The organism is Niallia oryzisoli (assembly GCF_043641075.1).
GTDB classification, from domain to species: domain Bacteria; phylum Bacillota; class Bacilli; order Bacillales; family Cytobacillaceae; genus Bacillus_BD; species Bacillus_BD oryzisoli_A.
In genome coordinates, this window is the sequence record NZ_JBHZRC010000001.1 from 1,353,095 (window position 1) to 1,410,765 (window position 57,671).

Sequence of the window (57,671 nt, forward strand, 5' to 3'; positions counted from 1 at the left end):
CTCTTTTGCTATTGCAAAAGCACCAAATAAGCGCAGTCTGCCGTGGCTCGCTGGCTAAGGGACTGTTGAGCGATAAAATGCTGGCAAAAGCATCTCTGTCCGTAAAGAAAAATGGCTATTTAGATTACTCCTTTTCTGAACTTACAGAGCTGCTCCCAGCATTACAAGCGCAATTTGGCCGTCCGTTTAATGAAATTGCTCTTCAATACGACCTCGCCCATCCTGCTGTTGCTGCTGTTATTGTCGGTGCCAGTTCGACCCAGCAGTTAAAAGAAAATATTAGTGCCGTCAGCAGCAAAGCTTTAACAGCTGATGAAATAGATTACATCAAACAGCATACAAAGGAAAATAAATACACTGCGCATCGATAACAGATAGTAGCAAAGGAAAAGCTCGAACTTTAAATAAAGTTCGAGCTTTTCCTTTGCATTCTTTTATTTAAAATCCTTCCAGTTAACAGTACTTTCATTCAGCAATTCTTCAAATGATTTATTTTTTTCCTTCAATTTTCGTTCTTCCCGTTTTTGTTCCTCCAGCGCTAACCGCTTTTGCTCCTCTTGATTCTGCAGCTCTTTTTTCCTGTCTTTTAGTTCATTAACCAGGTCAGCGTTCAGGAGATCACCAAGGGTAACCGGTTTTTCTTGTGCTTGTATTTTTTTCTCTTGTCTTTTCTTCATGGCAAATTCCCCTTTTTATGATGATATCCATATTATAACATGACTGTACAGGGAAGAAACGACAAATTGAGTGTAGCTTTCTAGTAAGCGCCGATGACCACAGTATCATCAATCAATAACCTTGGCTCAGTTGACTGAATAATATCTTCAATCGTATAACCCTTCGCCACTTCTACCAGCTTTAAACCGAGTGGAGTAACGTCTAGAACAGCACGGTCCGTAATAATTCGATTGACTACTTTTTGTCCTGTTAATGGCAGGCTGCATTTTTTTAATATCTTGGCTTCACCCTTTTTGTTTGTATGCTCCATAATCACAATTACCTTTTTCGCGCCATGAACCAGATCCATAGCGCCTCCCATTCCTTTTATCATTTTTCCCGGAATCATCCAGTTTGCCAAATCTCCTGTTTCCGAGACTTCCATCCCGCCGAGAATCGCGATATCGATATGTCCACCCCGAATCATTGCAAAGGATTCCGCACTATCAAAATAAGCGGCACCTTTGATGGCTGTCACCGTTTCCTTGCCGGCATTAATTAAATCTGCATCGACTTCCTGCTCATCTGGATATGGCCCGATGCCTAAGAGACCGTTTTCAGATTGCAGAACCACTTGTTTATCCTCACTAATAAAGTTAGCCACTAACGTTGGCATTCCAATCCCCAGGTTTACATAGAAACCGGTTTCAATTTCTTTCTCAGCTCTTCTTGCAATCCTTTCCCGTACACTTTCTTTCCCATTTGTCATGTTCTGCTCCTCTCCTTCATTATGCTAAGTCTCACATAGCTGCATCCTATCACTCCTTGTGCTGCTAATCTTAAGATTTCATCTCTTATTTTATCCGTAATCGCTCAATTCGCTTTTGCTGTTTGCCTTCTACGATGGTTTGTACATAGATTCCGGGTGTATGAATTTGGTCCGCCTCAAGCTCACCCGCTTCGACAAGTGTTTCCACTTCGGCAATTGTCACCCGGCCAGCTGCAGCCATCATAGGATTAAAATTCCGAGCTGTTTTATGATAGACAAGGTTTCCAAGCTTATCACCTTTCCACGCCCGTACAATACTAAAATCTGCCATTAATGCCTCTTCAAGCAAATATTCCTTACCATAATACGTCCGAATTTCCTTTCCTTCTGCAATTTGGGTTCCGACACCAGCCGGTGTATAGAAAGCCGGAATTCCCGCTCCGCCTGCCCTGATTTTTTCAGCCAATGTACCCTGTGGCAGCAGCTCTACATCCAGTTCTCCTGAAAGCACTTGTCTTTCAAACTCTTTATTTTCACCAACATAGGATCCAATCATCTTTTTTATTTGGTGATTTTTAAGAAGCAGACCTAAACCCCAGTCATCGATTCCACAATTATTGGAGATGATTGTTAAATTCCGTACGTTTTTTTCAACTAATGCCAAAATTAGATTTTCTGGAATTCCGCATAAACCAAACCCGCCTACCATCAATGTTGCTCCATCGCTAATCTCCGCTATTGCTTCCTTAAATGACGAATAAATTCTCTTCATTCCTCAACCTCCACACTCCTTCGTATTACTAGCAGCCTGCCTTATGCATCAGGTGATTCTTTCTTTCATAGAGTGGTAGTAAAAATAGTTTAGTTAAAAATTTGCCTTCTAACTTGAGATTATGATGTGGGGGAAAAAAAATGACACTTCATTTACCAAAAAAAGTTACGATTATTGAAGTTGGTCCACGTGATGGTCTGCAAAATGAGAAAAACTTTATTCCAACTGCCATTAAAATAGATTTTATTAAGAGGTTGCAGGAAACAGGCCTGCAAGAAATGGAACTAACTTCCTTTGTTTCACCCAAGTGGGTTCCGCAAATGAGGGATGCATCCGACATCCTTGCTTCATGTCTCAATCCGAAAATGAAACATATTGTTCTTGTTCCGAATCGTAAAGGTATTGAACTAGTACTGAAGACGCCTTGCCGTGCTGTAGCGGTATTTGTTGGGGTAAGCGATGAATTTAACAAACGGAACAGTAACAAAACGACAGCTGAGAGTATGAAGGAGCTAGTACCCGCTGTGACGGAGTTAAAAGGGAAAGGCTATTTTGTTCGAGCTTGTATTTCAACCGCTTTTTACTGCCCCTACAAGGGAAAAATAGTAGAAGCTGATACAATCAAGCTTTGCCAGCAATTTATCGATGCCGGCGTAGACGAACTTAGTGTCGCTGATACAATCGGAATGGCTGCTCCACATGAAAGCTACTCCCTATTTTCTAAAATAACAGAGTATTTTCCAAATCATTTAATTACAGCTCATTTTCACGACACCCGAAAAATGGGGCTGGCAAATATCTATTCAGCCCTCGAGGCAGGTATTGTTCGGTTTGATACATCTGCCGGCGGTCTGGGCGGCTGTCCATTTGCAAAAGGAGCTACCGGAAATGTGGCAACTGAAGATGTCGTATACATGCTTTCGCGGATGGGAATTGAAACAGGAGTAGATGGAACGAAGTTAGTCAGTGCTATTGACCTCGTTCGCCCTTATCTTTCAAGCCCGATCGAGAGCGCGTTTTATCGGCTTCATTCCACCGCTGAATAATTTCCTTCTTTCTAATCCATGTTATAGATGTATTCTATTTGTAAGGAGATGGATTAATTGAGTCAAAAACGTGAAAAGGGCTACAGCCAAAAAGGGAAGCCAACTGCGGATACAGTGAAACAGACAATTGCTGCTGAAGATTTGGAAACTGCTATACATCCAACTAAAAGGCAAAATTCAGAGCAATAAGCCGCTTCTTGTAAGCGGTTTTTTTGTTTTACTTAATTTCTGATGATAAAATAAATGTGCATCCAGTTTTTCCTCATCATGAAAATAAAGCTCGGAGGCATACAAATGAAAAAGATGAGAAGACTGTTTCGAATTCTTTTTTCGTTCATTTTCTTTCTTACATCTTTTGGTGTGTATTTTACGAACCGAATTATGTATATAAAGAAAAAAGACGACCATTCCATTCTTACCCGCGAAAAAGATGCCGGACGTTTCAATCCTGATGAGTTTCAATATTTACCTAAAAGAGAAGTGACTATCCCTTCCCCTTTCGGATATGAATTAAAAATGATCCTAGTCGAACCGCATTCATCTAACCACTATATTATTATTTCCCATGGTGTCACAGAGAATAAAATCAACTCCGTTAAGTATATGAATCTTTTCCTTGAAAGAGGCTTTAATGCTGTTATCTATGATCACCGCCGCCATGGTGAATCAGGCGGCAAGACCACCAGCTACGGCTATTATGAAAAGTTTGACTTAAAGGCGGTTGTAAATTGGCTGAAACAAGAGAAGGGTCCTGATTTACTGCTGGGGATTCACGGAGAGTCCATGGGTGCGGCAACGATGCTCTTATATGCCGGAATGGTTGAAGACGGTGCTGATTTTTACATTTCTGACTGTTCCTTTTCCGATTTTAAAGAGCAGCTCTCTCATTTACTGAAAACCGAAATGAAGCTAACACCGAAGCCGCTGCTTCCAATTGCAGACGTCTTCCTTCGGATGAGGGAGAGGTACTCACTACGTGATATTTCCCCTATTTCTGTTATCCACCAGATTAAGAAACCAATCTTGTTTATTCACAGCAAACAAGATACCTATATTCTTCCGTCTATGTCAGAGGCGCTATTTGAGAGAAAAATTGGCCCCAAAATGCTGTTTCTCGCTGAAAATGGCGCACATGCCCAATCCTTAAACGAGAATAAAGAGGCCTACCATGCCGCTATCGATGAATTTTTACTAGAGTTTGTTTATTCCAAAAAAGAATAAAGTAAGAGGGTGGCTATCTGCACACCCTCTTACTTGTTATTTGGTTTTGTCGAAGATACTCATTCTTGGATTCAGATATTGATTCGGACTTTTCAATTGGAAGCAACACGCTGCTTCATGAAAATCAATTGTCAGGTTATCTTCAAGAAATACTTCCTTTGATTTCTCCACATAGATACTGCCATTTTGGGTTTCAATGGCATAGTCGTCGTCTTCCAATTTGCTTACGAGCCATAAATTGGTTACGCCGCACATAACACAGCCGCATTCCTCAGCATCATATTTCAGCTTCAACAAACCTTGCTTCCCTTTTCGGAACTCTGAAATTTTCTCTGCTGCCTTCTCTGTTATTGTTATTTCCATTTCTTTCACGGCTCCCTTTCTACGATGTAGCATATTGACGATTGTAGCACACTTTTGAAAGAGACCGTAGTAATACACATTCTAATCTAAAAAAACCAGGCTGTTATTACACCTGGTCTTCTTCTGCTTCCTTTCCCACCATACTTGGAGACGGTCTTTCCTCTTTCATCATTCCACTTAGGTTGGTCCGGTTGTATTTACTCTTGTCATCACCGATTGATGGAGCACTCGTGTTGGCCATTGGAAGCTGTTCCAGTTCTTTTCCTCTTGGCATGCTAAAAACACCTCCTTACTTTTAAAGTGCTCCTCTTTACCGGCTCAACTCATTACAGTTATTTCCATATTTCTCAACCTGTCTGCTGTACATCCATGATATTTTGCAGTTCAATTCGGTGCTCCTCTCCAAAACGATCTACGACATGAAGACGACCGTTCAGACCATCCCAGTTATTGATCTGACCAACCAGCAGTTCATATTTCCTGTCCCGAAAGTGAATAATCGTAACGGGCTGGTTATATTCCATTGCCTCAGCAATGATTTCATTCATTATTTCTAGTTGCTGCTCATCTAATTCTTTTTTCGTTTCAAAGGTATCTTCTTCTGCCCATTCCCTTAAAACTTTGACATGCTCGGGCAGCATCATCGAAACCCACTTAATACGACCGCGATCACGTATCATACTTATCCACCTTTCTTACTTTTACCCAGGTTTACTGTTTATGCCCTCCAACAAGCCTTGCCCGCTGTCTGGCTGTACCGGCAGCTGTATAAGACACAGCACGTAAAAGAGCATCAGAACCGAAACGATTACGAATTTTATCAACTGTGTAGCCAAGCTTATGCTTTTTCCAGCCATCCAAATCAAACAAATTTAACTGAAAGTCAACATCGTCAACGATATTACTGAGAGCCATCGTAATTTTCCTTACCGTTTTCCCTTGATAATGCTCATGAAAAAGCTCAAGGCAGACACGGTATATCTCCATTGTCACATTTGTCGGATGTTCAATTGTCCTTGAACGATAAAAGCCGCCTCCAAATTCATCCTGGCTGTAGCTGACACCAAAGCTGATCGTTCTTCCTGCTTTCCGATGAGTCCTTGCTCTTTTTGCCACTTCTTCACACATTTCCAATATGACATACTTGATTTCTTCCACTTCTTTATAATCACGCATTAACACTTGGCCTTTCCCAAAGCTAACCTGCCCCTCCATAATCGGAGCACCTATTTCCGACAAGTCAATTCCCCATGCATGATGGTAAAGCTGGTTTCCCATAATACCAAACTTCTTCTCAAGTTTGTCTAAATCATAATGGGCTAGCTGGCCAACTGTAAAAATCCCCATTCCATTCAAAGTTTTTTCCAGCCTGCGCCCAATCCCCCACATATCGCGAAGTGGAGAAAGCGGCCATAGCTTCTCCGGAATATCCTCATACGTCCACTGTGCTACTCCTTGTTTTTTCGCCTCTAAATCAAGGCAAAGCTTTGCCATTAGCATATTGGGCCCGATGCCGACTGCACAGGGAAGCTGAAATTCCCGTTTAATATCCTCCCGGACTTTTTCTGCAATTGTTACCGCGTTTCCCCATAGATTAGCAGCTCCGTCCACCTTTAAAAAGCTTTCATCGACACTGTAAGCATGAATGGCTTCTTTGGGCACATAGCGGTTGAAAACACGGATAATCTCCATCGAAATTCTAACATAGGTAGCCATCCTCGGCTCTACCACCTTAATCCGCGGGTCATCCGGAATATCAAACTTTCGTGCCCCCGTTTTGATGCCAAACTCCTTTTTCATTCGCGGTGAGGCAGCGAGAACAATACTGCCTTCCCTTTCTTTATCACCCACAACTGCTAAATAGCATTCAAGCGGATCAAGACCCTCCATAACAGCAGAACAGCTGGCATAAAAGCTTTTCATATCAACGCATAAAATTTGCTGCTGCGGCATTTTACTATAATCCATCATAACCGCATCCTCCGTGAACTATTGTTTAGAACATTTGTTCTGTATTATTCTATTCATTATTGTAAGCGAATATGCGTTCTTATTCAATGGGAATTTTTAGAATCCATTATGAGAATAGCAAAAGAACCATTAAGCAAACAGCTTAATGGTTCTTCTATGTTTTACACTCCTTCAAGTTATAAGCTATAAAAGGAATTATTTAGTACCCAAAATCGACTTTTGATTGAAGGAACGCTTCTGCCAAACAAAAGTTGTTATTAATGTCAGAACTAATAAAATAAGCCCAAGAATGAATGGATAGCTGATTTCAACATCATAAAGGATTCCCGCAAGCATTGGTCCTAATACATTTCCAATACTCATATAGGCATTATTCATCCCCATCGCAAAGCCTTGCTCATTGCCAGCAAGCTTGGAAATAAGCGTATTTAAAACAGGACGCAGAATGGAAGTCGCCAGGAAGATTAACAGAGTAATCCCAAAGAACAACCAATAGCTTGAAGCGAGCAAGGAAAGAAGGAATCCCAACGTTGCTACTCCAAGGAAAATATTCAGTACAGTTGCTTCACCGTAGCGGCTGACAATCCGGTCAACAACAAAGAGCTGAACAATCACACTAACAATTCCCGTTGATGTAACCATAATAGCAATATCCTGTGGTGATGCACCGTACTGATTGTCAACAAAAAGGCCAAGCACTGATTCATAGGACATTAACCCAAAACTCATGGAAAGAGTAATGATGAGCGGGATAAAGTAAGGCATTTTAACAGACCGTACTATTTTTTTAGCCATTGATTCTTCTTTTGGTAGATCTAAAGCGCCCTCCTGAGCGATTTGACTTTCTTTCAGGACAATAACTGAAAAGATCACTGCTGCAAGTGAGACAAGTGCCGAAATTAAAAGAGGCGCTTTTAAACCAAAATCAGCTAAGAAGCCCCCGATTCCCGGGCCAATAACAATCCCCAGTGACATAGCGGCAGATACTAGACTGTTCCCTTTAGCACGTTGATCCATCGTAGTAATATCTGCTACATAGGCAAAAATGGCAGGTACGAGGAAGGCACAGCCAATTCCACCAATTACGCGAGAAGCGTACAGCCACCAGATCGAATCAAAACCATAAAAAATAAAGCTTGAAAGGGTTAGACCGATAAGCCCGAATATAATCATTTTTCTTCGTCCATATTGATCCGTCCATTTTCCAGAAATTGGCGAGCAAACAAGCTGGGCGCCGGCAAAGATGGCAATCATTAAACCCGCAGCTGTTCCTCCCTGGTTAATAGACTCTAGATAAGCAGGCAAAATGGGAATAACAATACCAAAGCTTCCTATCGCAATAAACATATTAATCATTAAAACAATCAGCTTTTTCCGTTGATCGGCCGACATAAGAACACCTCTTTTATAAGTTTTTCATAATATAAAAGTTGCTAACGTACAAAAATGAAATTTTACAAGTTCAAAAGAATTTTATCATACCTGACAATCAAGCAGTCGTCAATAAAAAAGCTCCCAAATCCTATTTGGGAACCTAAACTGCTGCAGGTACAAAATTATCCGTTCTACTAAAGCGGGTGTGTAAGCATTCTAAGCTTTTTTCTGACTAACCTAACTAAATCGGAACGGTTGAAATGGCTGTCTTTATTTTCTTCTACTTCAGAAGCGTGTTTATAATCTTCAAAATCACCTTGATAGACTAATTGAAAAAGCGGTATTTGCTTTAAATCATCTGGTGTAACATGTGAAGGATGCTTCGATAACTCAATCACATGTGCCTCCTTTAATACGGTAAAAACAAATTGTGAGCAAAAAAACCTATACTCACGATTAATTTCTTTATTAAAAGGAATGGCAAATACGCCCAATAAATTATAACGATAAAGCTCCTTCTGTGACTCTATCTGCTGGATAAATTGGTTCATTTTCAAAAACTGATCCTCTGTAATCGTACAGCAATAAATAGCACATTTCGCTTGCTTTAACAAACCGGTGTGAATACTTTCCTTAACAAATCCTCCCGTAAATGGGTTTCGCGGCCTCTTTCTTCCAAAACTGTACAGCTCTAAAAAGTGAGGATCAAAAGAAAGAGAAGCATGATTGTAGGGCTTTTTTGTATAAAACTTTATCACTCTAGTAAAAAGCGTGCCGGTATCAGTAAGAACTAAATAGACTTTTCTTTCCATGGTCCGTACTCACCTCGGTTCATAAATGTAAGCAGAGGGAATGACTTATTCTACGATTACATTCAAGCCTCATTACTGCTTTCAATTTTATTTTAACAGGGATTTCTAATATAGAAAGGTACCCTGAGCTTTAATTTACTATAAGACTTAAGCCTTATTTATTCAACGTAACATTGTTACCAAATTAATCGTTAGCTGACAAAATCATCATAACTTATATTGATTAAGCTAATAAATAACCCACATCAATATGATACAATAAAACGAGAAATGACAATCTATTTTTCAGCATTCAATATTGATGCACATAGACCTACTAAATTGGGGTTGGTAACATTTGATACGATTCAAACGGCATGAAGGATTTCGTTTTACATTTAACACTCCTATACCTGCTATCTTTACAATTGAAGAAGTAAATGGAAACGTTGTTGAGACTTCAGAAGGCATGGCCACGATGATGGATATAAGTCCTAACGGATTAAAATTAAATACACCCTTGAACATCCCGATTTCCAAACTGGGTCAAGTCAAGATATCTGTTCGATTTCAATTAAATGAGACAATGTTTCAAGTACATGGAATGATTATCTGGCGAGAAGACAAATATAATCATTTTCTATATGGAGTCCATTTCTCCATTGATGAGAGGGTACAAGAAGATTTAATTAGAAATATAAAATCCTATGTCAAGTCTGCTACTGATTAGCTTTAAAGAAAAATAAAGCCAAAAGAAAACCGCCTTAACGCAGATAAGCGTCAAGGCGGTTTTTATTGTAATTAATAAGCTAAACTGAAAAGACCTTTTATGTGTGACAAATAACGAACATTACTTGCTTCTTTCATTAAAGATGCAGGCAGACCTTTAAGCGGAGTAGAATTTCCTCCAATTTCTGCAACTGCGTCTTTACGTCCAAGGCTGGCAAGTGTACCAGAGTTAATTGGCGCAAATTCTTCGAATGATTTATCCATTAAGTATGCGTATAGATTGTATCCAACAAGCTCACCCATCTGCCATGCATTCTGAGCAGTTGGTGCGTATGGGCGTCCGCCTTCTTTAGGGAATGCCACTGCTGAGTCTCCTACCACAAATACATCTTTATGTGATTTTGACTGAAGGTATTCATTAACAGTCGCTTTACCGCGGTCTACTTCAAGGCCTGATTCCGCTACAATTGGAAGAGCCTGCACACCGCCGGTCCATACGAAAGTATTTGCTGTAATTTTGCTTCCATCCTTAAGGTCAATAACATTTCCTTGAACATTTGTAACAGGAAGCCCTGTTAAAAATTCAACGCCGCGTGATTCTAAACTAGCAACAGCACGCTCTATTAAATGATCCGGCAATACAGGAAGAACCTTAGGACCTGCTTCAACTAGTTTCAATTTGATATCCTTTGGATTTACACCATAGCCTTTAGCAATCTTTGGAAGGTTATCAGCAAGCTCACCAACTAATTCAATACCGGTTAAGCCACCGCCGCCAATTAGAATAGTTGCATCTGCTTCATTTTTCGTTTTCGCATATTCACGAATACGACCTTCGATATGTGCTCGGATCTGATTGGCATCCTCAACAGATTTTAACACCATACTGTTTTCTTCAAGTCCAGGGATACCGAAATAAGCCGTTTTGCTTCCTAGACCAACAACAAGAGCATCATAGGTTAACGTCGAACCGTCTGAAAGGAAAACTTTTTTATCATCGACAGAGAAACGTTCCACCTTCGCAATTTTCAGGTCGATATCCTTTCCTTTTAACAGCTTATCTAACGGAAGAGCTACAGAACCTTCACCCGTAGTTCCGCCTGCAAGACGGTGCAGCTCGGTAATAATTTGATGTGTTGGATATTGGTTAATCACTGTTACATATGCTTCTTGGCTATTTAAATACTTACGAACAGTTAACGCAGATAAAAGTCCGCCATACCCTGCTCCTAAGATTACAATATGTTTTGACATGTATTTCCACCGTCCTTAACTATTTACGAGAAATTATTTTTGATTTTTTTGTGAAGAAATTTCAAGAAATGCATGAATAAAACGGAATAATTTTTGCGCTTGTGGATCTTTGAGCATTTTCAACAGCCCGAAAAGACCAATTACTTCCGTGCTCTCATCCGCACGATCTTTTGCTTCAATCGCAGTTGCAGCTACATTTTTAACCGTCGCTGTTACAGGCTCAGCAATTTCCTTAATTGCACCTACTGTATCGTTCTTTAAGATTTCATCAGTAGCAAGTGACTGGGCAACATCATAAGACTTTGTTAAAACATTAACAAGTTCAGTGAGTTTTGGGAGTTGTTCCACTAATTGTGTTAAAGAATCTTGAACCTCAGGTTTTAAAAGCTGATCAAGAATATCATTCTTTCCTTGTCCAGCAGACAGAAGTTGAGATTCCTGCTCAATCTTTTCTAAAGTATTTGTTTCTGCCATGTTCGATTCCCCTTTACCTAAAGTATTAATTTTGTTTTTTTTGTGTCACTTCAAGAATTTTTCCATCCATAAAGCTTCAACTGTGATAAATGTCCTTTACAATTAATGCTCTATGATAATTCGCCTTCTCTATTATACATGATATTGTTAAAAATTTAACATATTTATTAATAATTTTTTTACCAAATATACGTTTTTACTATAACAATCAAATGATAACCAGATCCAGCTTTCGATAATTAGACTACAGTAATAGTGTTAACAAGACCTTAACCTGTAATACAGCAACATCCAATCATACTTTATTTGCTCTAAAAGTAAAAACATCCCAGTAGGCATTATCCTACTGGGATGTGAACAAGCACTTATTTATTTCAAGCTGCGATTGAGAAAAGCTTTAGTCCGCTCATGTTTTGGATTTGTAAATAATTCTGATGGATGGCCTGCTTCAACAATTTCGCCATGGTCCATAAAAATGGCACGATTTGCCACTTCCTTGGCAAATTCCATTTCATGTGTGACAACAATCATCGTCATATGCTCTTCAGCCAGATCCTTCATTACCTGCAATACTTCCCCCGTTAATTCGGGATCTAAAGCAGAGGTAGGTTCATCAAAAAGCATAATATCCGGATTCATCATAAGGGCACGCGCAATGGCTACCCGCTGCTTTTGTCCCCCAGAGAGATTAGCTGGATAAGCATTGGCACGTTCAGTAAGACCAATTTTCTCCATCAATTGTATGCTTCTCTTTCCTATATCAAGAGCACTCTCTTTTTTCACTAGCTTAGGAGCAAGTTCTAAATTTTCTTTTACCGTAAGATGTGGAAACAGGTTAAAGTGTTGAAAAACCATGCCCATTTTTGACGTGATGGTTCTGACTTCAGGCGGCTTTGCATATACTCCATCCTTGACCAAATAATCACCGGATACACAAATGCTGCCTCCGTTGATTTCCTCAAGATTAACCAAGCTGCGCAGCATCGTACTTTTACCCGATCCAGACGGACCTATCACAGCAACTACATCTTTTTTATTGATATCGAAGGAAATCCGTTTAAGTACTTCGAGATTTCCATATGATTTTTTGAGGTCAGATACTTCAATGATAGCCATGTTCTCAACTCCCTATTATTCAAATTTGAAGCGTTTTTCGAGCCATTTAAAGAACATAGTTAAAACGGCTGTCATCAGTAAATAGATTATACCTGCAACAAAGAATGGCACAATGGTGAAGTCACGATTCACGGCAGTTTGAGCAAAATGCAATAGCTCTGGAACAGCAACAGCGTAGAGTAATGCAGTATCTTTAACTAACGTCACCGATTCATTAGCGACAGATGGTAATGCAATCCGAAACATCTGTGGTAATACAACCTTTGTCGTTGTTTGCCATTTATTTAAACCGAGCACCTTGGCCGCTTCATATTGTCCTTTATCAATAGCGAGTAGACCACCACGGAATATTTCTGCAAAATAAGCAGCATAGTTCAAAATAAAGCCCAAGCTTGCTGCAACAAAACGATCAAGGATCAAATATTCACCAATGACCGGAATCATCGGTAAACCAAATGTGATAATTAAAAGCTGTAATAAAAGCGGGGTTCCACGCATTACGTAAATATAGGTTTGAGCAAGCCAAGAAAGAGGCTTAATACTGCTTCTAACTGCTAAAGTCAGTAAAAAACCAAATGGAATAGACACCACAATCGCAACAATAAATAAAAGGATCGTGGTTTGTGCCCCTTCAAGCATTGGATTAATTATCTGTATTAAATAATCTAAGGACATAAGGATTCCTCCAAAACAAAACAGGGTTTCCAAGAGGAAATCCTGTTTTATATAATATTTGCACGACTTATTTTAAGACCTTATCTTCACCAAACCATTTTTCTGAGATTTTAGCTGAAGTTCCATCTTCATTCATTTCATCTAAAGCTGCTTGAAGTTTGTTTAATAACTCTTCGTTCCCTTTTTTTACACCAACAGCATATTCTTCTGGTGCAAGTGATTCATCTAACAATTTATATGTTCCTTTTTCTTGAGTCATATAATAATTCATGACAACTTCATCAATAACCACTGCATCAACACGGCCATTTACTAAATCTTTAAGAGCCAGTACATTTGTTTTGTATTCAGTCAATTCATTTATTTTATCTTTAATTGGATGTGCATTTAATGCATCAATAGCAGAAGAAAGAGATTGAATTCCAATATTTTTGCCCGCTAAATCATCTAATTTAGATAATTTAGAATCAGCTAACGTAACAACTACTTGTGAATTACTCAAATAAGGCTTTGTAAATAGAACCTTTTCTTTACGCTCATCTGTAATGGTATAACCATTCCAGATAAGATCAATACGACCGCTATTTAATTCAGTCTCTTTTGTTGTCCAGTCAATTGGCTGGATTTCAACGTCTACATCCATTTTTTCAGCAGCAGCCTCGGCCATATCAATATCAAAACCAACAATTTCATTATTCTCATCACGGAATCCTAACGGAGCAAAAGTATCATCGATTCCAATGATTAATTTATCTTTTTCACTACTTTTAGATTTAGACCCAGATTCTGAACTGGAGCATCCAACAAGAAGCGTGAAAACGGACGCAATAACCAAAATAAATAAGGCTGAACGTTTCATATACTAATAAACCACCTTTATCCAATATAATATTACTTTAGTACGTTACTACATTATTAGATTAACATAATAACATTAGCTAGAGTAGTCCTAAAATATTATTTCAATATTCTGTTTTCTAATAAAACAGGATAACTTTCTCCCTCAGTTTGTACATAGTGAAAATTGACTATTCATATATATAATCATTATAATTATCGAGAAATGGAGTGAAAATATATGTTAGAAAGTAAACGAGCATTACCGATACTTTTTGCTGTCATGTTTCTTGTTATGGTCGGTTTTGGAATAATTATCCCTGTCCTTCCTTTCTATGCAGAAAACATCGGAGCATCACCCTTAGAATTAGGATGGCTGATGGCTGTATATTCACTAATGCAGCTGCTGTTTGCACCAGTATGGGGAAGAGTATCAGATCGGATTGGCCGAAAGCCGGTCATTATGATTGGTATTTTAGGTCTCGCACTTTCTTTTTTCCTAATGGGACTATCATCAGCACTTTGGATGTTATTTGCTGCCCGAGTAATAGGAGGAATCTTATCAGCTGCTAATATGCCGACCGTTATGGCTTATGTCGCAGACATCACATCCGCTGAAGATCGCGGTAAGGGAATGGGAGTTGTTGGTGCAGCAACAGGTCTCGGGTTTGTTTTTGGACCTGCAATTGGCGGTGTATTTTCAAAAATGAGTTTAAATATGCCATTCTATATTGCAGGAATTTTATCCTTTATCACCTTTTTCCTTGTCTTATTTGTATTAAAAGAATCTTTGCCCAAAGAAAATAGAGGTTTCAAGAATCATGAAAAATCATCTATGTGGGCGGCTATACAGGGCACACAATCCGTTTTGTATTTTCTGCAATTATTTATCTCCTTATCACTATCTGGATTAGAAGCAACCTTTGCCTATTTTGCAGCAGAGAAAGCTGGGTTGGGAGCAGCAGAGCTAGGCTATATTTTTATGATCATGGGATTCGCTAGTGCAATTGTTCAAGGTGGGCTAGTTGGAAAAATGACGAAAAGGTTTGGAGAGGGCTTCGTGATTCAAATCGGAATCATTATTTCAGCCATTGGCTTTGGACTTATATTATTGGTTGATAATTTCACAACCGCTGCAATTTATCTAACAATATTTGGGATTGGAAATGGAGTCATCCGTCCTAGTGTGTCTGCTTTACTAACCAAAACATCGTCAGCAGGGCACGGCAGTACGACAGGCTTGCTCTCTTCCTTCGATTCAATGGGAAGAATTGCTGGCCCTCCTCTTGGTGGCTGGCTATTTAATATGACTATTGGTTTGCCATATATCTCAGGTATCATCTTATCAATACTAGCCTTTTGGCTATATCGTATCTACATAATACAGGAAAAGAAATTTCTATCCATCGGTAACGGGGGCCATTAATATGAATGGACAAAACAGAAAAGATATCCTTCCCGGGACAATGGTTGATATTGTCCTAAAGGCCGATCAAAGAACGGGAAAACTAACCAGCGGGATTGTTAAGGATATATTAACAAAGTCAAGCTACCACCCACACGGAATTAAAGTAAGACTTACGAACGGACAAATTGGAAGGGTGCAATCCATAAACAAAAAATAATTCTAGACATTACAAAGTGATGACACCATTTGTCATCACTTTTTTTAGCTATTATGGAGGCGTTTATTTTTTATTTAATACCTTTTTCCCCACTCGTTCAAACAAGCCGGGAAACAGAGCAAAAAGAATGCTGCCCGCATTCATCCAACTAGGCAGATTGATTTCCCTTGTTTTCGTCAGCATTCTGTCTACGACCTTCCTTGCGACAAAATCAGGTTTTAACATATATTTTTCTACACTTTTTACATAGGTCCCCTGCTCATCAGCCAAAGAAAAGAAATTTGTTTCAATCGGGCCCGGATTCACTGCTGTTACAGACACATTAAAGTCTGATAATTCCATCCTAAGACTGTTCGTATAACCGAGAACCGCATGCTTTGTTGCAGAATACACGCTAGACTTTGGTGTCGCAATTTTACCAGCCTGTGAGGCGATGTTAATAATATGACCTTTTCTTTGTTGTCTCATCAAAGGCAGGACCATCGTTGTACACGCAATTAACCCAACAACATTTACATCAAACATTCCTTTTACATCCTTCATTGACACCTCATGAGCTGCACGAAAGACGCCAAAGCCCGCGTTATTTACTAGCACATCAATGGTAGTAAGCTCAGTTAAAAGCTTAGAAAATACAGCCTTGACCTCCTCCGTATTTGAAACATCAAGTTTATAAACAAGTACATTGCAGGAAAAGCGGGCTTCTAAATCTTTCTTTATTTCTTCGAGTAAATCAAGTCTTCTTGCCAGCAGGACTAAATTAGCTCCTCTTTCTGCACAAAGGGACGCAATGGAAAGACCAATTCCGCTGGAAGCACCTGTAATGACGATATTTTTATTACTAAGCCGTCCTGTTGTCAAATGTATCCACCTCTACTTCCTATTTATCCATTCTATATTACAACAATTCAGAGGCATAGCAACAAAGAGCTTCTGCTTATCTTTTCCTGTTCAGTGCTGTTATACTTAAGCTTGATGAAGAAAAGGAGGCATTCTAAAAAATGGGAACTACCAAACTATTCACACCTTATACAATTAAAAATCTCACATTAAAAAATAGGATTGTCATGGCACCAATGTGTATGTATTCTTGCAGCAGCCAAGATGGAAAAGTAACTCCATGGCATTATACTCATTACATAAGCAGAGCAGTTGGTCAAGCGGGCTTACTCATCCAAGAAGCAACTGCAGTATCACCGGAAGGCCGAATCTCACCCTATGATTTAGGAATCTGGGATGACGAGCATATCGAAGGACTGTTGAAGCTTACCACTCTTATCAAAGAGAATGGTGCCAAGACAGGTATACAGTTAGGGCATGCAGGGCGAAAAGCAGAACTGGAAGGTGAGATTCTCGCACCATCTGCTATTCCCTTTGATGAGCAAAGTAAAACACCAAAGGAAATGACAACAGAGGATATTCACGCTGCTGTTACTGCATTTAAACAGGCAACTGAACGTGCGAAACAAGCTGGTTTTGATGTCATTGAGCTTCATGGTGCACATGGATATTTAATTAATCAATTTTTATCACCTTTAGCTAATCACCGCAGTGATGAATATGGCGGAAGTCCGGAAAATCGTTATCGCTTCTTAAAAGAAGTGATCGAGGCAGTTAAGTCAGTTTGGGATGGACCGTTATTTGTCCGCGTATCCGCCAATGAATATCATCCGGAAGGATTGACAGTTGAAGATTACGTTGTTTACAGCAGTTGGATGAAGGATCAGGGTGTGGACTTAATCGATGTAAGTTCAGGTGCAATTGTGCCGGCAAAAATCAACATTTATCCAGGCTATCAAGTTCCGCTTGCTGAGAAAATAAAGCACGGTGCCGAAATTCCAACCAGTGCTGTCGGCCTAATTACATCAGGGCTTCAGGCGGAGGAAATTCTCCAAAGCGAGCGTGCAGACCTTGTTTTACTTGCACGGGAATTATTGCGTGATCCCTATTGGCCAAGAACTGCTGCACGGGAGCTCGGTGTCGATATTGAAGGACCTGTACAGTATGAAAGAGGCTGGAAACAAAGAAGAAATCAGAGATGATAAAAAAAGGTGGACACTGTCCACCTTTTTTAAATGATATTTGTAACGTCGAGGAATACAACAATGATTACGATTGGTACAACATATCGTAATAAAAAATACCAAATTTCAAACAAAAGACTATAATTTGTCTTTTGAATCAGTTCATTTTTTAAAATTGCCTTTTTCATTCTATAGGAAACAAAAATAGAAATTAACAATGCCCCGATTGGCATTAATATATTACTTACTAGATAGTCAGCTGCATCAAAGATGCTTTTCCCAAAGATTGAAAAGTCAGACCAAACACCAAAGGATAGCGCCGATGGAATCCCTACCACAAATACGAGTATCCCAATGATCCAGGATAGTCGATTTCGACCTCCCTTTCCCCTTGAAACAGAAGCAACGACAATCTCTAGTAAAGAAAACGCTGATGTAAGTGTGGCAAACAAAAATAAAATTAGGAATATCAATAGGAAAATGTTACCCAAAACCATTTTTTCAAAGACTGACGGAAGGACAATGAACAGCAAGCCAGGTCCTGCAGCCGGTTCAAACCCTAACGAGAAAACGGCCGGAAAAATGGCAAGGCCCGCAAAAATAGAAATAAATAAGTTCATGGCTACAACCGACAGGGCAGGCTGAACAATACTTTCTCCTTTTGAAAGATAGGAACTATACGTTACCATAACGGAAACCCCTACACTTAACAAAAAGAATGACTGTCCTAGAGCAAATAAAATGCTTTCAGAATTTAATTTACTAAAATCCGGATTAAAAAGAAATGATACACCCTCCATTGCATTTTCAAGGGTCAGGGAGCGAATAATTAAAACAATAAATAAAATAAAAAGGGCTGGCATCATAAATTTACTAGCTTTTTCAATTCCTGTTTGGATTCCTTTTCCGACAACGGCAATCGTGATAATCAGGAATACTGCTTGAGCCCCTACAGACAGAAGCGGATTTGATACAGACTCCGTAAAGAGAGCTTCGTAATCTACATTCCCTCCACCAACCTGTCCTGTAAATCCATAGACAATATATTGAATAATCCATCCGCCAATAACACTATAAAAGGATAATAAAATAAAGCAGGTCATAACCCCAAGATAGCCAATCCAATGCCATTTTGAATCAGGCGCAATCTGTTTGTAAGCCGAAATAGCTTCCTTTTGTGTACTGCGGCCAATGATAAACTCAGCAAGCAGGAGCGGAAAGCCAATTAAAAGGGAAAGAAGGACAAATAAAAGAATAAATGCTCCCCCTCCGCTCATACCCGTTACATATGGCAGCTTCCAAATAGCACCAAGTCCAATTGCTGATCCAGCCGATGCCAGAATAAAGCCAATTTTTGACGACCATTGTTCTTTCTGTTCCAATGTTGTCTCCTCCAGATTATAAGATAAATAGATAGTATGACTAAACAAAAAAAGCCAATGCAGTTAAAAGGGACGTGTAGAACACGCGGTACCACCCTTTTTGAAAGCATTGACTTTCCACTCAATTGGATAACGGAACTGTCCGTTTCTCATACAATACATGTAAAAGAAAAAAAGCTCCAAGCTGAAACTCACCATTATCTTTGTATCAGCTTCCACCAGCCGCTGACTCTCTAATCTACAGGGAGATATGGCTTACTAAACACTCTTCATAGCCTTCTAATTTTATATTTAGATAATAAAGTATAATTGGAATTATACGTGAAAAAGCCTTATATTGTCAATAAACGATTTATGAAAATTATTGCTTTTTACTATATTAATAAAATTTAGCCACTCCCCTAACGAGGAATGGCTATACTTTTAAAATCAGCTGCAATCTCAGAATTCGAAAAAATGGAACGAGCCTCCTGCAGCAGTTCTTCCGCAGCGTTTCGATCGTAGCGTGAACTAATATGTGTAATGCAAAGAGTTTTGACATTCGCATGTTTTGCCGTTTCTGCAGCCTGGGTGGTGGTTGAATGATAATAGTCATAGGCTAACGCCTCTTCTCCTTTTGCAAAAGTAGCTTCATGAACTAATAGGTCTGCGTTACGCGCGAGCTCTTGTGCTGCTTCACAAATTCTTGTATCCCCCAGTATCGTAACCACTCTTCCCTTTTGTTTAGGACCGACAAAACGAGCCGCTTCCAAAATCGTTCCATCCTCCAGTGTGACAGATATCCCCTCTTTAATTTTTTTATAGAGTGGGCCCGGGGTAACTCCGGCCTCTTTTAGCTTATCCACTAGCAATGTACCCGGACGATCCTTTTCAATAATTCGAAAGCCGTAAGAGGGTATTCCATGCTCAAGCTTTCGTGCCTCAACAATGAATTGTTCGTCCTCAAACAAAACTCCTTCACTAATTTCTACAATCTCCAATGGATATTTTAAATAAGTACCGCTGACACTCAAGCTAGTCTCCACAAATGCTTTTAAGCCCGCAGGTCCATATATCGTTACCTTTGACTCCCCGCCTTGAAAGGAACGGCTTGCAAGCAGTCCTGGAAGTCCATATAAATGATCCCCGTGTAAATGCGTAATAAAAATATTTTCAATTCTAGAAGGCTTGATTGATGTATGTAATATTTGATGCTGTGTAGCCTCACCGCAGTCAAAAAGCCAGATTGATCCTCGCTCCTCCAATAATTTTAATGCGATAGCTGTTACATTCCTAAGCTTCGCAGGAACCCCTGCACCCGTACCAAGAAAAAATAATTCCACTTTTAAGCTCCTTTCTCCAATCCATACTTACATTATTATAGCCAAGTTAGAATAAACAAGGAAACAATGAGAATATTCATTCCATTCTATCATTAAATAATAAAAACAAAGCATTTGCGTATTTTAACAGAAATCGATAAAATTTTAGCATCATTAGACATATTTTTCGGATTGAATTTCAAATGTAAAATAAGCAAACCCTAAAATAGATGTCAATTTTAATGAAAAGAGGTTTTACAAATCGTGAAACATAACGAAAAACCATCAGCTTTGATCATGATCTTTGGTGCAACAGGTGATTTAGCTAACAGAAAGCTTTTTCCTTCCCTATATCGTTTATTCGAGAAAGGAAATCTATCGGAGAACTTTGCTGTCATTGGTGTTGCAAGAAGAACACTTTCCAATGAGCAGTTCCAAGAAAATGTAAAAAAATCTGTTCAGTCAGTAGCAATCAATGGTAATCATAACATTGATGAATTTGCCTCACACTTTTATTACCATTCACATGATGTAACAGATTCAGATTCATACGGTGTATTGCGAGAAATGGCTGTACAATTGGATGAACAATATCAAACAGCCGGTAATCGTATTTTTTATTTAGCGATGGCTCCAGAATTTTTTGGAACAATTGCCACCCATCTAAACGAAGACGGTCTTACAAATGTAAAAGGATTCAAACGTCTAGTTATTGAAAAACCTTTTGGGCATGACCTTGAGTCTGCGAAAGAATTAAATAATCAAATTCGTACCGCATTCTCTGAAGATGAGATCTACCGTATCGACCATTATCTAGGTAAAGAAATGGTCAGAAACATTGAAGTAATCCGTTTCTCTAATGCTATTTTTGAGCCGCTATGGAATAACCGCTATATATCAAATATTCAAATCACTTCCAGCGAAACACTAGGTGTGGAAGAACGCGGACGTTATTATGAGAACAGCGGTGCACTGCGTGATATGGTGCAAAACCATATGCTGCAAATGGTTGCCCTCTTGGCTATGGAGCCGCCGATAAAACTTAACACGGAAGAAATTCGGTCTGAAAAGGTGAAGGTGCTTCGCGCCATGCGAACAGTAAAGGATGAAAAAGTTAGTAAGTACTTTGTGCGCGGACAATACGGGGAAGGAATCGTTAACGGTCAAAAGGTTCCCGGCTATCGGAATGAACAAATGGTTGATCCTCAATCAAATACAGAAACCTTCGTAGCTGGCAAACTCTTAATTGACAATTTCCGTTGGGCAGGCGTTCCGTTCTACATTCGTACAGGTAAGCGAATGAAATCAAAATCAACGAAAATCGTGATTCAATTTAAGGACATCCCTATGAACCTATACTATAAAACAGAACAGACGTTAAATCCGAACCTGCTCGTCATTCACATTCAACCTGAGGAAGGTATTACCCTTCATTTAAACGCGCTGAAAATCGGTAACCACATGAATGCGACACCTGTAAAATTAAGCTATGCTAATACAGGTATTGATGGGATTAATACACCTGAAGCCTATGAAAAGCTATTATATGACTGCATGCGCGGTGATGCAACAAACTTTACACACTGGGACGAAGTGGCCCTATCTTGGAGCTTTGTTGATAATATTTCGCAGCATTGGCAAAAGACACAAGCACAATTCCCTAATTATGAATCAGGCTCAGCAGGACCGAAAGAAAGTGATGTATTACTTGCTAGAGACGGCCTATTCTGGTGGCCAATAGGCGATTTAGACGTAGAGACCTGCCAATAATAAAAACACAAAGAAAACCCTCTTTGCTTAGCAAAGAGGGTTTTTCATTTAGGTCTATTCCAACCAATTTGTATGGAAAATGCCTTCGCGATCAATTCGCTCATATGTATGTGCACCAAAATAATCGCGTTGTGCCTGTAGAAGGTTAGCAGGCAGTGTTGCTGTGCGGTAGCTGTCATAATATGAAATAGCTGATGAGAAGCAAGGTACCGGAATTCCATATTGAACAGCAAAGGAAATTGTTTCGCGTAATGCATGCTGGTAGCTTTCAACGATTTCCTTAAAGTATGGATCAAGTAAAAGATTTTTAAGACCTGATTCACGATCATAGGCATCCTTAATCTTTTGTAAAAATTGTGCTCGAATAATACATCCGCCGCGGAAAATCATCGCAATATCGCCATACTGAAGATTCCAGTCATATTCTTCAGATGCAGCTCTCATTTGTGCAAATCCTTGAGCATATGAACAAATTTTGCTCATATACAGTGCTTTACGAACAGATTCAATAAATGCCTTCTTATCACCGCTAAATGACTTTGTTTCTGGACCGCTCAATAGCTTGCTGGCTGCCACCCGTTCTTCCTTCATAGCTGAAATAAAGCGGGCAAATACAGATTCAGTAATAACTGGAAGCGGCACACCTAAATCAAGGGCATTTTGGCTTGTCCACTTTCCTGTTCCTTTTTGTCCTGCAGTATCCAAAATCATATCGACAAGAGGTTTACCTGTTTCATCATCCATTTTTGTAAAAATATCAGTTGTAATTTCAATTAAATAGCTATCAAGCTCGCCTTTATTCCATTCGGCAAAAACCTCATGAAGCTCTCCAGCAGAGAGTCCCAACACATTTTTTAATAAGAAGTAGGCTTCACAGATAAGCTGCATATCGCCATATTCAATGCCATTATGTACCATTTTCACATAATGTCCAGCTCCATCCGGCCCAATATAGGTTGTACAAGGATCCCCGTTTACCTTCGCGGAAATATCCTTAAATATCGGCGCTACAAGTTCATAGGCTTCCTTTTGACCGCCAGGCATAATTGAAGGACCTTTTAACGCCCCTTCTTCTCCACCTGAAACACCGGTTCCAATAAAATGAATACCAAGATCACTTAGTTTTTTATTGCGGCGCTGTGTATCGACGAAGAACGTATTACCACCATCTATTAAAATATCCCCTTTATCCAAATGAGGAATCAGCTGCTCAATTGTGGCATCTGTCGGAGCCCCGGCTTTTACCATGAGCATAATTTTGCGAGGAGTTTCAAGTGACTGAACGAATTCTTCAATAGAATAAGTACCCTTGAAATTTCTCCCCTTCGTTTCAGCAAGGACTTCATCTGTTTTTTCACTTGAACGATTGTAAATGGAGACAGAATATCCTCTTGACTCGATGTTCATGGCGAGGTTTTTTCCCATTACCGCCATTCCAATTACTCCAAACTGTTGTTTTGTCATCTTTTTACATCCCTTCTAACCAAATAATACAACCTTAAAAAGACCATCTTACTTTAGCAATATCCGCATTTTTTTGCAAATAATACATCTACTGTTAGTGTGTCAAATCCATTAAAAAATTAGTCAACCATTATTCATCTGAAAAGAAATCGAGAAAATCCTTACTGAAGCTCGTTTCCGATGCAATATTTTCCTGTCTGTCTTTTGTAGGAGCTTTTTCAACAGCACGGTCAATAATTCCTTGACCAAATTTATTTCTCAGCATATTAAGCGTTTCCAGTAATGGTTCATTTCTTGCATCCTTCTCATAAGAAAAAATGTCGAGCTGTTTCACCGCTTGCTCTTTCTCAACTAAATCGGCACCCGTTACACCAAGAAGCCGTACCGAATCACCATTCCAGTTTTTCAAAAAAAGCTGTTTGCTAACGGTATAGATATCATCCTTTTGGCTGATTGGATTTAACAGCTTTTTACTCCTCGTAATCGTCTTACGGTCCTTATAGCGAATCGTCACGCCGATAGAAGCAGCCAATACTTTTTTTCGCTTCATCCTAGCAGCCACTTTCTCTGCCAGGCCTTCCAAAACAAGCAGGAGCTGGTGCTGATTCGAAATATCACTTGGCAAAGTAGTCGAATTTCCGACACTCTTAAATTCATTTGCAGCATCGGGGTCAACCGGTCTATCATCAACACCATTAGCCCTTTCCTTTAAGCGGAGACCATTGATTCCTAACAGTGCCTTTAATTGAATATCATTTGCACTAGCCAAATCCTTAACTGTATAAACATTGATTGTATTTAATTTTTCCGCTGTTTTTCTCCCGACTCCATGCATTTCTACAACTGGAAGAGGCCATAATACCTTCTCCACATCCCGTTTCCGTAATACAGTAATACCGAGCGGTTTTTTCATATCAGAAGCCATCTTTGCAAGAAATCGATTGGGGGCAATACCAATGCTGCATGGTAAATCGAGCTGTGAAAGAATTTGCTTTTGAATTCTGTCTGCAATTTCCAGGGGTGATCCTAATTCAAAACTATCCGTGATATCGACAAAGCCTTCATCAATGGAAACAGGCTCTACAAGCTGAGAATATTCAAACAAGATATCAAACATCCCATGGGAAGCAGCCCGGTAGCGATCAAAGTTCGGACTCATGACGATTAGCTGCGGACATAGCTTTTTTGCTTCCCAAATGGGCATCGTTGTTTTCACACCATATTTTCTCGCTTCATAGCTGCATGTAACGATGATTCCTCTTCGTTCTTTTGGATTCCCCGCGATGGCGAGGGGCTTCCCTTTTAAGGAAGGATCAAAGGCCATCTCAACAGATGCATAGAAGCTATTCATATCTACATGTAAAATAACTCTTCCCTTTTTCGGATACATTTCTTTCATACGTCGCACTACCTTATATAGGTTCCGGATTGAGGCTCCGGTTACATCATTAAGAATCCTCCATTTCATTTTAGCATGTAAAATCGAAAAAGACCCGCTGCCTTGTGCGGGCCTATAAAACCTTATTACTTCGCTTTCATGACACTTCCAGCCATTTCTTTGGCCGCTTCTCTTGCTTGCTCCTTCGCCGTTTCCATAATCTCAGGAATCCTCTTCGGAAAATGATCCAAGCCCTCCGCAACAATTGTATCCATCACATCAATACCAAGGAAGGTTAGGGCTTTTCGAACGTATTGATCGCCCATCTCAAATTCAACCATTGGTCCGGTTGAATAAATACCGCCACGGGTCTGGATATGAATGGCTTGTCTTCCGGTCAATAACCCTTTTGGCCCCTCCTCCGTAGTGATGAATGTTTTTTGATTTAGAAACATATTATCCATAAAATCTTTAAGAATTCCTGGAGCACCTAAATTCCATATTGGTGTCACAAAGACATAGTAATCTGCAGCAATGAACCTGTCAGCAAGAGCATGCATTGCTGTAAACTTTTCTCTTTCCGCCTCTGTCAGCTGATCCACCGAATAACCCATAAATGACGTTTTCGCACGTGCATATAATAAATCCGTATCGATTCTTGTAATGTCCATGTCATACAAATGCATTCTTTCAATTTCAACATCAGGGCGTTCCTTTTGAAAGGTCTCTAAAAATACTTCCCCGATTTGTGCACCCTTTGATTGAGTTACGTCTTTTTTTGGATTTGCCGTAATGTAAAGTAATTTTGACATACTAGCATCCCTTTCTCTAAACAAATAAATAACAACTATTCCAATCATAACGAATACACTCATGTTCTTTATTGAAGAACTCGTGAAATTTATGAAAGTTTTGTGTCATTTATTGGGTAAAAGCGATAATCAGCCATTTTACACTCACTGTGCAGCTACTTCTTCAATAATTGCAACGGTCATCTCAGCTAATTTATATAATTCTTCTACAGGCATACGTTCATTTGTTGTATGGATCTCCTCATATCCGACAGCAAGGTTCACTGTTGGAATACCAAAACCGGCAATAACATTAGCATCACTACCGCCACCACTATGTAATAGCTCACAGCTTCGACCTATTTTTACAGCTGCCTTTTTGGCTACCTCAACAACATGGTCTCCATCAGAAAATTTAAAGCCTGGGTACATCACTTGTACTTCTATCTCTGCTTTGCCACCCATATCTCGTGCAGCACTTTCAAATGCATCCTTCATTTTTTGTACCTGAGCTTCCATTTTTTCAGGAATTAATGAGCGAGCTTCTGCTAATATATCAACATGATCACAAACAATATTTGTTTGCTGTCCACCGGCAAAGCGGCCGATATTTGCCGTAGTTTCTTCATCAATTCGGCCTAAGGGCATTCTTGAGATAGCCTTTGCCGCAATCGTAATGGCCGAAACACCTTTTTCTGGAGCAACGCCTGCATGGGCTGTTTTACCAAGTATCGTTGCCTTAATATGCGCTTGTGTAGGTGCGGCAACAATAATGTTTCCGACCTTTCCATCACTATCAAGAGCATAGCCGTATTTTGCTTTCACTAATGTCCGATCAAGAGCTTTGGCACCAACAAGGCCTGATTCTTCACCAACTGTAATAATGAATTGAATATCTCCATGTGGAATATTTTGTTCTTTTAACATACGAACCGTTTCAAGCATAACCGATATTCCCGTTTTATCATCTGCACCAAGAATGGTTGTTCCATCTGTTACTACATAGCCATCCTTAACGGAAGGCTTAACCCCTTTTGCAGGGACAACGGTATCCATATGACAGGTAAAATAAATTGGATCTACCCCTTCTTTCGTACCAGGAAGAGTACAAATTAGATTCCCTGCTCCATGTCCTGTTACAGCAGTCGTATCATCTTCAAAAACATCTACACCTAAGTCAGTAAATTTTTGTTTTAATACTTTTGCAATCTCTGTTTCATACTTTGTTTCGGAGTCAATTTGTACCAGCTCTAGAAATTCATTTAATAAACGCTCTTGATTAATCATCAATGTAACCTCCAAATCTTGTATTTCACCTTAATAGTATACATCTATCATTATTTACCATCAAATCGATGAGAACTTGTTAAAAAAAAATCTCTACAGACGAGTTAGATAATTTTGACTCATTCATGCAAATATTTTATATTTAATGGTATAATAATAGATATTAAACAAAAAAAATCGGCGCTAGCGCCGATTTTTAGATAATCCTGTCATATTTTGATTACAAAGGAATATTTCCGTGTTTTTTCTTTGGTCTTGATTCTTTTTTATTTCTAAGCATTTCCAACGCTTGAACAATTTTAATCCTTGTTTCCCGCGGGTCGATAACATCATCAACCATTCCTTTGCTTGCAGCAACATATGGATTGGCAAACTTTTGACGATATTCTTCGATTTTTTGCGCACGTGTTTCTTCAGGGTTCGGACTTTGATTAATTTCTTTTGCAAAAATAATATTGGCTGCCCCTTGCGGTCCCATAACAGCAATCTCGGCATTTGGCCAAGCAAATACAAGATCTGCACCAATTGATTTACTATTTAATGCAACATAGGCACCACCATATGCTTTTCGCAAAATAACTGTTAATTTAGGAACCGTTGCCTCTGAATACGCATACAGTATTTTTGCACCATGGCGAATAATCCCACCATGCTCCTGTTTAATCCCAGGGAAAAATCCAGTTACATCTTCAAACGTAATGATTGGGATATTAAAGGAATCGCAAAAACGGATAAATCTGGCTGCTTTATCAGATGAATCAATATCTAAACCACCTGCCATAAATTTAGGCTGGTTACATACAAGTCCAACGGATTCTCCTTTTATACGCGCAAGACCCACTACAATATTTTTCGCAAAATCCTGTTGAACCTCCATGAATGAATCTTTATCAACAACCAATTCAAGGACCTTTCTTACATCGTAAGGACGAAGGGTATCAAATGGAATGGCATCAGTTAATTCAGGACGATAATCATCCTCTTCATTATACTCAAGTACAGGCGGTTTTTCTTCATTGTTTTGCGGCAGGTAGCTTAATAGTCTTCGTACCTGTTCAATCACCACTTCTTCTGACTCTCCACGGAAATGAGCATTACCGCTAATGGAATTATGAACCTTTGCACCACCTAGGTTTTCAGACGAGATTTTTTCTCCTGTCACCGTTTCAATTACCTTTGGACCTGTAATAAACATTTGGCTAGTCTTTTCAACCATAAAAACAAAATCAGTAATAGCCGGTGAATAGACAGCGCCCCCTGCACAAGGTCCCATAATAACAGATATTTGTGGAATTACCCCTGAGTAAATCGAATTCCGATAAAAAATCTGCCCGTAGCCGTCAAGAGAAACAACACCCTCTTGAATTCTTGCACCACCTGAATCATTCAAGCCAATAAAAGGTGCACCATTTTTAGCAGCTAAGTCCATTACAGTAGCTATTTTTTTGGCATGCATTTCGCCTAGCGCTCCGCCAAACACAGTGAAATCTTGGGCAAACAAATAAATTGGACGTCCGTTTACCTTTCCATATCCTGTGACAACACCATCACCAGGGCTTTTTTGCTGATCCAATCCAAAATCGTTACAATTATGTTCAATAAAAGGATTAAATTCTATAAAAGAACCTGAATCAACTAATAGATCAATACGCTCCCGAGCAGTTAATTTCCCCTTTTCATGCTGCTTTTCAATTCTCTCGTCTCCACCGCCCAGTTCTACTTCTCGTTTACGATCATATAAATCATGTATTGTATCATAGATATCAAGCATGGTCATGTCCCTCTTTCTTTTCACATAATTCATAAAGAACACTTCCGGTTGACTTAGGATGCATGAAAGCAACATTCGCTCCACCGGCTCCAATTCTAGACTCTTCATCTATCATTCTGATGCCATTCTCTTTCATGTCTTGAATTCTCTCTTCGATTGATTCAACCCCTAGTGCGACATGATGGATTCCTTGCCCACGTTTGGCAATAAACTTAGCAATTGCACTCTCTTCACTGGTAGGCTCCAAGAGTTCAAGCTTTGTCTCACCTGCTTTAATAAATGCTACCTTAACCTTTTGATTCTCAACTACTTCCATGCCTAGCAGCTCTAATTTCAGCACTTCCGTGTACAAAGGTAATGCCTCTTCAATAGAGCTCACAGCAATGCCAATGTGATCTACCTTTTTTATCATCTTTTACCCCATCCCCAAATAAATGAATATGCGTTAAAAATAAATATACGCAATAATTTAAATATACTATAATTGTAAAAAAATACTACAATAATCTTAAAATTCGATAAAATTTTTCAAAATCCTTCTTTTTTTGCAGTGTTGTCCAAATTATTTTTTGCTAGTAAAATGATAGATAGATAATAACTTTTGAAACAAATATGATGGAGGGATAATGCCTTGTCCAAAAAAAGAAAAAAAACGCAAAAGATATTTGTTTATTTAATGCTTTTTGCCATGCTTGCGTCTACATTACTTACCGGAATCGCAATGTTTTTTTAATAAAACAAAAAGGGAATCGTCAAAATGTGACAATTCCCTTTATTTGATTGCGTTATATTCAATTGCCAGCTCTTCAAAGGATTTTGATGTTGAGATGATTAATATTTTTGTACCGAGCGGAATGATCTCATACAGTGATTCGATTGCTTCATTTTGTAACCGGATGCAGCCCTCAGACACATAGTAACCAATGGAAGCAGGATGATTGGTCCCATGGAGACCATAGATTCTCCCGTCTGTTTCTTTTGCGTCAAAACCAATCCATCTTGTACCGAGGGGGTTTTCCGGTGTCCCGCCTGGGATATTTTTTCGACGGTAATATGGATTTTCTGCTTTTACCAAGATGGTAAACAAACCTTCAGGTGTTAAATCCTTCGTTTTTCCTGTCCCAACCTTAACGACAGTCTGCACACGATTCTCATTTACAAGAGCCATTTCATTTGTTGACTTATTGACAATGACGAAAGGATCACCCGGCACCGGATTCACTCCAAGCGGCCATATTGGCGAAAGGGAAAGCACTAAAAACAGACTTGAAATCAACTGCAGCATTGCGATCACCCGCCTATTTCTTTTGCTTTAGTTTCCTTCTCCGAGTCGTTCTTCATACACTGCTTTTTGTTTTTCTATTCCTTTAAAATTCCGTTTAATCAGCAGATATTGCTCCATTTCTTTCACAAAGTGAAGAAGTGCTGCTCGAACCTCAAATTCCTTCCGTGTTTTGGGAAGCTCCATGTTTTCAAATAGCTTATGCATTTCATGAAGCTTATCCAAATAAATAGTTGCTGTGTTCCCTGCATGAATATGCTCCGCCAGCTCTTCTATAAAATCGGCAATTATTTTTCCTTGCTCAACCGTATGGGTAATGGACGTGATGATTGGCAGGACCCTTTCGATTATTTCAAATTGTTTCTCCCTTATTTTAAAATAGGTATAATACAAATCATCCTCTTCATTATGTATCAATTGATTTTCTATTACCTGAAAGGACATCCTTTTAGCATCATTTATCAAATGAATGGTTTCAGCGATTTCCTTTCCATCCCAATTACTATCACCCACACGTAAATATTTGACGATTTCAAGGAATATACTTCGAAAATTCGCCTCAATCCTTTTCTGATATTCTTCAATTTGATTATCCAAGCTTGGCATATAGAGATTGGCCAGCAAAGCAACACCAATACCAATGAAAATAATCGCTAGCTCATTAAAAATAAAGGCGAATGTAACCTGTCCCGCTGAGAAAAAATGCAAAATAATGACCGCACTCGAAACGATGCCTTCACTTGCCTTAAGCATGACCACAGTAGGAATATAAAATAATAATAACAAGCCGATCACAATCGGGTGATAGGCGATGCCCTCAAAGAAAATAATAGAAAACACAATAGCAGTCATACATGCCAGGATACGGTCCCATGATGCCCGCAGTGATTTCTTCTTTGTTACTTGAATACAAAGGATCGTTAGTATCCCAGCAGAAACAAAATTTTGAAAACCTAAATATTGAGCAAGCATAATGGACACAGTTGCACCGGCAGCAGATTTGATAGTGCGGTAGCCAATACGAAATTTCATATTTCTTCTCCCTGTTCTTACAGTCGTTACCTATAGTTTACCATGGAATAATTCTCTAAAATAAAAAAGATGATCGTTTCGACCATCTTTTTCCATTACTCTATTTTTGTTAATTAAAGAATTTTCTCCAGGAATTCCTTTGCCCTTTGGCTTTTCGGGTTAGTGAAGAATTCCTCCGGAGGTGCATCCTCAGCAAGAACACCGCCTTCTAAAAAAAGAACTCGGTCAGCAACCTCCTTGGCAAAGCCCATTTCATGTGTGACAATAGCCATCGTCATGCCAGACTCTGCTAATGACTTCATAACATCCAGCACTTCTTTCACCATTTCAGGGTCAAGCGCAGAGGTCGGTTCATCAAACAGCATAACCTCCGGTTCCATCGCTAACGCTCGTGCGATCGCCACCCGCTGTTTTTGACCACCTGACAAACGATTCGGATATACATTAGCCTTTTCAGCTAATCCCACCTTATCTAATAAAGCCATCCCTTTTTTCTCCGCTTCCAGCTTCGATAGACGCTTTACTTTCATTGGGGCATACGTAATATTCTCCATAACCGTTTTATGGGGAAACAAGTGAAAATGTTGAAAGACCATTCCTACGTTCTGCCTCATTTTCATTATATTCGTTTTCTTATATGTTATTTCTGCACCATCGATATAAATATGGCCTCCTGTGGGCTCTTCTAATAAATTTAAACAACGAAGGAATGTTGATTTTCCTGATCCGGATGGACCAATAATGGCCACAACTTCTCCTTCTTCAATGTTTGTTGAAATTCCTTTTAATACCTCAAGTTTGCCGAAATGCTTTGTTAATCCTTCCACCCTAATCACTTTTTCTCATTCTCCTCTCGACAAGCTTTCCGATCATCGTTAATAGCATGACAATAAGATAATAAATGACTCCGGCTAATAACAACGGTTCAATAAAGCGGAATTTATCGGCTCCGACCTGGTAAGCTCGGCGCATAACATCCATAACCCCAATTGTTGTAACAATCGCCGATTCCTTTGTTAAGGAAATAAACTCATTCATTAATGAAGGTAAAATATTTTTTAATGCCTGTGGAAGCACAATATTAAGCATCATCGAAGGGTATGGAACACCTAGTGCCATAGCTGCTTCACTTTGTCCTTTATCAACTGCAAGAATACCACCGCGTATAATCTCTGAAATATAGGCAGTAGAATTCAGAGCAAAAGAAACGACAGCAGCCGTAAACGGATCAATTTGATAACCTAATACCTGAGGAGATCCAAAATAGATAATCATCAGCTGTAAAACAAGCGGGGTGCCGCGAAAAATGGAAGTATAGGCGTCCGCAATCCAACCTAAAAACTTAATATTACTTATTTTAAATAATGATAATATGATACCGAATACGAACCCTAATACCCCGGCAAGAAAAGCAATCTGGAGAGTCACTCCAAGGCCTTTTAAGATAAAGGGGAACGATGGAAGAACGGATGTAAAATCAAAATTCATGTATAATCATTCCTCTCACAAAAATCAAATTCGCCCGTCGAATTTGCGTCCGGATTTTTCTCGAGCTCGCTCGAGAAATTACCATTAAAAAATCCGTGACATCCGCCGGAGGCTTAACTTCAATCAGCAGGGGTTTGAACCCCACTGAATCGGAGTGCTTTTTGCATTCATCCCCCACTTTTAGAGATGGAGGACTTCTGCTGAATGAAGTTAACTAGAAAATACATAAAAAACGTTCAGAAAACGATTCTCTTCTGAACGTTTTTTACTTTATACTTATTACTCTGCGTCAAACCACTTCTTAACGATTTTATCTACTTCGCCGTTTTCTATCATTTTCTTTAATTCTGTATTAAATTCTTCTTTTAACTCGCTATCCTTAGGGAAAGCAATGGCATATCCACCATCAGCATCTTCGATTGTAGTGCCTTCAACATCCTTAGCTTCTTCTAAATATCCTTTAGCAACAGTATCTTCAATGATTGCTGCATCTAAACGCCCTGCAAGAATCTCTTGAATAAGCTCTGGTACTCTGTTACGGCTTTCGTATGAAAAGCCTGTACTTTCAGCAAGCTCCTTCGCTTTTTCCTCTTGAATAGACCCTAATTGAGCGCCAACCTTTTTACCTTTTAGTTGATCGACACTTTTAATGCCGCTGCCCTTTTTTGAAACAATAACATGCTTTGAAGTATAGTACGTATCACTAAAATCAACACTTTCCTTACGCTCATCCGTAGCAGACATGGCAGCCATTACAAAATCAGCTTGTCCATTTTGTAATGAAGAAATAAGACCTCCAAAATCCATATCCTGAATTTCTAACTCATAGCCTAGCTTTTCAGTAATCGCTTTTGCAATATCAATATCTAGACCGATAATATCTTCACCTTTTGCCGTATCGATATATTCAAACGGTGCATAATCAGCAGATGTAGCCATTTTTAATACCTTTGCATCTGAATCTTTATTGACGCCTTCATTGGCTGACTCCTCTTTAGCGCCCCCGCAGGCAGCAAGAATTCCGATAATCAACATGCTCATTACTAACATTGAGATAATTTTCTTCAACTTTATTTCCTCCTCTTTTTTCTTCAACTTATTTATATTATTAGCCTTTTATTGTGTATTCTATCTAAATAACATTAACTAATAATTATTCACATAAATGAATTTTAACACATAATCTCACTTATGCAACTAAAATTTATTTTAATATAATATTCTAAAATTATAAACGTTATTAATGAAAAAAGAGAGGCACATGATGATAACCCCACATGTCCCCCTCAAATCAATTACAGTCTCTTATTTAGAATTCCTCACAATACTTATCAAATGCATCCTGCAGCTTTTGCATAACAGCAGCTGGCTCATGTCCTTCGATTTCATGACGTTCAACCATTGTTTGGATTTTCCCATCCTTTAAAAGAGCAAAAGACGGTGAGGATGGCGGATATCCAGTAAAATAGGAACGTGCCTTTTCAGTCGCATCTTTATCCTGTCCAGCAAAAACAGTTACTAATTGATCTGGTCGCTTATCGTAATGAATAGCGTGTGCCGCAACCGGGCGAGCAATCCCCCCCGCACAGCCACAAACGGAATTAATCATGACTAAGGTTGTTCCATTTTTGGCAAATGCCTCTTCCACCTCTTCAGGCGTCTTTAATTCAGTATAGCCCGCTGCGACAATTTCCTGCCGCGCTTGGCGAACATGATCGTTCATAAACAGATTAAAATCAATATTCATTTGAACTCTCCTTATTTTTCATATTTGTTATAATTACATCATAACAATATGATTAAGTTTAGTACAAATGAGACGCTTTTTTGTTACAACCCACTTAAACATGGTTGTTGATTTCCGTTCCAGGCACTTCGCTTTCCGCAGGCGACCGCCGAGCCTCCTCGACACTTCGTGTCTGTGGGGTCTCGACTGTTTCGCTTCTCCTGCAGGAGTCTTCGTACCTTCCACTGCAATCAACGTGCTAATAAAATGAACATAGTACTTTAACACAGCCTATGTTAACGATTTATAAAATTGTTCAAATAATTCTTCCACAGCGGATGTGACTGTTTTATTACCTGAGATTACCTGGTTTTCAACCATTGGAAGCATTTCTCTAATTGCTGGATTATGAAAAAAGCTGTTTTGGAGCTGGTCGATAATCATACTTTTCATCCATTCTATCGTTTGCAATCTTCTTCGATCAGCAAACACCCCTGACTGCTCCGTTGTTGATTGAAAATCATTAATAACATCCCAAATCTCCTTAACGCCCTCTTCCATTAAGGCAGAGCATGTGTAGGCTTTTGTTTCCCAGCCTTTTGTTGCCGGCTGGAGAAAATGTAAAATCTGATTATATTCCTTTTTTGTCTTTAATGCTGATGTTTTATTTTCCCCATCTGCTTTATTGACAACAATTGCATCAGCAAGCTCCATGATCCCTTTTTTCATTCCTTGTAATTCGTCGCCTGCACCCGTTAATACAATTAACATGAAAAAATCAACCATATCTCGGACAATTACTTCACTTTGACCGACACCAACTGTCTCAATTAAGATCACATCAAAGCCAAATGCCTCACATAGCAGCATTGTTTCTCTTGTTTTGCGGTGAACACCGCCAAGCTTCCCCGCCGATGGGGAAGGGCGGATAAACGCCCTTGGATTACGGGATAGCTGCTCCATACGTGTTTTATCACCAAGAATGCTGCCGCCGCTTCTGCTTGAGCTTGGGTCCACGGCAAGAACGGCGACCTTTAACCCGAGATTACATAGAAACATGCCAAAGGCTTCAATAAACGTACTTTTCCCAGCACCAGGTACTCCTGTGATCCCAATGCGGATGGCCTTTCCGGTATTGGGCAAAAGCTGCTGAAGAAGCGTTTGAGCCTTCTGAAAGTGGTGTTCTGCGTTACTCTCAATTAATGTAATGGAGCGGGCAAGCATCGTACGGTCACCATTCAGTATTCCTTCCGCTAACTGCTCACAAGTAATTTCATCAGCGACTTTCTTTTTTCGAAACGTCCTGTTTTTAACAAGGCCTTCTTGAGGAGTAGTTTCTACTCCTTTCCGAATATACGTTGAAAATTTATCGGGCTCATCTTGATTCGTCCATTCGGGCCTTTTATCTTCAGACATTTATGCTTTCACTTCCTCGTAGCCGAGTTTTTCATAAATTGCTCGGATTACCTTCTGGGCAGAAACCGGAATAACCGTTCCTGGTCCAAAAATAGCTGAAGCTCCATGTTCATATAAGTATTCATAGTCTTGTGCTGGAATAACTCCTCCAACAACCACAACGATATCTTCCCGTCCAAGTTTCTTTAATTCAGCTACAAGCTGCGGAAGCAAGGTTTTATGACCTGCCGCAAGGGAACTCATGCCAATTGCATGGACATCGTTTTCAACAGCCTGCAGCGCTGTTTCTTCAGGCGTTTGGAATAACGGACCGATATCAACGTCAAAGCCTAAATCGGCAAAAGCCGTTGCTATCACCTTTGCTCCGCGGTCGTGACCATCCTGACCCATCTTAGCAATTAATATCCGCGGGCGGCGGCCTTCATTTTCAAGAAATTCGTCGGTCATCTTCTTCACCGCATCAATTTCTTCTTCGTTTGAAAAGGCGGAACTGTATACACCGCTTATAGAGCGGATAGTAGCTTTATGACGTCCGGATACTTTTTCAATTGCTGAGGAAATTTCTCCTAAGGTTGCCCTTACGCGTGCAGCTTGTACGGCAAGTTCCAAGAGATTTCCTTCATTTTCTTCACAGGCTCTTTCAATTGCAGCTAGTGCTAGCTGTACTTTTTCTTCATCACGTGTCGCTTTTAATTGAGTTAATTTTTCAATTTGCTTTAACCGAACAGCTGTATTATCAACCTCGAGTATCTCAATTGGTTCTTCTTTTTCCAGACGGTATTTATTAACTCCTACTATTGTTTCTTTTCCTGAATCAATTTGAGCTTGTCTTCTTGCAGCTGCTTCTTCAATACGCATTTTCGGCAGACCTGTTTCAATTGCTTTTGCCATTCCGCCAAGGTTCTCAATCTCCTCGATATGCTCCCAAGCTCGCTTCATTAATTGTTCTGTTAATGCTTCAACATAATAAGAGCCGCCCCAAGGATCAATAACATTCGTGATGCCTGTTTCTTCTTGTAAGTAAAGCTGTGTATTACGAGCAATTCGTGCCGAGAAGTCTGTCGGCAGGGCAATTGCTTCATCGAGTGCATTTGTATGCAGCGACTGGGTGTGCCCCATTGCAGCTGCATGGGCTTCAATCAATGTACGAATCACATTATTAAATGGGTCCTGTTCAGTTAAACTCCAGCCTGATGTCTGTGAATGTGTACGTAATGCAAGTGATTTACTATTACCTGGTTCAAACGACTGCATCATTTTTGCCCAAATACGACGGGCTGCCCGCATTTTTGCGACTTCCATAAAATAATTCATACCAATTGCCCAGAAGAATGATAGTCTTGGTGCAAAGGAATCAATACCAATACCAGCCTTTAATCCGGTTCTCACGTATTCAAGTCCGTCAGCAAGTGTATAGGCTAGTTCAATATCGGCAGGTGCCCCGGCTTCCTGCATATGATAACCGGAGATACTTATGCTATTAAATTTAGGCATGTACTTTGATGTATATTCGAAAATATCGGCAATGATCCGCATGGACATTTCCGGTGGGTAAATATACGTATTACGAACCATGTATTCTTTTAAAATATCATTTTGAATGGTACCGGATAACTTTTCCTGAGAAACTCCCTGCTCCTCAGCTGTTACGATATAAAAAGCCATAATCGGCAGCACTGCCCCATTCATCGTCATTGATACAGACATTTGATCTAATGGAATTCCGTCAAACAGTGTCTTCATATCAACGATTGAATCAATGGCTACACCCGCCTTTCCGACATCCCCCACAACACGTGCATGATCTGAGTCATAACCCCGATGTGTTGCAAGGTCAAAGGCAACGGATAGACCTTTTTGACCCATGGCTAAATTCCGGCGGTAGAAAGCATTGCTTTCCTCTGCAGTTGAAAAGCCGGCATACTGGCGAACCGTCCATGGTCTATTGACATACATGGTTGGATACGGTCCTCTAGTATAAGGTGGAAGTCCTGGTCTATCTTCTAGATGCTTGGCATCTGCTAGGTCCTTTTCTGTATATATCGGTTTTGTGCTGATATGTTCATTGGTTTCAAAAAGCAAATCATCAATCGAAGCGGAAATTTCAGTTTCTGCCTTCTGTTTCCAATCCACCTCTGAAACTGTTTTCGTAGTATTGAATGAAATCTTGGTAAAATCCGGTTTTTGTGTCATTGATTACTCCACCTCCATTTCATCTAAAAAGGATGAAGCTATTTCATAGCTGTTACTTTTTACATGAATAAAATGAGAGATTCCTTTATCGAGTAAAGCCTTTTGGTCCGCTTCATCCAGGAGTCCGGCTACATAAAGCCTGATTTGGGGGAAGCTGGCTTTAATGGCTTGTACGATTTCTAAACCAACAGTCTTATAGTCAAGATCCGATCCACAAAGGACATAGTCTCTGAGATTTGTTTCGGTAACAAAGCTTATTGCATCATTGCTTCCTTCCATTGCCTGGCTTCTTAGTGTTTTAATTCCTCCAGGAGCAAAAAATCCACTAATAAAGTCGGCCCGAGCCTTATGATTTTTCAGCTGACCAAGGCAGATTAATCCAATAGCAGGTGCTGTTTTTTCTTTTGTTAACTTTTCAGCTCGTTTACGGAGCTTTTCATATGGCGTTGATAAACGTGCAGCTTTAATGGGACTTACAGCTGATTGATTTTTTGCTTCATGGCAGGAAAAATCGACATTTAACGGCGTGTCCTCTAAATTAGCATATTTATTTGTCCCAACAATTGATTGTTTACGTGTAAAGATATCCTTTTGCCGCTTTACAGCTATATGCTGGATTTCCTTCTGTATCCAGTTTGTTTGTAATGCTTGAAGGATACCGCCCTTTTCATCTATTTCAAGGAATAGAGGCCATGCCTGTTCAATTAATTGATTCGTTAAGGATTCAACATACCAAGAGCCACCTGCCGGATCCACAACCGTACTTAAGTGCGCTTCATCCTTTAAAATCAGCTGAGTATTACGCGCAATTCGGTCTGAGAACGGTGTTGCTTCTCCCTCAGGCTCATTATAGGGGCTCACATGCAGGTATTGAATGCCGCCAAGTACTGCAGCAAATGCCTCATTGCTTGATCGTAATAAATTCACATAAGGATCATATGCTGTTTTTGTAAACCATGATGTTTCAGCTGATATGACCATTTGTCCCTCAGCTTCTGGTGAAGCCTGATAGGCTTCGACAATTTTGCTCCATAAAGCTCGTGCTGCTCGCAGCTTAGCAATTTCCATAAAGAAATTACTTCCTATTGAAAAATGAAATACTAGTTTACTAAGTATATCTTTTACGTCCATGCCTCTTGATCTCAGCTGCTCTATATGATGGACAGCAGTCGAAAGGGCAATAGCCAGCTCTTGAACTGCATTGGCGCCTCCATTATGATACACAGCTGTATCTACTAAAAGCGTTTTCAACTGAGGGCATGCCGATGAAGCTGTTTGGATCGTCTCAACTAAACGATCGTAAACAGATTGCAAATTTTCTTTTTCACCGCCTTGTTTCGCATAGAGTGAAACAGGGTCTTTTCCTACATATCCGCTTATCTTCTCAGAATTTCGTAAAGAAGCTATTCCGTAAATGATTTCATGTTGGAAATGAGCACCATTGATGCTTAACGAATAGGATTGATAATAATTTGTAAGAAGCTCTGGTAATTCCTTTACAATCGAAACAGATGGTGCAAATGCAATCGCAGTCTGCCCTTTTTCAATACCTGAATTTAATCGTACTTTGAAGTCTTCCGGCTTTTCTGTATCAATACGCTGGGCAATCTTCCAGGATTCTCCAATATACCCTAGCGCACTGCTTCCACGTCGGAAATCTTCGCAGCCAGGAAATTGCGAAAGCGCCGTTTTCTTCACATCCTCTTTTGTATATAGAGGCTTTAATCTGATGTTTTCATATGTTTCTCTCGATAAAGAGTCTATACTTTTCCCTTTTAGTGTTTCTTCAGCCTTTTTCTTCCATACTTCAGTTGTTTGCTGTGAAAATGAATAATCCATCATCTCTTTTAGACTCATCTCACGCCGCCAAAAGTCAGCAGCCTTCCCCCCTAACTATAGAAAAAAGTTATAAAATTAGAAATTGTTTTTCTATTCATTCATTATTTTATTATACAAATGTAAATCACACAATCACTATTTTGGAAACATGTGGAATCAATAGAAAAAACGCTGCTAGTTATAGCAGCGTATCGGTTTTTTCTTTATTAATATATTGGAGTATTATCTTTTGTTGTGTTTTCAAGGATTTCTTTTACTCTGTTCATGAATTTTCCGCAAATAAATCCATCAAGTATTCGATGGTCAAGCGAGAGACATAGATTCATCATATCTCGAACTGCTATCATATTTTGGTTCATGACAACCGGACGTTTTATAATGGATTCAACCTGCAGGATTGCTGCCTGCGGATAATTAATAATTCCCATCGATTGAACAGAACCAATTGAACCCGTATTATTTACTGTAAACGTTCCACCTTGAAAATCCTCAACCTTAGTCGTGCCGCTGCGGACTTTATCAGCTAGTACGGAAATTTCTCGGGCAATCCCTTTTATCGTTTTTTCATCTGCATGCTTTATGACGGGTACAAAAAGAGCGTCCTCGGTAGCAACTGCAATCGAAAGATTAATCTCTTTTTTTCGAATAATTTTATCTCCCGCCCACATGGCATTCATTTGCGGGAATTCCTTTAATCCTTGGGCAACTGCTTTGACAATAAAGGCAAAAAAGGTTAAATTAAAGCCTTCTTTTTGATAGAACTCTGTTTTTACTTCATTCCGGTATTCAACCAGATTTGTAACATCTGCCTCAACCATCATCCAGGCGTGAGGAATTTCATGCTTGCTCTTTACCATATTTGCAGCAATAGTCTTTCTTAAACCAGAAAGCGGGATTTCAATATCACCTGGCACAGCAGTAACCTTACTATTCTTTTGCACTGAGTTTTCTTTTGTAGCTTCTGTAACCACTGCTACAGAGGAAGGTGTTACCAGAGACTCTGTCCGATCGGTCTCATCTTGGTCTTTCTGACCTTCGTTCACTAATTTTAAAAGATCCTTCCGTGTTATCCGCCCTTCTGAACCGGTTCCCTTTACTTGTTTTAAATCAATACCATACTCTTGTGAAAGCTTTAAAACAGCTGGTGAATAACGGAGTTTTCCTGCAGGTTCTTTTTCTTTTCTACCTTCATGATAAAAGCTTACCTTCTGCTCTACTCTTTTCTGTTCTTCAGAGGTACTTTCGCTCTCTTCAAGGACTGACTCTGTTACGGTTTCAATGACACAAATAGTCGTGCCGACAGGTAATGTCTCACCCTCATCTGCCATTAATTCCTTTATTATGCCTGTAAAAGAAGATGGAATTTCAGCATTGACCTTATCTGTCATTATTTCTGCAAGTGGATCATATTTCTTTACCTTGTCACCGACAGAAATAAGCCATTTGGAAAGCGTACCTTCCGTCACACTCTCACCTAATTGAGGCATGATAATTTTTTCAATTGTCACTTTGTCCCCTCCTCTCTCTTTAAAAGGCTGCAAGCTCACGCATTGCTTTTTCTAATTTCTCCGGGTTGATCATAAAATGCTTCTCCATTGGTGGTGCATATGCAACCGCAGGCACATTAGGCGCGGCTAGTCTTTTAATAGGCGCATCTAATTCAAATAAACAATGCTCGGCAATAATAGCTGAAACCTCGCTAATGATACTGCCTTCCTTGTTATCCTCTGTAACAAGCAGGACCTTCCCTGTTTTTGAAGCGGCCTCTATAATCGCCTCTTGATCAAGTGGGTAAACGGTCCGTAAATCCAAAATATGTGTTGATATCCCGTCCTTCGCTAAATTCTCTGCCGCTTGGAGTGCAAAATGAACACAAAGTCCATAGGTGATAACGGTAATATCCTCCCCCTCCCGCTTCACATCTGCCTTTCCAATCGGAAGAACATAATCATCTTCAGGTACTTCTCCTTTAATTAACCGGTATGCCCGCTTATGCTCAAAAAACAATACGGGATCTTCGTCTCGTATAGCTGCTTTAAGCAGTCCTTTTACATCATAGGGAGTTGAGGGCATCACAATTTTCAATCCAGGCTGATTAGCAAAAACAGCTTCTACTGATTGGGAATGATACAAGGCACCGTGTACACCTCCTCCGTATGGAGCACGAATGACAATAGGACAGCTCCAGTCATTATTTGATCGATAGCGGATTCTTGCTGCTTCTGAAATAATCTGATTAACCGCAGGCATGATAAAATCAGCAAATTGCATTTCGGCAATCGGCCTCATGCCATACATAGCAGCTCCGATGCCTACCCCAGCAATAGCGGATTCCGCTAATGGCGTATCCATGACTCTTTGTTCGCCAAATTGCTCATACAAGCCTTGCGTTGCTTTAAAAACGCCGCCCTTTTTCCCAACATCTTCCCCTAAAACAAATACCCTTGAGTCTCTCTCCATTTCTTCCCGAATAGCCATTGTAACAGCTTCAATATAAGAGATAATTGCCATCTTTCTCCCCCTTATCCTCTCGCATATACGTAATCAAATACTTGTTCAGGGTCAGCATATGGCGCTTGTTCAGCATAGTCCGTTGCCTCGTTTACAAGTAATGTTACACGGTCATTTAATTCCTTTTCCCTCTTCTCATCCATTACTCCAACAGCCTTAAGATAGCTTAAAAAGGCAGAAAGTGGATCCTTTGCTTTCGCTTCTTCTACTTCCTCCTGGGCACGATAGCTCCGGTCATCATCATCTGAAGAGTGTGGTGTAAGTCGGTAACAAATGGTTTCAATAAGGGTAGGACCCTCACCTTTTCTTCCTCTATCCGCCGCTATCTTTACTGCTTCATATACGGCAAGCGGATCGTTACCGTCAATGGTATATCCAGGCATACCGTAACCAATCGCCCGGTCAGATACCTTTTCACAGGCGAGCTGCTTACTTATCGGGACCGAAATGGCATATTTATTATTTTCACACATAAAAATAACAGGCAGCTTGTGTACAGCAGCAAAATTAGCGCCTTCATGGAAGTCACCTTGGTTTGAAGAACCTTCGCCGAATGTAACGAGAGAGACTACATTTTCTCCGGACATTCTTGCTGCAAGAGCGATTCCCACTGCATGGGGAACCTGTGTTGTGACAGGCGATGAGCCTGTGACAATTCTATTTTTTCGCTGTCCGAAATGACCAGGCATCTGCCGCCCGCCAGAGTTTGGGTCCTCCGCTTTGGCAAACCCTGACAGCATGATTTCTTTCGCAGTCATTCCGAATGCAAGGACAACCCCTACATCTCGGTAATAAGGCAGAACATAATCCTGCTTTCGGTTAAGTGCAAATGAAGCACCTACCTGAGCTGCTTCCTGCCCTTGACAGGATATAACAAAGGGAATTTTCCCCGCTCTATTTAACAGCCACATCCGTTCATCAATTTTTCGAGCAAGCAGCATTGTCTCATACATTTCCAATACGGTTTCATCACTCAAACCTAATGATCTATGACGGTTTTCCACCATAAAAAAACCTCCTGAATCTATAATTAAGAATCACGTTATTTCCGACATGATTGTAAGCTCTTTTTACCCATGGATTGCCTTTCCTTCTACAACCAATGCTGCTTCACCGATAGCTTCTGACAGGCTCGGATGCGGATGAATGGTTTGTGCTATTTCCCAAGGTGTAGCATCAAGAACCTTCGCCAATCCTGCTTCTGATATTAAATCCGTAACATGCGGTCCAATCATATGAACCCCAAGAACATCATTGGTAGCATCATCAACAATCATTTTGACAAATCCATCGACATCGCCAAAAACCAACGCCTTTCCAATCGCGCGAAAAGCAAACTTGCCTGTTTTTATTTGATACCCTTTATTTCTTGCTTCTTCTTCTGTTAAACCTACCTTTGCTGCTTCAGGATGACTGTAAATGCAAGACGGGATCAGCGAATAATTAAGCGGCTGTGGTTCGTTGTTTGCTATATGCTCAACTGCTGTAATTCCTTCATGTGAAGCAACATGTGCAAGCTGAATACCGCCAATACAATCGCCAATTGCGTATATATGTGATTCTTTTGTTTGATAATACTCATTTGTCCTAATGAAGCCATTTTCAATCAGAATGTCTGTGTTTTCCAAACCAATTCCCTCAATGTTTGCCTGTCTCCCAACCGAAATCAGCAGCTTATCCGCTGAAAATTCTTTGATTTCCCCTTTTACCTCAGCTGAAACCACGATTTTATCGCCTTTTTGCAATGTCTCTGGAAGGACTTTTGCAGCTGTTACGACTTTAATACCTCTTTTTTTCATTAAACGCTGCATTTCTTTTGAGATCTCTTTATCTTCAGTAGGAATAATGCAATCTGCATACTCCAAAATTGTTACATCAACTTCAAAATCTGACAGCATGGATGCCCATTCAACACCAATTACACCGCCGCCAATAATTAGAATCGATTTAGGTAATGTTTCCATTTTTAATGCTTCATCAGATGCTATAACATTCTGACCGTTTACTTCTAAACCAGGCAGCGCTTTTGGTCTTGATCCAGTTGCAACAATTACATTTTTCGGAATTAGAATTTCATTTTCTTCGCCATTATTCATTTCAACTGAAATGGTGCCAGGCAATGGAGAGAAAATAGACGGTCCTAAAATTCGCCCTTTACCCTCAAAGACATCAATCTTCCCTTTTTTCATCAAATGCTGTACCCCGTTATACAGCTGGGAAACGATCCGCTCTTTACGCTCCTGAGCTTTAGCAAGATTCAAGGTCACTTCATTTGTCATTACACCAAACTCTTCACTGCGTTTAGCCGTGCGATAAACCTCAGCACTTCTTAATAACGCTTTGGTAGGAATACAGCCTTGATGAAGACAAGTCCCTCCAAGTTTTTTGCTTTCTACAATCGCCGTTTTAAAACCAAGTTGCGCTGCACGGATAGCTGCAACATATCCCCCGGGTCCTCCGCCGAGTATTACAATGTCATATTCCTTTGCCAAGGAATGACCCCCTTTACCTCTTTAATAAGCATTTCCCCAAATATTCTTTTGCCTTTTCTTCTCCCCGTAAAACCCTCAATGCTCCCTCAGCTAATGAAAGCAGTTCATTTTCACCAGGCTGCACATATACATCTGCAATCCAACAAACACGATCACTTATTTCCCTGACAAAATTCTTTTTCGAAGCTAATTCACCGGTTAAGATAATTCCATTCACACGCCCAGCCAAAACAACACTTGCCGCACCAATATCCTTCGCAATTTGATAGGCCATCGCAGAGTAGATTAAACCAGCTTTTTTATCGCCCATTGCAATTCTCTCCTCTATTGCATCTAGGTCATTTGTTCCCAGATATCCAATAAATCCACCTTTACCAACAAGCAGCTTCATTATTTCTTCCTTGGTAAATTTACCTGAAAAACATAAATCTACAATATCACCGACGGGAACCGCTCCGGCACGTTCAGGACAAAAGGGTCCTTCACCTAGCAGACCATTATTCACATCAATAACTCTTCCGTGTCTATGTGCTCCAATCGTGATTCCGCCGCCCATATGGGCTACAATTAAATTAATGTCTTCATAGTGACTGTCTAATTCCTTCGCCACACGGTGTGCTACTGCTTTATGATTTAATGCATGAAAGATGCTTTTCCGTTCAATCATCGGCAGCCCTGAAACTCTTGCAATGTCATCTAACTCATCTACTACGACCGGATCGACAATATAGGCAGGAATATTTAGCCCTGCAGCAATATCAAAAGCAAGTAACCCGCCAAGGTTAGAGGCGTGCTCTCCGGAATAACCTTGTTTCAGATCAGCAAGCATCCTTTCGTTTACCTCATAGGTTCCCCCCTCAATAGGACGAAGGAGTCCGCCTCGAGCGCATACAGCTTCAAGCCTTGAAAGATTGATTCCATCCTTATCGAGGGTTTGAAGGATACTATTTTTTCGACTATCAAATTGCTTGATAATATTTGAATAGGACTCCGTTGCTTCAATTTCATGCTTGATACTCTTCTCCCAAATTGAAATCTCATTTTCAAATACAGCGATTTTTGTGCAGGTTGAACCTGGATTTATAATTAGAATACGATGTTTATGTTCCCGCAAGTTACCCACCTCCAAATGATTGAATTTCTTACCCATCGATATGTATCGCTAGGAGGGATAGAAGCTAAACATCTGTCCCTCACTTTGTGGTACTAGCGCTTTTCTTATCGCCTGCTTAGTAAATGCTTACCATTTTGCAGAAATTGCGTTCGCGAATGTCTAATAGCATTCATTCTTTCTTCAGCCATCCTATCTGCCGCTTTATAGGTTGGAATCCGGTCACGCTTCGAAATCGCAATCACATTTTCAACATTGTGATAAATCGTCGTCTCCACCTTTCTCATAGCTCGATCTCGATTGTATCCATACAGCTCATCAGCGACATTAATAACCCCGCCTGCATTAATTACATAGTCAGGTGCATAGATGATTCCTTTTTCATGAAGCAAATCTCCATGCCTTGCTTCTTTTAATTGATTATTTGCAGAGCCGGCAATCACCTTTGCCTTCAGCTTTGGTATGGTCAAATCATTTATTGTTGCTCCGAGCGCACATGGAGAATAAATATCACAATCCACAGAATAAATATCATCCGGATCTACTGCAGCTGCATGAAACTCTTGTATAGCTCTTTGTACTGCCTCCTTATTTATATCTGTAACAAAAAGCTTTGCCCCTTCTTCATACAGATGACGGCAAAGAGCAAACGCGACATTGCCAACACCTTGAACAGCTACAACCTTTCCCTCAAGAGAATCAGTGCCAAAGGCTTCCTTTGCCGCTGCCTTCATTCCCCGATAAACGCCATATGCTGTAATTGGAGATGGGTTACCAGAGGAACCGAATTCAGGAGATATCCCTGTTACATAATTGGTTTCTTCATAGATAATATCCATATCGGCAACAGTTGTTCCTACATCCTCTGCTGTTATATATCTGCCATTTAAGCTTTGAACATAGCGCCCAAATGCACGAAATAAAGCTTCACTTTTATCTTTACGCGGATCGCCAATAATGACTGTTTTCCCTCCGCCTAGATTTAAACCAGCCGCCGCATTTTTATACGTCATACCGCGGGCCAATCTAAGCGCATCCTCAATTGCGTCCGCTTCTGACGTATAGGTCCACATGCGAGCACCGCCTAATGCTGGTCCTAAGGTGGTATCATGAATGGCTATAATAGCCTTTAACCCTGAAGAACTGTCCTGGCAAAAAACAAGCTGCTCATAATCATACCTTTCTAACCGTTCGAATAAATCCAAGCTGATCACCTCAAGGTGTATGATATGATTATTCATGCAAGAATCGTGCCAATAAAAAAACAGCAACAGCATGCCATTTTTTTATTTATAGCTATGAAATTAATTGCATACCCATGAAAATTATTGCATGCTGGTACTTGCAATTTTATATTTATCAAGCTTGTAATATAAATTCCTAATCGATAAACCAAGATCCTTAGCAGTCATAGTCTTATTTCCTGCATTTTTTTTAAGCGTCTTGGTAATAATTGACCTTTCAAAATCCTCTACCATTTCCGTTAACGTTCCCTCTAACATGAAATCCTCGACACTGTTTTCTTTCTGCGGCACTCTATTATGAAAATCCAGCAAATGATCAACATCAATAAGCGTTTCATTGTAACTCATAAAAATGATCGCTCTTCGCAAAATATTATCCAGCTCACGGACATTTCCCGGCCAATCATAATTCTTTATCCTTGTTAATGCCTGGTCAGTCAGCCCCTCGATATTTCGACCATATTCCTGGTTTATTTTTTCGATTAATCGGGAACTTAGTAGCTCAATATCCTCTTTACGCATTCTTAATGCAGGAATATGAATCGGCATTTGGTTTAATCGATAAAATAAATCCTCACGAAACTCTCCATTTACCATTGCTTTCTCTAAATTGACATTTGTTGCAGCGATTACACGGACATTTAAGGAAATGGGCTTTGTTCCACCGACCCTGATAATTTCATTTTCCTGGAGTACTCTTAATAGTTTCACTTGTGTACTAATCGATAATTCACCAATTTCATCTAAAAAGATACTACCATTATCCGCTTCTTCAAAAAGGCCTCTTTTCCCGCCACGTTTTGCACCTGTAAAGGCTCCAGCTTCATATCCAAATAGCTCACTTTCAAGCAGTGATTCATTTAACGCAGCACAATTAACACGAATGAACTTATTATATTTACGGTCACTTGCATTATGGATGGCATGAGCAAACAACTCCTTACCTGTCCCCGACTCTCCGCGCAGCAATATGGTTGCAGGTGTTTTTGCAGCCAGCTTTGCTTGTTCAAATGCAATCTTCATAATGTCGGAGCTACCAACAATGTCCTCAAACGAATACTTCGCTTCCAGCTTTCTAATAATTTGTCTCGCCCGATGCAGTTCCCTATTTAAATTCTGAATCTCTGAGACATCATGAATAACACCAACACTGCCCTTTAACTTCCCATCAACAATAATTGGAGCACCATTTACAATTACCTCTCTTTTATTAGGACCTACCCTCATCGGAACGCCCCGTACCTCGCGCCGGGTTTTCAGCACCTTCATATGCACACTTTCCCCTTCGGCAATATCAGTTGTTGCCGGCTTCCCGATAACCTGCTCTTCCATTAATCCGGTAATTCTTGAATAGGCAGGATTTATCATCATCCCAATCCCATGCTCGTCCACCACAGATATCGCTTCATTGCTCGAATGAAAAATCGCTTCCAGCTTTGTTTGAAATTCTTTAAGATCCGTAATTTGCTCAGCCAAGTGTACCGCTTCCGTAATTTCTTTAAAGACAGCAACTGCCCCTATCAATATCCCATGTTCATCAATTATGGGTATCCTTGTTGAAATAATCTTCAAGCCATTTTCTAATCGCAACTCTTGATTATTCTCAACCTTTCTTGTCCGCATCACCCTGGGCAGGAGGCTTGATGGAATTACTTTACTGATGTGTTTTCCAACCGCATCTTGCTTTGTTGTTCCCATCATATTCTCAGCGCTTTTATTAAGGAGTATGACATTTTCCTCCTGATCAATCACAATCATGCCATCATTTGTTGAATTGAAAATAAGATTATACTTATAAGTTTCCTTTTGAATTCTCTTAATAAGCCTTTCTTTATCCTTAAATAGCTTAACAAGTAAAAAAGCTACACTACCCGGTATTAATACCGTTTCTTTACCGAACACACTTCGCAGCTCGCTAAAAACTTCATATTTACCTGTTACTTCAATTATCATATCTATTTTTTTGTCCTTATATTGCTGCCAATCACAATCTATTCGCAGCCCCTTTTGACGGGCCCATTTTATCCCTGGAGCTTCCGGATTTACATCAATGACTGCCTCTATCATGAGTGCAGCAGATTCTTGAATAATTTGCAGAATGGCCATACCACCCCTGCCAGCTCCCACTATCATGACTGTTTGCATAAATACTCCCTTTCTATGCAATTTATTTCTCACTTAATTTATATTTATGAAAATTCTTTCATATTCACATTTTAATGTTACCATAGTTCTTGACAATTGCCCTCAATGAATTATCATTTTTATATACAAATGAATGAAGGGATTATTTCTTATGAACAGAATCGTAGCACTCGTGATATTGTTAATTCCTGGAGTAATTGCCGCAATCGGCGTGAAACTAATGCGAGACATGGTTTTTAGTATCCTGCATTCTCCTTTTCCTTTTTTATGGCTTCAATTTCTCATTGGATTATTGATGTTTATTGTCGGGCTTTGGTTTATCGCTGGATTTATCCTGCATCGGGATCGAAAGAGAAATAAAGTACAGTCCCGTTTTCAAACAGAAAATAAAAAAGATGAAAATATGAAATAAAAGACCATCCTAAAGGGCGTAGCATGCCAGAAGCTGCGCCTTTTTGCAATGGTCTCTTGTTTATGAACTATTTTGGTTTCTTCTCTATTCTGTCTCTGACCCGAAGGGCTCTGTCTGGATCATCTGTAATAATAGCTGAGCAGCCTAATTCGATAAGATGAGCCATATCCTTTTCCTTGTTGACCGTATAAGGTCTTACCGCGATTCCATTTTCTTCTGATTCTTTCACCACTTTATCTTTAAGTGTTTTATACTTTGGATGAATCCCTTTTGCACGAATCGACTCTGCATATATCCATGGCATATACACTACTTGTCCCATGAGCGGAGCCGTCTCTATTTCTGGTGCCATACGATAGCAATTGACAATACTATAATGGTTAAAGGAGGATAGGATGATTCGTTCCGTTAGATTGTACTCACGAACAAGTTCAATTACCTTTTGCTCCATTCCCTCATACGGGAAGATTCCGTTTTTCAGTTCAATATTGCAAATCATGCTGTTTCCGGTTAACCATTTTAAAACGTCACGCAATGAAGGAATAGGTTCCTTCCTAAGATTGGTTTTCAACGCATAGCCAGCATTTAGACTTTTTAAATCACTATAAGTTAAATTCTTCACATACCCCTTGCCGTTGGTTGTCCGGTCAACACTTTCATCATGTATTACAACGACCTCTCCATCCTTTGATAATTGGACGTCAAGTTCAATTCCATCAGCACCTGCCTTTTCTGCTTCTCTAAAAGCCCGCATTGTATTTTCTGGATACAGTTTTGAATAACCTCTATGTGCAAAAATTAAGGTCATTTTATTCCCTCCAATAAGGCCTTTGCTATTACCATCCCTTAATAAAAGGTCTGATTTCATTTATTCCGGTATTGTATATATATCCGGATAAAATGAAATCAGACCTTTTTTTAATTATTATTCAAACTCTTTCAAGAAGCTCTATGTTCAAGGCGTAATTTATCAGCAACCATCGCGATAAATTCACTATTAGTCGGTTTTGCCTTTGTCATGGAGACGGTATAACCGAATAATGAAGAGATGGATTCAATATTGCCTCTGCTCCAAGCTACTTCAATGGCATGGCGAATCGCACGTTCAACCCTGCTTGCTGTTGTATTGTATTTCTTCGCAATATCTGGGTATAACACTTTAGTAATGGAACCTAGTAACTCAATATCATTATAAACCATTGAAATAGCTTCCCTTAAGTACATATAACCTTTAATGTGTGCTGGTACGCCAATTTCATGAATAATACTAGTAATGCTTGCATCCAAATTTTTAGGCTTAGATTCTGTTTGTGCACGATAGCCGCCTGCCGGTTTTCTTAACACAGATGTTGATTTTCCGCTTACTTGACGAATATGGCTTGCTAAATGCTCCATATCAAACGGCTTTAAAATGAAATAAGAAGCACCTAATTCTACCGCTTTTTTCGTCACATCTTCCTGCCCAAAGGCTGTCAGCATGATGACATTTGGTGCAGGCTGTAAATTCAGCTCACGTAATCTTCCAAGCACAGCAAGCCCATCTAAATGCGGCATAATAATATCAAGGACAAGAACGTCTGGATTTACATTTTCAAGCATTTCAAGACAATCCTGGCCATTGTGGGCAACACCTGCAACTTCCATATCTTCTTGTGAATCGATAAATTCCTCTAACAAATTGACTAATTCACGATTATCATCAACAACACATACTTTTATCTTTTTCACTACTTGTTTCCTCCTCATTCCCTGAATTTCTCATATTTAATATAAAACGTGCAAGAAAAACGTCATTGTTCGAAAGCATCATGTTTATAGTATATATTTCTATTCTAAATGAGAAATTCGACAATGCAACCAAAAATCCTTTTCATTTTTGATTTTTTCTAAATAAATCATTAAAATCATTATTTTTCTTTGATTTTCTCTTGTTTTCGACTTAATGCGATATAACTAAATAAGTTTGTCGAAAAATCTTTATATTATGATAAAAAGGCGGGAAAAACCCGCCTTTTTTGTTTAATCTAGCTCCAGCGCCTAGCCCCTCGAGGTCATAAGCCACTCCTGAATTGAAGGCAAAAAACGCCTTCTATTCAGGAGCGTCTTATGCTTGTCGGGGCTGATCAAGGCGCTTCCACTTTTTTTGTTACGAAGCCTTTTCCTGCGGCTTTTCGTATATATCGATTCCTGCCTCATTCAACATCCACTCCAGATGGACTCCATAGCCTGAGGTTGGATCGTTGACAAATACATGGGTGACTGCTCCAATTAATTTACCATCTTGTATAATTGGACTACCGCTCATTCCTTGAACGATTCCACCTGTCTTTCCAAGTAATTCTGGGTCAGTTACCTTGATGACCATTCCCTTTGTTGCCGGAAATTTTTGTGGAATGGTACTGACAATTTCAATATCAAACAATTTTACTTCATCATCATCAACAACTGTTAAAATTTGTGCTGGTCCCTCTTTTACTTGGTGCGACAAAGCAATCGGAAGCGGTTCATCCATAATTCCATTCTTAATATCACGGTTTAATTCACCAAAAATTCCATATGGACTGTTCCGTTTGATATTACCAATCACTTCTTTATCAGAAGAAAAGCGTGCTAATTTTTCACCAGGATTTCCATTGCTGCCTTTTTCAATCGATGTGACGGTTGATTTGACAATTTGTCCATCATCAACCACAATGGGTTTTTTTGTATCCATATCGGAGATTACATGACCTAATGCACCATATTTTTTCGACTGGGGATGATAAAAGGTCATCGTTCCGATACCTGCAGCAGAATCCCGAATATACAATCCAAGCTTATAATTTTCTTCCCCTTTTTCTTTTTGAGGCATTAACTCAGTTTCAACCTTCCCGCTTTCTCTAGTTAACATGATCTTTAACGGCTGCTGTTTTTGCCCTGCCTCCTGAACAAACGGAGCTACGTCGGACATTTTCTCTATTTTTTGTCCATTAATTTCTGTAATAATATCTCCTACCTGTATTCCGGCTGATTCACCCGGTGAAACCTTTCCTTCCTCTGATGTTACTTGATGATGTCCGACAACCAGGACACCAATAGTATTCAATTTTACTCCAATGGACTGGCCGCCAGGAATTACTTTAAAGTCCTTAAGCACATTGACATCAACTTTTTTTACAGGAAAACCAGCAAGTTCTAAAAACATTTCATTTTTCCCTTGTTCTTTCGCCTGCAATGAGACTGATTTATGATCTTGACTCAGGGCAACAATAGAACTATCTGAGGATAACGATGCTGATACTGGAACTGCCTTAGACATATCAAGCTTTTGACCTTCGAAAAGCGTTATATGATTTGGAATATGAAGATATTCCTGAACTGGTTTCATAAAACATATAGCAATTAATGAAACAAGGAGAATTCCACCAATTAGTTTTCTATAGAAGTCTTTCTTCAAAACATTCACTCTCCTCGCTTCTAGTCCAACCCGTCTTAATGGCTACATCATTAATTTTGCCTGCAAATAGCACATTTATAACCGAGCCGTCAATAAAAAAACTGTACACATAGGAAATAAATCGCAGTATAAAAAATCCGTGGCTTAAAAAGCTACAAAAAAGACCTCTGAAACCGGATAGGCTTCAAAGGTCTTTTTTAAAGAACTTTACTATTATGCGCTAATAGCAGCAGTTCTTTTGCATGTTCTTTCGTTAAATCAGTTATTTCTGCACCGGAAATCATACGGCCAATTTCTTTCACTTTATCTTCCTCACTAAGCGGTGTAACCTTTGTTTTGGTACGGCCGTCCTGCATTTCTTTCGCAATATATAAATGAGTATCAGCCATCGCAGCCACTTGCGGTAAATGAGAAATACAAAGGACTTGGGAATCGATTGACACATGATGTATTTTCTCAGCAATTGCCTGTGCTACCCTTCCGCTGACTCCTGTGTCAACTTCATCAAAGATAATGGAGGTAACCTCCTGATGTTTGGAAAATATACTTTTAAGGGCGAGCATAATCCGGGAAAGCTCACCACCTGAGGCAATTTTAGATAAAGGCTTTAATGGTTCACCAGGATTTGTAGAAATATAAAACTCCACATTATCCAATCCATTTTTTGATATATATTTTTCCCCGCTGTCTATTCTAACTTCAAAAATGGTCTTTTGCATATATAGCTCTTTTAATTCAGTATGAATAGCATCCGTCAGCTTTTTGGCAAATTTCTTACGTAAATTGCTTAGTTCGCTTCCTTCAATCAGTAAATCCTTTTTCAAAGATTGCAATTCTTTTTGCAGCTGGTCAATATGCGTTTCTTTATTCTGCAGCTTTTCCAATTCCTCTTCAATTTTTGCCCCATACTCTAGAATAGCTTCAATTGAATTTCCATATTTGCGCTTTAACTGATTAATTTCGTTCAATCTGTCCTCAATGATCGTTAATCGATTTGGGTCAAATTCAAGATTATCGAGCTCCGAGCGCAGCGACTGTGCGGCATCTTCCAACGTATAATAACTATTAGCAATGGATTCGGCTAGCCCCTTATATTCAGGGTTTAAAGCAGCTGCATCCTCCATCTGGCTCATAACAAGGCTGATCCAATCCAGTCCTTTTTGTTCACCACTTAGTGCATTATAGCCTGCATTAACAGCCCCGTATATCCGTTCAAAATTCGATAGTCTTTTTTTCTCTTCCCAAAGCGTTTCATCTTCATTTAATTGCAAATTGGCCTTCTGGATTTCTGAAAGCTGGAATTGGATAAGGTCAAGGCGATGGGCCATTTGCTGTTCATTTTCATTTAAACCTTTTAATTTACGTGTCGTGTGCTCATACGCATGATAAATAGCACCATACTCCTCTATCGCAGAAGCAATTTGGCTTTTACCATATTCGTCTAATAAGGACATATGTCTTGATTCATCCATCAATTCCTGATGCTCATGCTGTCCATGAATATCAACAAGAGTGCCGCCGATTTCACGCAGTGTTGAGATGGTAACCAGCTTTCCATTGATTCGGCACACACTTTTACCGCTTTTTGAGATTTCCCGTCGTAACACAATCATTTCGTCTTCAATCTCAATCCCAAATTCACTTGCTTTCATATGTACAGGATGTGTGGGTTTATCAATTAGAAAAAGCCCTTCTATTTCCGCACGGGCTTCACCATGCCGAACAAAATCTGAAGAACCTCTTCCGCCTACAAGCAGATGAATAGCGTCAATAATAATAGATTTTCCTGCACCTGTTTCCCCTGTTAATACGGTCAATCCTTTTTCAAATGAAATAGAAAGTGCTTCAATAATTGCAAAGTTTTTAATTGATAATTCGCTGAGCAAGTCTCTCCCACCCCTTTAATCAAATTCGCCCTATCGAATTTGCACTCGGATTTTATTGAAGAACCCGATAAGCCTCCAAAAAATCCGTTGCAGCCATGGAGGCTAACTTCATTCAGCAGAAGACAGTCCTCGGACTTCTGCTGAATGAAGTTAAAGCAATTCAAGAAAACGATTTGAAATGATATCTGTATCTTCTTCGGTGCGACAGATGATTAAAATCGTGTCATCACCACTTACCGTTCCTAATATTTCATCCCATTCAAGATGATCTATTAATGCTGCAATCGCCATTGCATTTCCCGGCAGAGTTTTCATGACTAGAAGATGACTGGCAGAATCAATTCGTACAAAAGCATCAATTAAATTCCTTTTTAACTTTTGCAGCGGATCAAATCTCCGATCAGCAGGAAGACTGTATTTATAACGTCCATCAGTCAAGGGGACCTTTATTAGATGCAATTCTTTAATATCGCGTGATACGGTTGCCTGTGTCACATTATATCCTGCACTTTTTAGCGCTGCTACTAAGTCATCCTGTGTCTCAATATCATTATTTGTTATAATCTCACGAATTTTTATATGCCGTTGACCTTTAGTCATTTTCTCACCTCGTATACCGTTCCCGTCCAAGCTATCCCTCTTATCTTAGCTGATTTTGTCGACTTTCTCAATTAAGAGAATGAATAATTATTCATTCTCTTCTTTATCCTTCGATTTAAATTCCGTATGGGCCTGCTGAACAATGTCCATCGGAGATGTTTTTAATTCATTTTCTCCCTGCTCTTTTGCTCCTGACCAGTGTATATGAAGGAGGAATTCAATATTCCCTTCCCCACCTGTTATTGGGGAAAAGGAAAGATTTCTCACATCATAACCTTGCTGTAGTGAAAAATCGATCATGGATGTAAGAACACTCTCATGAACCTTCGGATCTCTAACAATCCCCTTTTTCCCCACCTGCTCTCTGCCAGCTTCAAATTGCGGCTTTACAAGTGCTACCACATCACTGCCAGGAACTAATAATGTTTTTAAAACAGGAAGAATCAGCTTTAAGGAAATAAATGAAACGTCAATAGAGGCAAAATTCGGCATTTCTTTAACAAAATCACTTGGAGTGACATAGCGAAAATTCGTCCTTTCCATGACCACAACTCGTTCATCCTGTCTAAGCTTCCAGGCTAATTGATTGTAGCCAACATCCACTGCATAGGATAAAATTGCTCCATTTTGGAGGGCACAATCAGTAAAACCGCCTGTTGAAGCACCAATATCAAGCAGAATTTTATCCTTTATATCTACCTCAAAGACCTGTAATGCTTTTTCTAGTTTGAGACCGCCCCTCGAGACATATGGCAGTGTCTTGCCCTTCACTGTAAGCTTTGATTCATTCGGTATTTTTTCTCCTGGTTTATCCATACGGGTTTCTTCACAGTATACAATGCCTGCCATCACTGCACGTTTCGCTTTCTCTCTTGTTTCAAACAAGCCTTGTTCCACCAATAAGATATCTACACGTTCTTTCTTACTTTTCATTTTTCATGCCCTTTTTTGTTTTTTGATTACCAGCGTATTAATTTTCTTCACTACTTCTTCTGTTGTTAAACCAATCTCTTCCCATAACGTTTTGACACTTCCATGTTCAATAAAGTGATCAGGAATCCCCATACGGCTGATTTCTGTATCATGATATCCATTGTCATGGGCAAATTCCAGCACTGCACTGCCGAAACCTCCTTGCAATACAGCCTCTTCAATCGTCAAAATAGGAATATTTAATTGAAGAATGGAATGTAATAATTCAGTATCCAACGGTTTAATAAAGCGAGCATTAATGACTTTAACTGACGTCCCCTGCTTCTCCAATCGTGCAGCAGCTTCCATAGCCATCGGAATTGTTGTACCAAATGTTATAATGACGGAATCATGCCCTTCGTTCAGTACCTCCCATGAACCAATTGGGATTTCCACAAGCGTTTCATCCATTGGGACACCCAGTCCATTTCCACGAGGAAATCTCATGCAAATTGGTCCTTCGTCGTATTTCAGCGCTGTATAGACCATATGCTGACCTTCATTTTCATCCTTTGGTGACATCAACACTAAATTCGGCAAATGTCGTAAAAAGGCAATATCAAATATCCCATGATGTGTTTCCCCATCTGCCCCCACTAATCCGGCACGATCAATTCCAATAAACACATTTAGGTTTTGCCGGCAAATATCATGAACCACCTGATCGTAGGCACGCTGTAAGAATGTGGAATAAATCGCTAAAAATGGTTTCATATGCTGCGTGGCAAGACCTGCCGCTACTGTCGCAGCATGCTGCTCTGCAATTCCAACATCAAACATCCTGTCAGGGAACTCCGAAGCAAATCCCTCAAGCTTCGAACCGACCGGCATAGCAGGAGTGATCGCCACAATTCTTTCGTCTTCTCTTGCAAGCTTTCTAACGGTTTCACTAACAAGCTTACTCCAAGCAGGAGGAGAATTAACTGGTTTGAGGAAATCACCTGTTTCAATTTTGTATGGTCCTGTTCCATGCCAATTACCCGTACGATCACTTTCCGCAGGGTCGTATCCTTTTCCCTTCTTAGTCAGTACATGAAGTAAAAT

57 protein-coding genes and 1 other annotated feature (2 of these 58 running past the window's edge) are annotated in these 57,671 nt (G+C 39.7%); of the genes, 11 read left to right on the plus strand and 46 right to left on the minus strand.

The features are described 5' to 3' along the window. A protein-coding gene (locus ACHUFV_RS06910) for an aldo/keto reductase (protein WP_394232853.1) crosses the window boundary here: on the plus strand, nucleotides 1–371 show its end. 547 nt of this gene lie to the left of the window's left edge; 371 of the gene's 918 nt are visible here — the last part of the coding sequence; the start codon falls outside the window, past its left edge; its stop codon occupies nucleotides 369–371. A gap of 63 nt (nucleotides 372–434) precedes the next feature. Here ACHUFV_RS06910 and ACHUFV_RS06915 read toward each other — a convergent pair whose 3' ends face one another. From ACHUFV_RS06915 to ACHUFV_RS06925, 3 genes are all read right to left on the minus strand, one after another. Beyond that, the gene (locus ACHUFV_RS06915; protein ID WP_394232854.1) at nucleotides 435–677 is read right to left on the minus strand and encodes a YqkE family protein; all 243 of its coding nucleotides are present in this window, start codon (nucleotides 675–677) and stop codon (nucleotides 435–437) included. Between the two features lie 80 nt (nucleotides 678–757). Continuing rightward, nucleotides 758–1,426 (minus strand): CoA transferase subunit B, encoded by a 669-nt coding sequence (locus ACHUFV_RS06920; protein WP_394232855.1) that lies wholly within the window; start codon nucleotides 1,424–1,426, stop codon nucleotides 758–760. Nucleotides 1,427–1,511: 85 nt separating this feature from the next. Then, entirely contained in the window at nucleotides 1,512–2,198 is a 687-nt protein-coding gene (locus ACHUFV_RS06925; RefSeq protein WP_394232856.1) for a CoA transferase subunit A, read from the minus strand. A gap of 140 nt (nucleotides 2,199–2,338) precedes the next feature. On the opposite strand from ACHUFV_RS06925, the gene ACHUFV_RS06930 reads away from it, so the two are divergent. From ACHUFV_RS06930 to ACHUFV_RS06940, 3 genes are all read left to right on the plus strand, one after another. Then, complete coding sequence (locus ACHUFV_RS06930; RefSeq protein ID WP_394232857.1) at nucleotides 2,339–3,244, plus strand: hydroxymethylglutaryl-CoA lyase; 906 nt, start codon at nucleotides 2,339–2,341, stop codon at nucleotides 3,242–3,244. 57 nt (nucleotides 3,245–3,301) lie between these two features. After that, nucleotides 3,302–3,433, plus strand: coding sequence for a hypothetical protein (locus ACHUFV_RS06935; protein WP_394232858.1), 132 nt, complete (start codon nucleotides 3,302–3,304; stop codon nucleotides 3,431–3,433). A gap of 114 nt (nucleotides 3,434–3,547) precedes the next feature. Beyond that, complete coding sequence (locus ACHUFV_RS06940; RefSeq protein WP_394233413.1) at nucleotides 3,548–4,465, plus strand: alpha/beta hydrolase; 918 nt, start codon at nucleotides 3,548–3,550, stop codon at nucleotides 4,463–4,465. Between the two features lie 36 nt (nucleotides 4,466–4,501). On the opposite strand, the gene ACHUFV_RS06945 is transcribed toward ACHUFV_RS06940, so the two are convergent. From ACHUFV_RS06945 to ACHUFV_RS06970, 6 genes are all read right to left on the minus strand, one after another. Continuing rightward, a complete protein-coding gene (locus ACHUFV_RS06945) occupies nucleotides 4,502–4,828 on the minus strand; it encodes an iron-sulfur cluster biosynthesis family protein (RefSeq protein ID WP_394232859.1) in 327 nt (108 codons plus the stop codon). A gap of 106 nt (nucleotides 4,829–4,934) precedes the next feature. Further along, nucleotides 4,935–5,102 carry a hypothetical protein gene (locus tag ACHUFV_RS06950; RefSeq protein ID WP_394232860.1) on the minus strand — a complete coding sequence of 56 codons (168 nt, stop codon included), beginning with the start codon at nucleotides 5,100–5,102 and terminating at the stop codon, nucleotides 4,935–4,937. 73 nt (nucleotides 5,103–5,175) lie between these two features. Then, entirely contained in the window at nucleotides 5,176–5,508 is a 333-nt protein-coding gene (locus ACHUFV_RS06955; RefSeq protein WP_394232861.1) for a YolD-like family protein, read from the minus strand. A 31-nt stretch (nucleotides 5,509–5,539) separates the two neighbouring features. After that, entirely contained in the window at nucleotides 5,540–6,799 is a 1,260-nt protein-coding gene (locus ACHUFV_RS06960) for a Y-family DNA polymerase (RefSeq protein ID WP_394232862.1), read from the minus strand. A 195-nt stretch (nucleotides 6,800–6,994) separates the two neighbouring features. Further along, nucleotides 6,995–8,191, minus strand: coding sequence for an MFS transporter (locus ACHUFV_RS06965; RefSeq protein ID WP_394232863.1), 1,197 nt, complete (start codon nucleotides 8,189–8,191; stop codon nucleotides 6,995–6,997). Between the two features lie 176 nt (nucleotides 8,192–8,367). After that, entirely contained in the window at nucleotides 8,368–8,985 is a 618-nt protein-coding gene (locus ACHUFV_RS06970) for a hypothetical protein (RefSeq protein WP_394232864.1), read from the minus strand. Nucleotides 8,986–9,322: 337 nt separating this feature from the next. Between ACHUFV_RS06970 and ACHUFV_RS06975 the strand changes: the two genes are divergently transcribed. Continuing rightward, complete coding sequence (locus ACHUFV_RS06975) at nucleotides 9,323–9,694, plus strand: PilZ domain-containing protein (protein ID WP_394232865.1); 372 nt, start codon at nucleotides 9,323–9,325, stop codon at nucleotides 9,692–9,694. A gap of 71 nt (nucleotides 9,695–9,765) precedes the next feature. Here ACHUFV_RS06975 and ACHUFV_RS06980 read toward each other — a convergent pair whose 3' ends face one another. From ACHUFV_RS06980 to ACHUFV_RS07000, 5 genes are all read right to left on the minus strand, one after another. Further along, nucleotides 9,766–10,947 (minus strand): NAD(P)/FAD-dependent oxidoreductase, encoded by a 1,182-nt coding sequence (locus ACHUFV_RS06980; RefSeq protein WP_394232866.1) that lies wholly within the window; start codon nucleotides 10,945–10,947, stop codon nucleotides 9,766–9,768. Between the two features lie 33 nt (nucleotides 10,948–10,980). Then, nucleotides 10,981–11,421 (minus strand): helical membrane plugin domain-containing protein, encoded by a 441-nt coding sequence (locus tag ACHUFV_RS06985; RefSeq protein WP_394232867.1) that lies wholly within the window; start codon nucleotides 11,419–11,421, stop codon nucleotides 10,981–10,983. A 369-nt stretch (nucleotides 11,422–11,790) separates the two neighbouring features. After that, nucleotides 11,791–12,537 (minus strand): amino acid ABC transporter ATP-binding protein, encoded by a 747-nt coding sequence (locus ACHUFV_RS06990; RefSeq protein ID WP_394232868.1) that lies wholly within the window; start codon nucleotides 12,535–12,537, stop codon nucleotides 11,791–11,793. Nucleotides 12,538–12,552: 15 nt separating this feature from the next. Beyond that, a complete protein-coding gene (locus tag ACHUFV_RS06995; protein WP_394232869.1) occupies nucleotides 12,553–13,212 on the minus strand; it encodes an amino acid ABC transporter permease in 660 nt (219 codons plus the stop codon). 67 nt (nucleotides 13,213–13,279) lie between these two features. Next, nucleotides 13,280–14,071: an amino acid ABC transporter substrate-binding protein gene (locus tag ACHUFV_RS07000; RefSeq protein ID WP_394232870.1), complete on the minus strand. Its 792-nt coding sequence runs from the start codon at nucleotides 14,069–14,071 to the stop codon at nucleotides 13,280–13,282. A gap of 219 nt (nucleotides 14,072–14,290) precedes the next feature. Between ACHUFV_RS07000 and ACHUFV_RS07005 the strand changes: the two genes are divergently transcribed. Both ACHUFV_RS07005 and ACHUFV_RS07010 read left to right on the plus strand, forming a co-directional pair. Beyond that, entirely contained in the window at nucleotides 14,291–15,475 is a 1,185-nt protein-coding gene (locus ACHUFV_RS07005; RefSeq protein WP_394232871.1) for an MFS transporter, read from the plus strand. Nucleotide 15,476: 1 nt separating this feature from the next. Beyond that, the gene (locus ACHUFV_RS07010) at nucleotides 15,477–15,674 is read left to right on the plus strand and encodes a YwbE family protein (RefSeq protein ID WP_394232872.1); all 198 of its coding nucleotides are present in this window, start codon (nucleotides 15,477–15,479) and stop codon (nucleotides 15,672–15,674) included. A gap of 63 nt (nucleotides 15,675–15,737) precedes the next feature. Here ACHUFV_RS07010 and ACHUFV_RS07015 read toward each other — a convergent pair whose 3' ends face one another. Then, on the minus strand, nucleotides 15,738–16,535 hold the full coding sequence (locus tag ACHUFV_RS07015) for an SDR family NAD(P)-dependent oxidoreductase (RefSeq protein ID WP_394232873.1): 798 nt from the start codon (nucleotides 16,533–16,535) through the stop codon (nucleotides 15,738–15,740). Between the two features lie 140 nt (nucleotides 16,536–16,675). Between ACHUFV_RS07015 and namA the strand changes: the two genes are divergently transcribed. Then, nucleotides 16,676–17,716 carry an NADPH dehydrogenase NamA gene (gene namA / locus ACHUFV_RS07020; RefSeq protein WP_394232874.1) on the plus strand — a complete coding sequence of 347 codons (1,041 nt, stop codon included), beginning with the start codon at nucleotides 16,676–16,678 and terminating at the stop codon, nucleotides 17,714–17,716. Between the two features lie 29 nt (nucleotides 17,717–17,745). On the opposite strand, the gene ACHUFV_RS07025 is transcribed toward namA, so the two are convergent. Together ACHUFV_RS07025 and rnz are read right to left on the minus strand one after the other, a co-directional pair. Then, nucleotides 17,746–19,080 (minus strand): sodium-dependent transporter, encoded by a 1,335-nt coding sequence (locus tag ACHUFV_RS07025; RefSeq protein ID WP_394232875.1) that lies wholly within the window; start codon nucleotides 19,078–19,080, stop codon nucleotides 17,746–17,748. A gap of 65 nt (nucleotides 19,081–19,145) precedes the next feature. Beyond that, nucleotides 19,146–19,362 (minus strand) — a binding site (T-box leader). Nucleotides 19,363–19,481: 119 nt separating this feature from the next. Continuing rightward, nucleotides 19,482–20,402: a ribonuclease Z gene (gene rnz, locus ACHUFV_RS07030; RefSeq protein ID WP_394232876.1), complete on the minus strand. Its 921-nt coding sequence runs from the start codon at nucleotides 20,400–20,402 to the stop codon at nucleotides 19,482–19,484. 243 nt (nucleotides 20,403–20,645) lie between these two features. Here rnz and zwf point away from each other — a divergent pair, with 243 nt between their 5' ends. Beyond that, the gene (zwf, locus tag ACHUFV_RS07035) at nucleotides 20,646–22,151 is read left to right on the plus strand and encodes a glucose-6-phosphate dehydrogenase (protein ID WP_394232877.1); all 1,506 of its coding nucleotides are present in this window, start codon (nucleotides 20,646–20,648) and stop codon (nucleotides 22,149–22,151) included. A 54-nt stretch (nucleotides 22,152–22,205) separates the two neighbouring features. On the opposite strand, the gene gndA is transcribed toward zwf, so the two are convergent. From gndA to mce, 6 genes are all read right to left on the minus strand, one after another. Beyond that, nucleotides 22,206–23,615: an NADP-dependent phosphogluconate dehydrogenase gene (gene gndA / locus ACHUFV_RS07040; RefSeq protein ID WP_394232878.1), complete on the minus strand. Its 1,410-nt coding sequence runs from the start codon at nucleotides 23,613–23,615 to the stop codon at nucleotides 22,206–22,208. A gap of 130 nt (nucleotides 23,616–23,745) precedes the next feature. Beyond that, the gene (locus ACHUFV_RS07045; protein ID WP_394232879.1) at nucleotides 23,746–25,014 is read right to left on the minus strand and encodes a DNA polymerase IV; all 1,269 of its coding nucleotides are present in this window, start codon (nucleotides 25,012–25,014) and stop codon (nucleotides 23,746–23,748) included. A gap of 125 nt (nucleotides 25,015–25,139) precedes the next feature. After that, nucleotides 25,140–25,805: an FMN-dependent NADH-azoreductase gene (locus tag ACHUFV_RS07050; RefSeq protein WP_394232880.1), complete on the minus strand. Its 666-nt coding sequence runs from the start codon at nucleotides 25,803–25,805 to the stop codon at nucleotides 25,140–25,142. A 144-nt stretch (nucleotides 25,806–25,949) separates the two neighbouring features. Then, complete coding sequence (locus ACHUFV_RS07055; RefSeq protein WP_394232881.1) at nucleotides 25,950–27,071, minus strand: tripeptidase T; 1,122 nt, start codon at nucleotides 27,069–27,071, stop codon at nucleotides 25,950–25,952. 220 nt (nucleotides 27,072–27,291) lie between these two features. Next, a complete protein-coding gene (locus ACHUFV_RS07060) occupies nucleotides 27,292–28,842 on the minus strand; it encodes an acyl-CoA carboxylase subunit beta (protein ID WP_394233415.1) in 1,551 nt (516 codons plus the stop codon). Continuing rightward, nucleotides 28,835–29,254, minus strand: a complete 420-nt coding sequence (mce, locus tag ACHUFV_RS07065; RefSeq protein WP_394232882.1) for a methylmalonyl-CoA epimerase — start codon at nucleotides 29,252–29,254, stop codon at nucleotides 28,835–28,837. Before mce ends, ACHUFV_RS07060 begins: the two co-directional genes overlap by 8 nt. Nucleotides 29,255–29,473: 219 nt before the next feature. On the opposite strand from mce, the gene prli42 reads away from it, so the two are divergent. Further along, entirely contained in the window at nucleotides 29,474–29,575 is a 102-nt protein-coding gene (gene prli42 / locus ACHUFV_RS07070; RefSeq protein ID WP_394232883.1) for a stressosome-associated protein Prli42, read from the plus strand. Between the two features lie 39 nt (nucleotides 29,576–29,614). On the opposite strand, the gene ACHUFV_RS07075 is transcribed toward prli42, so the two are convergent. From ACHUFV_RS07075 to ACHUFV_RS07150, 16 genes are all read right to left on the minus strand, one after another. After that, complete coding sequence (locus tag ACHUFV_RS07075) at nucleotides 29,615–30,127, minus strand: L,D-transpeptidase (RefSeq protein WP_394232884.1); 513 nt, start codon at nucleotides 30,125–30,127, stop codon at nucleotides 29,615–29,617. A 27-nt stretch (nucleotides 30,128–30,154) separates the two neighbouring features. After that, nucleotides 30,155–31,156, minus strand: coding sequence for an aromatic acid exporter family protein (locus tag ACHUFV_RS07080; protein ID WP_394232885.1), 1,002 nt, complete (start codon nucleotides 31,154–31,156; stop codon nucleotides 30,155–30,157). 113 nt (nucleotides 31,157–31,269) lie between these two features. Further along, nucleotides 31,270–31,992 (minus strand): amino acid ABC transporter ATP-binding protein, encoded by a 723-nt coding sequence (locus ACHUFV_RS07085; RefSeq protein ID WP_394232886.1) that lies wholly within the window; start codon nucleotides 31,990–31,992, stop codon nucleotides 31,270–31,272. Beyond that, the gene (locus tag ACHUFV_RS07090) at nucleotides 31,985–32,644 is read right to left on the minus strand and encodes an amino acid ABC transporter permease (RefSeq protein ID WP_394232887.1); all 660 of its coding nucleotides are present in this window, start codon (nucleotides 32,642–32,644) and stop codon (nucleotides 31,985–31,987) included. Before ACHUFV_RS07090 ends, ACHUFV_RS07085 begins: the two co-directional genes overlap by 8 nt. A gap of 279 nt (nucleotides 32,645–32,923) precedes the next feature. Continuing rightward, nucleotides 32,924–33,712 (minus strand): transporter substrate-binding domain-containing protein, encoded by a 789-nt coding sequence (locus ACHUFV_RS07095; RefSeq protein WP_394232888.1) that lies wholly within the window; start codon nucleotides 33,710–33,712, stop codon nucleotides 32,924–32,926. A gap of 241 nt (nucleotides 33,713–33,953) precedes the next feature. Further along, entirely contained in the window at nucleotides 33,954–34,391 is a 438-nt protein-coding gene (locus ACHUFV_RS07100; protein ID WP_394232889.1) for a BrxA/BrxB family bacilliredoxin, read from the minus strand. Nucleotides 34,392–34,661: 270 nt separating this feature from the next. Further along, nucleotides 34,662–35,786, minus strand: a complete 1,125-nt coding sequence (gene meaB / locus ACHUFV_RS07105; RefSeq protein ID WP_394232890.1) for a methylmalonyl Co-A mutase-associated GTPase MeaB — start codon at nucleotides 35,784–35,786, stop codon at nucleotides 34,662–34,664. After that, entirely contained in the window at nucleotides 35,787–37,979 is a 2,193-nt protein-coding gene (gene scpA / locus ACHUFV_RS07110) for a methylmalonyl-CoA mutase (protein ID WP_394232891.1), read from the minus strand. Between the two features lie 3 nt (nucleotides 37,980–37,982). Beyond that, nucleotides 37,983–39,836 (minus strand): methylmalonyl-CoA mutase family protein, encoded by a 1,854-nt coding sequence (locus tag ACHUFV_RS07115; protein WP_394232892.1) that lies wholly within the window; start codon nucleotides 39,834–39,836, stop codon nucleotides 37,983–37,985. Nucleotides 39,837–40,024: 188 nt separating this feature from the next. Beyond that, on the minus strand, nucleotides 40,025–41,326 hold the full coding sequence (locus tag ACHUFV_RS07120; RefSeq protein WP_394232893.1) for a dihydrolipoamide acetyltransferase family protein: 1,302 nt from the start codon (nucleotides 41,324–41,326) through the stop codon (nucleotides 40,025–40,027). Between the two features lie 19 nt (nucleotides 41,327–41,345). After that, nucleotides 41,346–42,329: an alpha-ketoacid dehydrogenase subunit beta gene (locus tag ACHUFV_RS07125; RefSeq protein ID WP_394232894.1), complete on the minus strand. Its 984-nt coding sequence runs from the start codon at nucleotides 42,327–42,329 to the stop codon at nucleotides 41,346–41,348. 11 nt (nucleotides 42,330–42,340) lie between these two features. Then, nucleotides 42,341–43,336, minus strand: a complete 996-nt coding sequence (locus ACHUFV_RS07130) for a thiamine pyrophosphate-dependent dehydrogenase E1 component subunit alpha (RefSeq protein ID WP_394232895.1) — start codon at nucleotides 43,334–43,336, stop codon at nucleotides 42,341–42,343. A 63-nt stretch (nucleotides 43,337–43,399) separates the two neighbouring features. Beyond that, the gene (lpdA, locus tag ACHUFV_RS07135) at nucleotides 43,400–44,821 is read right to left on the minus strand and encodes a dihydrolipoyl dehydrogenase (protein WP_394232896.1); all 1,422 of its coding nucleotides are present in this window, start codon (nucleotides 44,819–44,821) and stop codon (nucleotides 43,400–43,402) included. Between the two features lie 13 nt (nucleotides 44,822–44,834). Beyond that, the gene (buk, locus tag ACHUFV_RS07140; RefSeq protein ID WP_394232897.1) at nucleotides 44,835–45,935 is read right to left on the minus strand and encodes a butyrate kinase; all 1,101 of its coding nucleotides are present in this window, start codon (nucleotides 45,933–45,935) and stop codon (nucleotides 44,835–44,837) included. Between the two features lie 104 nt (nucleotides 45,936–46,039). Next, nucleotides 46,040–47,173 carry a Glu/Leu/Phe/Val family dehydrogenase gene (locus tag ACHUFV_RS07145; RefSeq protein WP_394232898.1) on the minus strand — a complete coding sequence of 378 codons (1,134 nt, stop codon included), beginning with the start codon at nucleotides 47,171–47,173 and terminating at the stop codon, nucleotides 46,040–46,042. 84 nt (nucleotides 47,174–47,257) lie between these two features. After that, the gene (locus tag ACHUFV_RS07150) at nucleotides 47,258–49,321 is read right to left on the minus strand and encodes a sigma-54 interaction domain-containing protein (protein ID WP_394232899.1); all 2,064 of its coding nucleotides are present in this window, start codon (nucleotides 49,319–49,321) and stop codon (nucleotides 47,258–47,260) included. Between the two features lie 151 nt (nucleotides 49,322–49,472). Here ACHUFV_RS07150 and ACHUFV_RS07155 point away from each other — a divergent pair, with 151 nt between their 5' ends. Continuing rightward, on the plus strand, nucleotides 49,473–49,733 hold the full coding sequence (locus tag ACHUFV_RS07155; RefSeq protein ID WP_394232900.1) for a DUF2627 domain-containing protein: 261 nt from the start codon (nucleotides 49,473–49,475) through the stop codon (nucleotides 49,731–49,733). A 67-nt stretch (nucleotides 49,734–49,800) separates the two neighbouring features. Here the strand turns inward: ACHUFV_RS07155 and ACHUFV_RS07160 are convergent, their stop codons facing one another. From ACHUFV_RS07160 to dxs, 7 genes are all read right to left on the minus strand, one after another. Beyond that, on the minus strand, nucleotides 49,801–50,541 hold the full coding sequence (locus tag ACHUFV_RS07160; RefSeq protein ID WP_394232901.1) for a glycerophosphodiester phosphodiesterase: 741 nt from the start codon (nucleotides 50,539–50,541) through the stop codon (nucleotides 49,801–49,803). 131 nt (nucleotides 50,542–50,672) lie between these two features. Then, entirely contained in the window at nucleotides 50,673–51,461 is a 789-nt protein-coding gene (gene spo0A / locus ACHUFV_RS07165) for a sporulation transcription factor Spo0A (RefSeq protein WP_394232902.1), read from the minus strand. 418 nt (nucleotides 51,462–51,879) lie between these two features. Then, the gene (gene spoIVB / locus ACHUFV_RS07170; protein WP_394232903.1) at nucleotides 51,880–53,169 is read right to left on the minus strand and encodes a SpoIVB peptidase; all 1,290 of its coding nucleotides are present in this window, start codon (nucleotides 53,167–53,169) and stop codon (nucleotides 51,880–51,882) included. Nucleotides 53,170–53,366: 197 nt separating this feature from the next. Beyond that, complete coding sequence (gene recN / locus ACHUFV_RS07175; RefSeq protein WP_394232904.1) at nucleotides 53,367–55,055, minus strand: DNA repair protein RecN; 1,689 nt, start codon at nucleotides 55,053–55,055, stop codon at nucleotides 53,367–53,369. A gap of 150 nt (nucleotides 55,056–55,205) precedes the next feature. Further along, nucleotides 55,206–55,655: a transcriptional regulator AhrC/ArgR gene (gene ahrC / locus ACHUFV_RS07180; protein WP_394232905.1), complete on the minus strand. Its 450-nt coding sequence runs from the start codon at nucleotides 55,653–55,655 to the stop codon at nucleotides 55,206–55,208. 87 nt (nucleotides 55,656–55,742) lie between these two features. Continuing rightward, complete coding sequence (locus tag ACHUFV_RS07185) at nucleotides 55,743–56,588, minus strand: TlyA family RNA methyltransferase (RefSeq protein WP_394232906.1); 846 nt, start codon at nucleotides 56,586–56,588, stop codon at nucleotides 55,743–55,745. 3 nt (nucleotides 56,589–56,591) lie between these two features. Then, nucleotides 56,592–57,671 carry the 3' portion of a 1-deoxy-D-xylulose-5-phosphate synthase gene (gene dxs / locus ACHUFV_RS07190; RefSeq protein ID WP_394232907.1) on the minus strand. Its footprint extends 813 nt past the window's final position, so 1,080 of the gene's 1,893 nt are visible here — the last part of the coding sequence; the start codon falls outside the window, past its right edge; its stop codon occupies nucleotides 56,592–56,594.

Bases quoted from the DNA above. Each gene is read 5' to 3' on its own strand.
- ACHUFV_RS07115 (WP_394232892.1), bottom strand. From the start codon at position 39,836: ATGAGTCTAAAAGAGATGATGGATTATTCATTTTCACAGCAAACAACT.
- ACHUFV_RS06960 (WP_394232862.1), bottom strand. From the start codon at position 6,799: ATGATGGATTATAGTAAAATGCCGCAGCAGCAAATTTTATGCGTTGAT.
- ACHUFV_RS06965 (WP_394232863.1), bottom strand. From the start codon at position 8,191: ATGTCGGCCGATCAACGGAAAAAGCTGATTGTTTTAATGATTAATATG.
- ACHUFV_RS07005 (WP_394232871.1), top strand. From the start codon at position 14,291: ATGTTAGAAAGTAAACGAGCATTACCGATACTTTTTGCTGTCATGTTT.
- ACHUFV_RS07090 (WP_394232887.1), bottom strand. From the start codon at position 32,644: ATGAATTTTGATTTTACATCCGTTCTTCCATCGTTCCCCTTTATCTTA.
- namA (WP_394232874.1), top strand. From the start codon at position 16,676: ATGGGAACTACCAAACTATTCACACCTTATACAATTAAAAATCTCACA.
- ACHUFV_RS07060 (WP_394233415.1), bottom strand. From the start codon at position 28,842: ATGCTTGATATCTATGATACAATACATGATTTATATGATCGTAAACGA.
- ACHUFV_RS07150 (WP_394232899.1), bottom strand. From the start codon at position 49,321: ATGCAAACAGTCATGATAGTGGGAGCTGGCAGGGGTGGTATGGCCATT.
- ACHUFV_RS06915 (WP_394232854.1), bottom strand. From the start codon at position 677: ATGAAGAAAAGACAAGAGAAAAAAATACAAGCACAAGAAAAACCGGTT.
- ACHUFV_RS06945 (WP_394232859.1), bottom strand. From the start codon at position 4,828: ATGGAAATAACAATAACAGAGAAGGCAGCAGAGAAAATTTCAGAGTTC.
- ACHUFV_RS07130 (WP_394232895.1), bottom strand. From the start codon at position 43,336: ATGGTGGAAAACCGTCATAGATCATTAGGTTTGAGTGATGAAACCGTA.
- ACHUFV_RS07045 (WP_394232879.1), bottom strand. From the start codon at position 25,014: ATGAAAGAAATGTATCCGAAAAAGGGAAGAGTTATTTTACATGTAGAT.
- scpA (WP_394232891.1), bottom strand. From the start codon at position 37,979: ATGACACAAAAACCGGATTTTACCAAGATTTCATTCAATACTACGAAA.
- ACHUFV_RS07100 (WP_394232889.1), bottom strand. From the start codon at position 34,391: ATGAATATTGATTTTAATCTGTTTATGAACGATCATGTTCGCCAAGCG.
- ACHUFV_RS06940 (WP_394233413.1), top strand. From the start codon at position 3,548: ATGAGAAGACTGTTTCGAATTCTTTTTTCGTTCATTTTCTTTCTTACA.
- ACHUFV_RS06930 (WP_394232857.1), top strand. From the start codon at position 2,339: ATGACACTTCATTTACCAAAAAAAGTTACGATTATTGAAGTTGGTCCA.
- ACHUFV_RS06970 (WP_394232864.1), bottom strand. From the start codon at position 8,985: ATGGAAAGAAAAGTCTATTTAGTTCTTACTGATACCGGCACGCTTTTT.
- mce (WP_394232882.1), bottom strand. From the start codon at position 29,254: ATGATAAAAAAGGTAGATCACATTGGCATTGCTGTGAGCTCTATTGAA.
- ACHUFV_RS07145 (WP_394232898.1), bottom strand. From the start codon at position 47,173: ATGAATAATCATATCATACACCTTGAGGTGATCAGCTTGGATTTATTC.
- ACHUFV_RS06955 (WP_394232861.1), bottom strand. From the start codon at position 5,508: ATGATACGTGATCGCGGTCGTATTAAGTGGGTTTCGATGATGCTGCCC.
- gndA (WP_394232878.1), bottom strand. From the start codon at position 23,615: ATGACAAAACAACAGTTTGGAGTAATTGGAATGGCGGTAATGGGAAAA.
- ACHUFV_RS06925 (WP_394232856.1), bottom strand. From the start codon at position 2,198: ATGAAGAGAATTTATTCGTCATTTAAGGAAGCAATAGCGGAGATTAGC.
- ACHUFV_RS07080 (WP_394232885.1), bottom strand. From the start codon at position 31,156: ATGAAATTTCGTATTGGCTACCGCACTATCAAATCTGCTGCCGGTGCA.
- ACHUFV_RS06980 (WP_394232866.1), bottom strand. From the start codon at position 10,947: ATGTCAAAACATATTGTAATCTTAGGAGCAGGGTATGGCGGACTTTTA.
- ACHUFV_RS06950 (WP_394232860.1), bottom strand. From the start codon at position 5,102: ATGCCAAGAGGAAAAGAACTGGAACAGCTTCCAATGGCCAACACGAGT.
- ahrC (WP_394232905.1), bottom strand. From the start codon at position 55,655: ATGACTAAAGGTCAACGGCATATAAAAATTCGTGAGATTATAACAAAT.
- meaB (WP_394232890.1), bottom strand. From the start codon at position 35,786: ATGTCTGAAGATAAAAGGCCCGAATGGACGAATCAAGATGAGCCCGAT.
- ACHUFV_RS06990 (WP_394232868.1), bottom strand. From the start codon at position 12,537: ATGGCTATCATTGAAGTATCTGACCTCAAAAAATCATATGGAAATCTC.
- ACHUFV_RS06985 (WP_394232867.1), bottom strand. From the start codon at position 11,421: ATGGCAGAAACAAATACTTTAGAAAAGATTGAGCAGGAATCTCAACTT.
- ACHUFV_RS07050 (WP_394232880.1), bottom strand. From the start codon at position 25,805: ATGTCAAAATTACTTTACATTACGGCAAATCCAAAAAAAGACGTAACT.
- ACHUFV_RS07185 (WP_394232906.1), bottom strand. From the start codon at position 56,588: ATGAAAAGTAAGAAAGAACGTGTAGATATCTTATTGGTGGAACAAGGC.
- ACHUFV_RS07055 (WP_394232881.1), bottom strand. From the start codon at position 27,071: ATGATTAATCAAGAGCGTTTATTAAATGAATTTCTAGAGCTGGTACAA.
- ACHUFV_RS07155 (WP_394232900.1), top strand. From the start codon at position 49,473: ATGAACAGAATCGTAGCACTCGTGATATTGTTAATTCCTGGAGTAATT.
- ACHUFV_RS06995 (WP_394232869.1), bottom strand. From the start codon at position 13,212: ATGTCCTTAGATTATTTAATACAGATAATTAATCCAATGCTTGAAGGG.
- ACHUFV_RS07010 (WP_394232872.1), top strand. From the start codon at position 15,477: ATGAATGGACAAAACAGAAAAGATATCCTTCCCGGGACAATGGTTGAT.
- ACHUFV_RS07160 (WP_394232901.1), bottom strand. From the start codon at position 50,541: ATGACCTTAATTTTTGCACATAGAGGTTATTCAAAACTGTATCCAGAA.
- ACHUFV_RS07000 (WP_394232870.1), bottom strand. From the start codon at position 14,071: ATGAAACGTTCAGCCTTATTTATTTTGGTTATTGCGTCCGTTTTCACG.
- ACHUFV_RS06920 (WP_394232855.1), bottom strand. From the start codon at position 1,426: ATGACAAATGGGAAAGAAAGTGTACGGGAAAGGATTGCAAGAAGAGCT.
- ACHUFV_RS07125 (WP_394232894.1), bottom strand. From the start codon at position 42,329: ATGGCAATTATCTCTTATATTGAAGCTGTTACAATGGCTATTCGGGAA.
- ACHUFV_RS07075 (WP_394232884.1), bottom strand. From the start codon at position 30,127: ATGCTGCAGTTGATTTCAAGTCTGTTTTTAGTGCTTTCCCTTTCGCCA.